The sequence below is a fragment of the Ligilactobacillus sp. ESL1201 genome (genome assembly GCF_058503265.1).
In genome coordinates this window covers 402,479-460,149 of the sequence record NZ_CP196362.1, presented here as the reverse complement: position 1 = coordinate 460,149, position 57,671 = coordinate 402,479, and the positions used below count along the sequence as shown (strand labels likewise).

Genomic DNA, 57,671 nt, shown 5'->3' with positions numbered 1-57,671 from the left:
AGCGGCCGGAACGATATTTAGTGCGGGCATTGCTGCTAAGTGGGCCGCCCCCCAAACACCGATTCCAAATAAAGTTCCCTTTCCTAGCGTTACTACCGAGAACTTGCGGCGTAATAATTCATATAAAGCGGAACTGCCGATCGAAAAGCCAAAATGAATGATAAAAGTCGGCCACTGGATCTCGTGTTCTGAGTAATGATAACTAGCAGTGATCTTTTCTTCTGGGATCCCCATTAATTTCATCGTAGTGTGAGGCGGGTTTTCTGCGTCACGTTCAGGCGTCCGCGGCGGCAAAATATTTTCCCACCCTAACTTAACTAGACCGGAAACGATCCCGGCAACTACACCAGCTCCAAGTGCTGCTTTGACGTTGACCTTCATTGATAAACCCCTTTCTAAAAACATTAGTGTAATTATTCTAACAATTAGTAATTAAGATAGCAAACATCTCTTACTACTAGAGCTTTTCTAAGTGCTCCAACGCATTTTCGTATTCTTGCGTAATTTCTGGCGGCTGCCCGGCTTGCCTTTCCTTTGCCAGTTGTTCTCGCATACATTCTACCACCGCTTGATTTTTAGTTTTAACTAAGCGGCCGACCGCGTAAGCCGCAGTTGCTCGTAACACCGGACGCGGGTCGGTTTCCATCACCCGCAAAATTGGGGGCAACGCACTTCTATCGCCTAAATTAGCTAGGGCGATCAACGCGTTACGCTGCAACGGCTTTTTGCCCCGCCACGACCCTGCCAGTTTACCGAATTGTTCCTTAAACTCGCGGTTAGAAAGCTGCAACATTGAAACTAATTCTGGTGCAACTTGCTGGGGGGCCGGCTCCATTTCGGGATGAAAGTGAAAATCTTTTTTGCGATTAAACGGGCATACCAACTGACAAATATCACAGCCGTAGATCGTATTGCGGATCAGCGGCCTAAATTCAGCGGGCATCATTCCTTTAGTTTGTGTCTGATAGGAAAGACAACGCTGAGCATTTAACCTGCCATCGCCTAGCAGTGCTCCTGGAGGACAGTAATCGATACAACGCGTACAAGTGCCACATTGCGATTGCTTAGGAGTATCCGGTTCAAATTCGATGTCGGTGATGATCTCACCCAGATAGACAAATGAGCCGTATTCTTCCGTGATCAGCAAGCCATTTTTGCCGACAAATCCCAAACCAGCTCGTTGGGCAACGGCGACGTCGATCAGTTCGCCAGTATCTACCATGGGCTTAAAGTGTGCTTCTTGTTTCGTTAGCTGTTCGATACGTGCGATCAGCTCGTTCATTTTAGCACGTAGGATAAAATGATAGTCCCGCCCCCAAGACGCCCGGGCAAAATGCCCCCGTTTCAACTTAGAACGCGGCGGCTTAGCGGTCATTCTCGTCGGATAAGCCACAGCCACGGCGATGATCGACTGCGGTCGTTTAAAAACCAACTCGGGATGCAAACGCTCGTCTAAGTTTTGGTGTTCAAATCCCGAAGTATGCCCCGCCTTTTTTTGCGCCAGTAAACTTGGGCGTAATTTTTCAAAATCAGCGGCAGTAGTAAAACCGATCTTGTCGATGCCGCTCTCTTGGCTAGCGGCAATTATCAACTCTTTTAAGTGAGTATTCATTTTCCGACCCCCTACCAGTTATCATACCATATGGACTGAAACACAAATAGAGCCTAAGACAATGAATTCTGCCTCAGGCCCTATTTTAATATTCACATAATGATAGTCTTAATTATGCGGCGCAGCTTTTTAGTACCAACCTGTTTGGTTTGAATGTTGTAAAGCTGCTGCCCATGAACCATAACGACTAGCAACATAAGCATTAGCTACCCGATCTTGGTTAGCTGCAGAATAGTCACCATTTAAATAGCTACGGTCTAATTGGTACTTGCCAACATAGTTACCGTTAGTTGCGCCGTAGTTACCACTTGATTCACGTTGGCCAATGGCTTCACGTGCCGCTGCTTCGGAAACACTTAAGCTGCTAGCAGTCGGTGCCTGAGCTTGGGTATTTTGTGTAGCTTGAACTTGACTTGGCTGTTTTTGTACGTAAGTATTTAATGTTTGCCGTGATGTAGTAGCAGGAGCACCAACTGGTTGTTGTACGGGAGCTGAAGTCGTCGACTGAGCTGCAGGTGCTGGAGCAGCACTGCCATCGATGTCTAAACGCTGACCAACAGTGATGAAATCAACGTTGACCAAATTATTTTTTTGTGCGATTTGATCAACAGTCGTATTATATTGCTGTGCCAATTGCGAAACGGTATCTCCTGGTTTAACCGTCACCGTATCAGCGTTAGCCGTGATCGAACCAGCTACAAACAAACCCGCGACAGCTGTAACTGAAAGTAAAGTTTTTTTAATATCCATAAATTATTTACACTCCTATATTTAAATTCCTATTTTCAACTTCTGATTTGCTCAACTACTTAACGGTACCCAGTATACCGAACCAATGTAACATTCAAATTCCAAAGAAATTACTAATTGCGTTTTTTTTGCAAAATTTCTCTTATTTTGCAACATTTAGTAATATTACGTTTTAGAAAACATCTGAAAAGTGACGTTAAACACTGCCATCATCGCTTTTTACGTCAGTAAAACTTTATAACAAAATTTACTGCTCGTTTCCCCGAATATTACAAATTCTCTACTAAAAAAATATTTTTTACCTGAAAAATTACTTTTTTTACTAAAAATAGCAAATTTTCTGCGGAAGGAGCCCATTTTTCCAGTCGTAAGTTGTAAAATAAAAATAGCTTAAGTAACAGCGGAGGTCACAATATGAAAATTTCGCCAGCAACACGCAAAAATTGGCAGCGTTTGGGAGTCAGTAACAAAAAATTGATCCGCCGCGCCAACAAAACTGATTCGGTCAAAAAAATCCTGCCCAAAACATACCTTTACCATTCCGCTAATATTCATAAAATAGAGCAAATCGTCAATTTTATTTCTACATATCACTTAAATTCGGAACAGTTTATCTTAACTTTAGCGGCTTACAGTGTGCAACAAGCTGAACATATCAGTGCTGCAAATAAGAAACGCTTTTTACACGACGTCAATGCTAGGCGCTCATTGCTGGATTTTAGCCACATTCAACAACACGCTAAATTCCAGATCGATTTAAGTGAACCAGATTTCCTAGGCGCCCTGTACCAAACGGTCAAAGCGGAAGGAACCCGCAATCATCGCGGGTTATATTACACTCCCTTCGTCGTCGCGGACCAACTTTTATCCCAGTTACAACTGACTGTGCCTCAGATTTTAGATCCCGCCGTGGGTTCGGGGATCTTTTTGTGTGAATTGCTGACCAAATACCATTTTCCGTTAAAAAAATTAGCGGGCTGTGACCAAGATCCAGTCGCCTGCCTGTTAGCGACTGCCAATCTATTACTAAAAGCAACACCCAACGACCACACTTACCCTCATATTTGGCACCAAAATTACCTGACTACGACCAAAAAGCAACAATATTCTTGTATCGTCGGTAACCCCCCGTGGGGCACCCAAAAAATCGGTCATACCACCGACACCTTTGCGATGTTTTTAAAACACAGTATCGAAACCTTACCGCCTAACGGACAGTTGGGATTTGTTTTGCCGTCTTCTTTTTTAAACACCGCTAAGCACACCACTATCAGGCGCTTTATCCTGCAACACTGCCAGGTCCATTCACTCACGTTACTGCCCCACGTTTTCAACGGAGTCGTTTCCAACGTGGTGCTATTATATGTAAGTAAAAAATCTCCGGACAATCAACCAGTCAATTTTTACTTCCACCAACACCACGTAATCACCAAAAAAGAAGTCCTCAACCAAAATTACCACGTCAACCTCTTACCGACGACTACTGCTGACGACCAGATTCGCGACCAGTTTTGGCAACAGGGCAACTATTCGCTTAAAAACAGTGCATGGGGCCTAGGGATCGTCACTGGTAATAACCGTAAATACCTCCTAGACACTCCGAGTGCCACGGCTGAACCTTTGATCACGGGCAAAGACATCGGTGCTTACCGGGTCACCTCCCCTCATATCTACTTGGAATACCAGCCGCAACACTTCCAGCAAAGCGCGGTCGAAAAACTTTACCGTGCTCCGGAAAAATTGCTGTACAAGTTCATCGATAAGAATTTAGTGTTCGCATATGACGACCGGCAAAGACTAACGCTTAATAGCGCCAATTTATTGATCCCACAAATGCCCACCCACAATTTAAAAACAACTTTAGCCTACCTGAATTCCAAACTATTCAACTACATTTACCGCATCAGTTTCGCGGGGATCAAGGTTTTGCGCGGCAATTTAGAGCAACTGCAATTTCCGCTACTAACGCCGGAGCAAAACCAACAGCTGACAAAATTAGTTGAGCGCCAACTGCGGCAAAATAACGCAAAAGCGGAAATCGATCAGTTCATTTTTGAGCAGTACGGACTAACGGCTCCCCAGATAAAGAGGATAGACAAGGTTTTACAAGAAGGAGTATTTTAAGCTGTGAGTCACTGCTAGTCTGACAAGCGCAATTATAACCAGCTGCAAGACAGACCACTTAGCAGGTGAACATTAACATAGCAAAAGAGCCTAGGACAAAACACTCGTCCTAGGCTCTTTTTATTTTTCCAAACTAGCAATCAGACACTGCCAGTTAATTATTTTTTCAGCGGTTCCCATTTCCAATCGACAACTTCTGGCAAATCAGTTCCCATGTCGCGGATGTACTGATTGTGTTTAGCTACCATGTCATCCATTTTCTGGGCAAAATACATGCTCTTTTGTGCGTATGCCGGAACGGATTGAATAGCATCTTTAGCCAAATGGAACCGATCTAATTCGTTTAAGACCCGCATGTCAAATGGTGTCGTGATATCCCCGTTTTCACGGTAACCATGAGCGTGTAAATTATGGTTATGACGCTCGAAGAACAAGTCTTTCAACAGGCCTTCGAAACCATGGAAAGCAAAGATAACAGGTTTGTCAGTCGTAAACAAATTGTCAAACTCTTCATCACTTAAGCCACGTGGATCTTTTTGTTGTGAACGCAATTTCAGTAAGTCGACCACGTTGATATAACGCATCTTCAATTCTGGAAATTCCTTGTTCAAAATTGAAATGGCAGCTAAAGCTTCCAAGTTAGGTTCGCTACCGGCTGCGGCAAAGACAACGTCGGGTTCAGCACCCTGATCGGTCGAAGCCCAGTCGATGTAACCTAATCCTTGTTTAACCAGCTTTTGCGCTTCAGCCATCGTATACCACTGACGACGTGGGTGCTTGGAAGAAACGATCACGTTGATCTTTTCGTAATCACGGAAAGCTACGTCACCAACAGCTAGCAATTCGTTAGCATCTGCTGGGATATACTCACGAATAAATTCGGGTTTCTTTTCTGCCATATGAGTCAACAAACCTGGATCTTGGTGAGTATAGCCGTTATGATCCTGCTGGAAAACAGTCGAAGTATCGACAAAGTTTAATGACGGATACTGTTTACGCCATGGTTGTTCGGCAGCTTTACGTAACCACTTGAAGTGCTGGGTCAACATAGAATCTACGACCCGACCAAATGCTTCGTAAGTGGAGAAAAAGCCGTGACGTCCGGTCAAAACGTAGCCTTCTAACCAACCTTCTGCTTGGTGTTCTGACAATTGTGAGTCGATCACCCGGCCAGAATTTGCCATGTTATGGTCGTTAGGTTCCTTGATTTCTTCCATCCATTGCCGTTTTTGACCATCTAATAGAGCATACAAACGGTTAGATTCACTTTCGTCAGGACCAAAGCCCCGGAAACTCGTTGGGTTAAGTTCTGCGACCTTATTTAACCACTTAGCCCATTCGATCATATCCTGATACTGTTCCGTGCCGCGCTTCTTGAATTTAACCTCAAAGTCGCGAACATCTGGGAATTTCAGTGGGTGAGGATCGATACCACCGTTAGTGATCGGGTTTTTAGCCATGCGCCGGTCACCATTTGGTGTTAAAGCTGCAATTTCAGGCTTCAAGGCACCCTTTTCGTCAAATAATTCTTCTGGCTTGTAGGATTTCATCCAATCGATCAGCAAGTCTTTATGTTTCATATCATTTGCTGAAACTGGGATCGGCACTTGATGAGCCCGGAATGAACCTTCGATCGGATCGCCGTCTAAATTAGTCTTCGGACCGGTCCAGCCTTTTGGTGAACGCAAGACGATCATCGGCCAGCGTGGTAATTCTGCCTTGCCGTCTTTAGCACCAGCAGCTGTCCGTGCTTTGTGTTGAATGTCTTTGATTTCTGTAATGACTTGGTCCATGATCTTAGCGAATTCCTGCATTGCTTGAAGGTGATCGCTATTCGCATCAAATTCGGCAAAGTATGGTTTCCAGCCCATTCCTTCATAGTATTTAGTTAAGTCTTCATCGCTCATCCGTGACAAAACGGTCGGGTTAGAGATCTTAAAACCGTTCATGTTAACGATCGGTAAGACCGCACCGTCTTTGACTGGGTTGATAAACTTATCGGAGAACCAAGAAGCGGCTAGTGGACCTGTTTCGGATTCACCATCGCCGATTTCAACGGCTGCGATCACGTCAGGATTATCTAAAATTGCACCGGTCCCGTGAGATAGGGAATAACCTAACTCGCCACCTTCGTGGATGGAACCTGGGGTTTCAGGAGCGGCATGAGAAGCAACTCCACCTGGAAATGAAAATTGTTTAAACAATTTTTGCATTCCCTTTTCGTCTTGAGAAACTTCCGGATAAATTTCCGAATAACTGCCGTCCAAATAGGAATTAGAAACCATTACTTGACCACCATGACCTGAACCTTCAATGTAGAACATGTTTAAGTCATACTTATTGATCACCCGGTTCAACTGGGTATAAATAAAGTTTTGAGAAGCAACTGTGCCCCAGTGTCCGATTGGTTTGATCTTGACGTCTTCGGCCTTTAACGGACGACGCAATAAGGGATTGTCCCGCAAGAAAAGCTGACCGACTGACACGTAGTTTGCTGCCCGCCAATATTTTTCCATTAGTTGCATATAATCCTGAGAATCATAATCAACAGCCATTAAAATCCACTCCTTATTTAAGTCTTATTCCTTCACTGCCTATGATAAAGCTTTCGTTAAAAAAGTCAACCTTTAATTTTATTGGTACGTTCCAATTTTGAAATTCAAAAAAAAAAGAAGCGCAGCAAGATTTTGCTTCACTTCCATTTAATGAAACGCTATTTACTTTTTTCTTCTTTATCCTTGGGTGGTTCTTCTTGTTTGACCACGTCTGGTAAGATCGATGCGTAACTAATGTTATCGATGCGGTAAGAATCTCGGACCTTGATTTTAGAAACCGTATTTTCAGCCGTCAAAGCAAACGGTGTCCCGTCTTTATGCGCTAAATCAGCAAAGTCACCACTCGTGCTGATCACTACCAAGTGTCCCTGACCACTCGCTAAATTAGCCTCTTCGTCTTCCGTATCGTCTTTAGTTCCCATGTAAACACAATGCGCCGGCTTTTGGTCCACGATCAATTCAATCTGTTGTACTACTCGTGCCATGTTATCCCCCCGTATGATTGTATTATCAAATTTTATCATATTACCAGTTCGATTACACTAAAAAGAACGGATGATCTGCTGCACGCCGCCTAATAGCAGGTAAAATGACAGTAGCAATAACGCCGTCGAAACGGCAAACGCCGGTTTAAATAGCAAAAATACTCCGACCACCAATTCCAAAACCGCTAAGATCAAGTTTAGCCAGTGGTAAAATTGATTTTTTTGCCAAAAACGGCCCAGCCAGAGTTCAAAAAACGAATCACTTAAAAGCCACAGCGCTAAAGATAACCAGATAAAAACGCCACCTAAGGCCGGAACGAACAGTAATAAAACACCAAAGATCAGATCCAAGATCCCGCTAAAAGTCCACCAGCCCGAATTAAAATGTAACATTTGTGCCACGTTACGTAATTCGAACAGCTTAAACACGCCGCGAACTAATGCCCAAATGGCAAGTAAAATAATGATCATTTTTAGTGATAACAAGGGACGCAGCATTACCAAGATCCCCAAAAATACCGCTAAGATCCCCGAGATCAACGACAACGGGTTGAACCTATTACGAATAAACATCAACTTTCCTCCCAGTGCTCATTTGCCGAAATCAAGTCCCGAATAACGGCCCGATTTCTTTGTTGGATATTCGTAAATTATAGCGTAAATTGTTCCTTAAAGACAACAATTTACGGCTGGGCCTTATCTAAATACCGGTCTAGCTCTTTTCCTTGCAGCTGTTGCCACTTGCGCTGATAAAACGCCGAACGAATCTGATAGTGCGGTGTTTTTTGTCGCTGCTCTAAAAACGGTGCGACATAAGTGTCCATTTTTAACCAGCCACGCCAGCCCAAATGGATCGTATCGTTCATGAAATACTTTTGTCCCCCGTCTTGTGACAGGTCAACGATGTTAGTAAAGCCCTGACTTTGCAGTTGGTATTTGATTTTACGGTCAAAGTTAGCCAGCATCGGTGCCGACAAGCCCGTATAATCCATCCATTTTTGGTTGACCGGCGGGATCACGAACAACACGTTCATCTGGTTATGCGCAAATTGATCCAATACTAATTCAAAATCCGCGTATTCCGGTGAAGCTTCGTAGTTTAAATCCGTCTGCGAATTTTTCAATTTCGGATAAGATGCAGCTAAGCGTTTATGCCAAAATCCGTTTTCGATCCCCAATGAATTACTAGTGGTGTTCGCTTCTCCCTGCCTGTTAGCTAACTGCGCTAACTGCCGCGAGTCGTATTTAGCCGGCAACACACGTGCCGCATTATTGATTTTTCCTTGCCGGTCTTTTAGTCCTAACAATGAAAAGATCTCTTCTTCTCGCCGTAAACTGTTCAACTGAAAGTGCAAGTAAAGCCTTTGCGTGTGGGTCAACGGTTGGCCGGCAGCAACTCGAATCAAACAGTGCTGGATCATTTTATTTCCGTGTGCGACGGGCATCTCCAACAACCGTTTAGCCGCATAGGTGTCCATCTGCGTGTTGCGTGCATGCAACAGCCAACCCACGGACTGCAAGTTAGAGTAATACAAGTTAAAGCCCGCCGGGTCGATGCCCTTGGGAACAAACCACTGCGGTGAGATCATGAAAACTGCTTTTTTATGACGCAAACTAGTGTTACTGCCCTGCATTCCCCAAAACTGAGAAAGCGACTGTGAACCCCGGTCTCCCAACAAAAATGGCCGGTAGGACCGGTGGTAGTGTTGCGCTAAGACCGCGGGATGCAACGCGTCGATCCGCGACCATTCCGAGGAGCCAAAAAACGGTACGTAATTTTGCGCAAAAGCCTCATTTTTGACCTCATTACCCTTAAAAATATTAGGGGACAGTGAAACTGCAGCCTTGGCTAAAGATTTTTTGGACGGCAAGTTAGTTTTAAACGGCAAAGCAAAAAAGGCCGCTAAAATTACAATGGCACACACCAAAGGCCCCAAAATTTTAAATAATTGTTTTTTCATCGCACTCAACCCGCCATATCAACATTGTTATTTGAGTTCCACTTATTATTTTTTAACACTGACAACATCCTCCTTCACACTAGAAGACTTGGTTTAAAAAGCCCGAAAAGATCAAAAAACTAAAGCAAACTAAGTTAAAAGTCATAAAAATTGCAAAACACTTCGTCAACCAATTATGGGGGAGCGCCTGCCGGTGTTTTTTCTTAAACCTCTGCCAGACATCACACAAAATGATCGCCACGGCGTGAAACAAACCGTAGATAATGTAATAAGAAGTTAACCCGTGCCAAAAACCCATGATCAAAAATAAACAGAGGTAGCCGACGTTTGAAACCACGATCCGGCTCTTGAAGATTTTCTTTTTCATCAGGGTAAATACTAAGCGCATGTAAATATAATCACGGAACCAAAACGACAGCGTCATGTGCCATCTCTGCCAGAACTCCTTAATGTTAGCGGAAATAAAGGGTTTGTTGAAATTGATCGGCGTCTTGACCCCCATTAAATAACTGGTGCCGACTGCAAACAAACTGTAGCCCGCAAAGTTAAAGAACAAATGCATTGAATAAATGTACATGTATGCTACCAAATACCACGAAAATCCACCGCCGCTCAAAGCGCGTTTAGCAACAAACGGCAACCAGACCGAACCAAAATAATAATCTAAGATAAATTTATACAAAAAGCCCAACATAATGTCCCAAATGCCCTGGCCCAATAATTGCAGGTATTCGTCGCGTGTGATAGTTTGATCATAATCAGCCACAAAACGCCGGTAACGGTCGATCGGCCCCGAAGAGATCGTCGGTAAAAAAAGCAAAAAGTGCACCGTTTTGCTGAGTGAGACCTCTTTGATTGCACCATCCCTGATCTCCATGATCATGCCCACGGACTTGAAAGTCAGGTAGCTGATCCCCAAAAAGCCGATGAGCGACGCACGCCCCGCATTTAACACGGGGGTGACCTTGTCGACCACTAGCGGTAAAATTGCGAGCACTACGGCACCGTAAAAAAGCCAGGTGGCATTATTTTGCCGGCGAAAGTGCAGGTACAAATAGGTCAGCGCGATTTCAAAAATAATGTAACAGATTAACGCGAGCCACTGGTATCCCTGATCAAATGCCAGTACCAAAAAGACTAACGCAACTAAGTCTTCGTACCACCTAAAATGGTGGCCGTAAAGTAACCCGATTACGATGGGGATCAAAGCAATCCCTAATAAGAATAAGTAATGGGGGCTTTCAAATGGTTGTAAATTCAGCATTTATCCTGAACCTCTTTCATCAAAGTTTTACGGTCCACTTTGCCGTTGGCATTTTGTGGGACCGCGGCAACAAAGACAAAACGAGTGGGGATCATGTAATCCATCGTCGTTTGCTGTAACTGTTCCTTTAGCTTGCGGGCCATCGCCAACTGGTCTTCAGGCACCCCGTCGTACAAAACCACGTAAGCCGTCAAACGTTGAACTTTAACTCGTTGTTGGTCCGCATACTCCGGGAGCGTGACCGCCTGTTTGACCGCCGTCAAACTCACCAAGTGTTGGTCGACGTCTTCTAACTCGATACGGTAACCATGCATCTTGATCTGAAAATCCTTGCGTCCCCGGTATAAAAGCTGGCCGGTATCATCATAAGCGCCCAGATCTCCGGTCAGATAAGCCGGCTGACCGTCGATCTCAGTAAATGCAGCCGCAGTCTTAGCGGGATCGTTCAGGTAACCCGGAGAAACTCCCGGTCCTAAGATCACGATCTCACCTTGCTCGTTATTTGGCACTGGCTGCTTTTTTTCATCATAAACTAACACCTGAGCGTTAGGAGCAGCCTGCCCGATCGGTAGCCGCTGGTAATTTTCTAAGATCTGCGGGGTAATTTCGACCGCCGTTTTAGCGACAGTAGTTTCCGTCGGCCCGTAAGTATTGTACAGTTTGACCGCGGGAAAACGCTGCTTGATCTTGCGTGCCAAGCTAGCCGTCAGCTCCTCGCCACAAAAAATGATCTGTCGTAATTGCGGCTGCGTTTGCGCAGTAAAAGTCGGGTCCAACAAACACATTTCCATAAACGACGGCGTCGAAACCCACTCATCTACGTGTAATTGCGGTAAGTAGGCAAATAGCTGCTTAAAATCCGCACTCGTTTTTGGGGGCAAGACGACTAATTTACCGCCGTTAACCAGCGTCGGATACAACGCCATCACCGATAGGTCAAACGAATACAGTGGTTGTGCTAGGCAAGCGGCCTGAGCAGCGATCCCAAAACTAGAATTCATCCACGTCACAAAATCAGCTAGGTTGGCATGCGTGATCTGAACACCCTTGGGCATCCCCGTCGTCCCCGAGGTAAAAATAATATAAAAAACTGCTGCGGTATCAACCATCACATTAGTAGCCGCCGGCTGTTGCACGCTTTGTGCCAGTTGCTCTTTGGTAACGAGCGGCACGTCGATTTTTTCGTTTAAGTCACTGACCGCAATGCATAAACACGGGTCGGCTTTAGTAACAATATCGTGCACCCTTTTAGGCGTCGAAGATTCGTCCACCGGAATGTAAGGGTGCCCCGCTTTGACGGAGCCGATGAAGCTGACTAACATCGCAAAAGTTTGCCCGCCAAAAACCATGATCGGTTTACCAGCCGGCAAATTTTGTTGGAGTAAATACGCAGCTAAGTTATCCGTTTGTTCCTTTAGCTGCTGGTAAGTATATTGTTGACCTAAGTAGTCGTAGCAAAGCGCATCGGAGTCCGCCCAGCAATCGATCTGTTGTAATAAATTGTTTTCCATCATCGCACCACTTTTCTCTAAAATTCGTTATAAATAAATTTAGGTTGACCGACACCACAATAGTTGTACAAATAAATGATCCCTAAAAAAATGAGGATATAAAGTAGTGTCTTTGCGATAAAGCGGGTAGTTTGTGCGTAGTAGATCTTCTTTAGCCAATTTAACATGCTAATTTCCCCCATAGCCTTCTGAATATTATTGCCAAATTACCAACACATTAAAATAAAACCAGTCATTTTTAAAGACTCTTAGACAAATCTTAACTAAAATAAAAAAATCCGCTAGTAGCTAGTAAGTAGTTATGCCCAATTTTTTGAGTAGCGAACACGGATTGACGAAACTAAAAATGGGAGTTGAGACAAAAAGCGGGTAGCAGTCGAGCACTAGCCTAGTTTCAAAGTAAAACTCGCACTTTGATTTTATTTTGAAACGTAGCTAAGCGCAAACTGCTGCTTTTGGGAGCACGATCAGTCTATGTACTTACAGAAACTAAAAATGGGACCAGGACAAAAATTACTTTTGTCTTGGTCCCCACTTTCGTTTTTCTTAAGTAATAGACTTAATCGCGTTCGTCAGTTGCCCACACTTACTGTATCTTGTCATTTTTTCTTAGTTTCTCTCGTTTGGAACTTGGCGGTAGCATCTTCTAGGTTAACCGCCGTTTTTTGCAACTGTGCTACTTGACTGGTGAACTGTTCCATCGTAGCCAATACTTCTTGTGAATTGCTAGAAACGTCGCGTACCCCAGCCGCGTTTTCTTTAGTAGCAACCGTAATATTTTCCAACCCAACGTTGACGTTTTTTTGTACGGCCGCGATCTCACCACTGATCCGGTCACTTTCATCGATTTCGTGAGCCATTGCTTCGTTACGGTGATAAACGTCTTTAGTCGAACTGATCGCCTTTTCCAGCAAATCATTTTGTTTTTGGCTGCCGTCCAAAGAATCGGCTGCTTGAGCAACCATTTCTTCCGACTGTTTTGTGATTTTTTGGATCACTTCGGTAATCTTAGTGGTCGAGTCGGCACTTTGTTCGGCCAACTTACGAATCTCGTTAGCCACCACGGTAAAGCCCTTACCGGATTCACCCGCACTAGCAGCTTCGATCGAAGCGTTTAAGGATAATAAGTTGGTCTGGTCGGCCAAGTCAGAGATCACGTTGACAAACTGCGTAATATTTTGAATATTTTTATTCAAATTCTTAATGGCGTCAACTAAGACGTGAGTCTGTTCTAACTGAGCCGTCCAGCCCTTAGCCACCTGACTCATCATTTCCATATTCTGCGTCCCGATCCGCGAAATATCCTCGGAGGAACCGTGCACGTCGGTCACGACCTTGTGTAACCCGCTGACAGAATTGGTCAGCCGCTGTAACTCGTTGGTGTTTTTATTAGTTTCGCTTTCCTGCGTCGCAGTTGCCGTCGTGATTTCATCGATGATCTTGCTGACTTCCCGCGAAGCGTAGGTGGTTTGTTCGGCCAATTTTAACAGTTGGTCCACTTTTTTATTAACGTTAGCACTCTCGTATTGGACCCGCACGACTAATTCGTTGATCGCGTCGATCATTTCATTATACGAATGCGATAGCCGCTGAAATTCCTGCCCGTCTTTATCAGACAAGATCATGTACCAACAGGCTTTTTCCAATATTCCCGAGCGTTTAAACTTGATGTCCTTGAAATAATGAGGAATGTGCCCAAAATCTCCCTGTGCCAATTTATCGAAACATTCGGTATAAATTTGTAAGATCCGTGAGTAAAAAAGAGTAACGATCACTGAAGCAGCTAAGCTAAACACTAACAAAATAGCCAACACTACCAGTAAACCTAAACCCGCAAAGGAACTCAGCGACGGACGCAGTTCCTTTTTAGTCACGGGAGCCAACAGCCACATTCCATCCTTTAGCGCGGCCTTATCGTAGTAAACCCGAGCGTAACGAGAATTATTTTTCAGTTTCAGCCAACCCTTAGTTTTGCCGGCACGACTAACAGCTTGTTGTAAGGCTTGGGGCTGTGCCACGTCTCCTTGTAATGCCGGTGCTTTTTGCGTCGCAGCAGTTAAAAGTAGCGGTGCACCCTTTTTAACCTGTAATCCCTGACGCAACTGTGAGTTAGTTAAAATGTACGCCAATACTCCTTGAACCTGGCCGTCTTTAGTCACGGCTTTAGCAGCAGCTACGATCGGCTGCGTGCCCAACTGCAGTTTAGTACCGTAAAATTGAGTCGGAGTAGCCACAGCATTTTGGTACCAAGTAGACTGGCTGAATTGTTTGGTCATATGTACGTCATCTTTAGCGATGTATACCAACTTGCCCGTTTGACCAGACACATTAGTAGCCTTCACGGTACCGGTGGGATCGTTTGCAAACGTCGGTTGGCGCAGCGTACGTTTCACGGCGGTCCGTGCAGCTTTTTTGAGATTGTGTTGATTATGAGCTACGAGTGCGATTTCATTTTGACGCGTTGTCAAAGACTGCTGTACCAGGTCACGGTGTACGTTCCAGCAACTCAGCAATAACATCAAAAAAGTCGGCACTAACGCATAAAAAAGCATTCCACAGGTGATTCCACCACCAATGCTATGCGGATGAATGAGTCTTCTCAATCTGATATCCTCCCTTTAAACAATCTGCCTGCTACCCAGTTGCTAAAAAATATCTCTTTCAAGTATTTTATACCAAAAAAAGGATCAGTTGTTAACTAAATTTGCAAAAAGTTTCAGTCCATGACAAATTATTGGTTTTCCGTTTGTTTTTTCCTCACATATCATGACGGTGAATTCGTCAAGGAGGAAAAGACTATGAAATCAGCAAACGACGACTTAGAACTGATCAACGCCATTAAAAAAGATCCCGAAAGCTTAGCACTCATCAAGCTGTATAATAAATATTACCCGCTGATCAACACCACGATCAACAAGTTTAAGTTGCGGTTAACCGATAGCGACGACCTTAAAAGTTATGCCCTTTATATGTGCTACCATAGCGCCCAAAAATTCGATCCCGATAAAAAGGTTTCTTTCGGTGCCTTTTTTAAAACTAACCTCAACAATTATTTTTACAGCCTACTGCGCAAGGAAAAAGCACTGAAACGCCAAACGGATTTGCTGAGCGTTTCAGCCGATAGCCTTAACGAAAGCGACAGTGAGCAGATCTTTGGTGCGGATCACAAGTACTTAGCCGCCGACCAGTACCTTTTGTTAGAGGAACGTTTGGTGGCGGTCAACGAACACTTGTCACCGATCGAAAAGCAGGTTTTCAATTTTTGCTTGCACACTGATGGCACGACTAACGAACAGATCTCGCAGGAATTAAATATCCCGCTCAACAGTGTCTACAACGCGGTCAACCGCTGCAAGCGTAAAATCAAAAACGTGTTATATGAAAATATAGAATAAGCTGCGCAAGCGGCTGCCAGCTGGAGCGCGATCAAAACAAGCTGCGGAGTAAGGCGATTAACAGACGAGGACTAGCCTAGGTCAGCAATAAGTCGGGCTTGGACTTGTTGTTGGCCGTAGCTAGACACAGCCTGTTGCCTTGCGTAGCGCGATTAAACCAAGCTGCGAGACAAGTTGCTTAGCAGTCGTATTAACATCATTTCTCCTCGTGTACTATAATAATAGTCAAATTAAGGAGGGATTTAGATGTTAACAGAATTCAAGGAGTTTATCGCACGGGGCAACGTCTTAGACTTAGCCGTTGGGGTGATCGTCGGGGGTGCTTTCACTTCGATCGTCAATTCTTTAGTCAAAAACCTGATCAATCCGCTGATCGGCATCTTCGTCGGCAAAATCGATTTTTCCGAACTGAGTTTCAAAGTCGGGGATGCGACCTTTCGGATCGGTAATTTTATCAATTCGGTCATTACCTTTTTGATCATCGCTTTTGTCGTCTTTATCCTAGTCAAACTCGTCAACACCGTCATTCCGCCTCATAAAGACGAAGACAAGGCTGACGAACAAAAACCCGATCCCCAGGTAGAATTATTAACTCAGATCCGCGACGCTTTGGTGGAGCAAAATTCACCTACCACGACCCACTCACCTGCTAATAAGAAAGAAGAGTAAAGGCGTTAGCAAAAATTTGGGACCAGTGAGCACTCATTTGGCCTTCAAATAACTGTTTATCCGTGGGATGTTGTTCAAAATGATAGCGTGCAGGTTTACCGTGCGCCGCCAACCACTCTTGGGTAAACTGCCACTCGTAACGGTAACCGAGCGGCCGACAATGCCAGTTGATCCCCGCCATTTTTCTAGTGCCCGTACGCCGGTGCAAGTGACCAAAAACTACGTCGGTCACATTCTGATTGTACTTAACGATCACCTCGCCTAGTTCCCGGCTTCCCAGTACTCCACCTAACGCCCGCAAAGTGATAAATTTACGCTTCGTGGGTGGCGGATAGTGGATAAATTCTTGGCGCGGCACAAAATGAGTGGCGATAATGATTCGTTTACCGGCGGCACTTAGGCGCGCTAACAGCCTGTCGAGTTGCGCGGTAATTTGCGCGTCGATTTGGGGATCAAGGCCTGCGCGTTTGATGTAGCGGTCGATCCAGTATCTTTTTTTATAATCCAAAACAACGTCATCGCTCGGCTGACTGTCGTCTACTCCCCGCGCAAAACGGTAATCGTACCAGCCGTTGAGCGCTACTAATACGGTCGTGTTACTCAGTTCCAAACTAGCGAGGTTCAAAAATCCGGGATGCCTGCTATGTTCGATATCATCAATATTGAGCATGTCGTGATTGCCCAAATTAAAAGTCGTCGGCAATACCTTGTTAAACAACGCGATGATCTGCGCGCCTTGTTGTTCAAAGTGATTCGAGATATCGCCAGCGATGTGCAGCCGAGTCGCTCCTTGGCCTTGTAAATAATGCGCGATCTCTACTAAATTTTGCGGCGTAAATTTATTGATGTCGGCGTGCAAGTCGGAAATAACTGCCAGTTTTCCCATTTTATTCCTCCTCACTTACAACGTTAAATATTTCATCTGCTGGTAAGAAAGCGGCCGAGCAAAACGCAGCTGCATTTTTACCACTTTTTTATCCTTCCCGTTGGCTCCGGTCAAAACCACTTCCGCCACACTATCCTCGTTGATATTTGCCTCACCCAAATAGCTGTACCCTTTTCCCTGAGCTTCACTCGGCTTAGCAAATACCAATAATTTCACCCGAAAGTTACCCGCCTCATCTCTAGCCAATAACCGTTTGACTTCGTTTGAGGCCAGGGTCCGGGGACTTCTCGTATACCACCAGATCGAAGTGTTATTATTCAGCTGATTTTCGTACGCGCGAGCCCGCAAGTCTTGGGGGCGTTTTTGGTACGTGATAAATAGCGGACAGACTTTTTCTCCTACCCAATAGCCATACATTGGCGCGCTAATATCTTTAGGCCAATTTAACAAGCGGCAGACGTCTTTTCTAGTATATTTTTGGTACAGGGTAAAATGTTGGTCCGCGCGGTACTGGCGGCTGATCTTTAGCCCACAGGTCAGCACGTCTTGAAACAACTTGTTAAAATCAGCGCCTGCAAGCGCCGTTTCCAACACGGGTGCCAGCGTGTAGTAGCCGTTGGCATGAACAACCAGGGCCTTTTTCCCGTACTCATCGGCCTTTAGCTTTTGCCCGCTCTTGATCCTAAAAAACGCTAAACTCAAAATTGCGTCCAGCGAATCCAGGAGTTCTTGATCGCAATAACAGCCATTTTCCCGAAAAAGTTGGAGTAATTTTTCCTGCGATAAGCGACCGTCATTGAGCAATAACGCCTGCAATAGCAGCAATTCATGGGGCCGCAAGCCGTTTAGCAGTTCTTTAGTCATAAAAGTTAAGACCTGATCTTGGTAGCTAGTCAGCGTTACGTTAACTTTCATCCGTGCCAAAAAATGTGCGTAATTAGGCAAGCGAGGATTGGCGGCAAACACCAAGGGATCGAGCTGGCCTAAAAAATCGGTCAGTAGCGGTGTTTTACCCAAGCGTTTGCGTAACTCGTTAAATTGCGTTTTTAATTCGTTCATATTATCGAGCTTCACTTTTGCTAACGACGCGAAGATCCGCTGTTGCGCCACCCGGGTAAAGTTGATCGTCGACAGTCCCAGCAGCGGCTGAAACAGCAATTCGGCACGCGCATTATCTTTTTGCCGGGAGAGGTCATGGTGTAACGCCAAGGGGATCAAATAATTATTGCGATAATTACCAATAAAATCGATGATCGTCACGTAATTTTTACCGGGAAATTTACGCAACCCCCGGCCCAACTGCTGGATAAATACGATACTCGACTGCGTGTTACGCAAAAATATCACCTGATCGACGCAGGGGATGTCGATACCCTCGTTAAAAATATTGACCGTCACCAAGTATTCGACTCGCCCCTGCTCCAACTGCGCTACGGCCTCTTTCCGTTGAGTAGCAGTCTGTTGGTTAGTTAACGCGATACTCGGGTGGCCCTTGGCCGTCATCAAAGTAGCGATCCCGCGCGCTTCTTCTTGCCGGCTGCAAAATATCAAACCGTGGACTGGCCCACTTTCACCGTAATATTCGATCTGTTCTAACAGATAATCCACCCGCTGTTCGGCCACTAAATGACTGAGTTGCGAAGTTTCCGTCACGGTCTGCCCGTTTACCACGTAATCGGTCACCCCCACGTAATGAAACGGACACAACATCTGTTCGGCAAGCGCCTGTTGCAAACGGATCTCGTAAGCGACGTGGTGATCAAACAGCGCAAAAATATCGAAATCATCGTTACGTTCCGGCGTGGCCGTCATTCCCAGCGTAAATTGAGGCCGCAAATATTCCAGTATTTGCTGGTAGCTTTTAGCCCCGGCGTGGTGAACTTCATCCAACAACAAGTAATCAAATTCATTCGGAGCAAATTGATGTAAGACTTGTGTTTTAGCCAGGGTTTGTACCGTCGCAAACAAATACTTAGCACCTACCTGCTGCTTTCCTCCCGCTAAAATACCATAATCACTGCGCGGGCCTCCTAAGACCGCCCGAAAACTGGCCAGTGCCTTAGTCAAGATCTGCTCTCGGTGGACCACAAATAAAAAACGGCGTGGTGCGTAAGCCGCCACATCGAAGGCTCCTAAATACGTTTTGCCCGTTCCCGTCGCCGAGATCAGTAACGCTTTTGTGACCCCCTTGGCCCTTAAAGCCGCCAGGTTAGCCAGCGCCTCGCGTTGCATCCGGTTAGGCGCTAATTTCTTTTTGGGCACCACAACTTGTGGGCGCACCGGTTTCACGTAATGCTGTGCGTAATCGGCTACCCACTGCGCGGTCAGCGGCTGTGCTTGTTGCCAGTGACTAGTAAACTGTTCGTTTAGTTGGTGACACAACGCCCCGTCACTAGTCGTCGTCAGCCGCACGTCTAACTCGGCGTTTTGTAACAGCGCCGCCCGCGTCAAATTAGCACTACCCACCAAGATCGTTTGTCCCCATTCATGAGTAAAAAAATAACCCTTGGCGTGAAATCCGGTAGCCGGTGTCAACCGGACTTCCAGGTTGGTAATTTTCAACAGTTCGTTAAACATCGCGGGCTCGTTAAAGTTCAGGTACGTCGCAGTCAGTAATTTTCCCCGCACGCCGCGCAAAGCCAACTCCCGCAAAACCACCTTAAGTGGCGTTAACATATCGCGAGTAATAAACGCGACTTCGATGGCAAAAGAAGTACAGTCGTAAAATTCGTCCACCAAATGTTCCCAGATAGTTTCGTGCTCACCGTTACTCAGCAAGCGCGGTGTCAGTTGAGTATTATTTTGATAAGCCGCAGCGTCCACTAAACCGTGAAGAGCTGCTTCTTTGAGGTCACTATTAATTTTCATCTTTTCCCCTAAAACTTGATTTTATTTTTATTATACCCCTCCACCTTAAATTAACGCTTGGCAATTGGCTGGAGGGGTTTTCTTTTCGGCCAAAATTGATTACTATCGTATTGTAGTTAATTAATTGATCACAGGAGGAAAAATCATGGAAGAAAAAACTTTAGTGCTCATCAAACCGGACGGCGTTAAGGGACATCACATCGGGCAGATCATCAGTCGGATCGAAAACAAGGGCTTTACGATCACCGCCCTCAAAGTAACTCACGCCACCCCCGAATTACTCAAAAAACACTACTCCGAAAAAGTCGACAAACCTTATTTTTCCGAAATAGAAAAGTACATGTTAGAAGGACCGATCGTGGCGATCATCGTCAGCGGAACTAAAGTCGTTAATGCAATCCACACGTTAGCCGGAGAAACCAACCCTAACCAAGCAAAACCCGGCACAATCAGGGGAGATTACGGGCGGTTATTTGAAGACGGGATCTTGCGTAACGTCATCCACAGCTCGGACAACCCGCAAAATGCCAGTAATGAAATTAAAATCTGGTTCCCGGAATTAAAACAAGTAGCACACAAAGCCGCTAAGTAACCGAAGACTAGCTTAGTATTGCATTTTTCTTCACAATAGCCAGCACTATTGACGAAAACGTTTTTAGCGATTTAACTTTGCTATCACGTCACAAACGCTAGCAACTGCACAATTTTTGCTTGTCTTTCCCCCGTAAAAAAGATAGAATAATTACGGTAGATGAAATTAATTTATCACAAAATTTTTCTGATTAAGTAAGCGCGCATTTGGCTTACATATGAAGAGAGGAGCTTATTAATGTCTGTTTATATTGAAAAAGTTAAGGCACGTGAGATTTTTGATTCTCGTGGTAACCCAACCGTTGAAGCCGACGTGATCTTATCCGACGGTACAGTTGGTCGTGCTGCTGTTCCTTCCGGTGCTTCTACCGGCGAAAGAGAAGCCGTTGAACTCCGTGATGGTGGCTCACGTTTACAAGGCAAAGGCGTGCAAAAAGCCGTTAATAACGTTAATACTGAAATCAACGACGCTTTACATGGCATGGATCCTTTCAACCAAGCTAAAGTCGACGAAGTAATGATCAAACTCGACGGTACAGATAACAAAGGCCGTCTAGGCGCTAACGCTATCTTAGGTGTTTCGATGGCTAACTGCCGCGCTGCAGCTAACTACGAAAAGATCCCGTTATATCGCTACCTTGGTGGGATGAACTTAGAAATGCCACAATCATTCCATAACGTTATCAACGGTGGTAAACATGCCGATTCCGGTATCGATACCCAAGAATTCATGATCACACCTGTTGGCAAGACTTCTTTCCGTGATGGCATCGAAAAAATCGCTAACGTTTACCACACTTTGAAGAGTGTGTTGGCTAAGGGCGGTTACGAAACCGGCTTAGGCGACGAAGGTGGTTTCGCTCCTCGTTTGGATTCGACCGAAGAAGCAATTGAAATGTTGATCAAAGCTATCAAAGAAGCAGGTTACGTTCCTGGTAAAGAAATTGCCATCGCTATTGATATGGCTTCTTCCGAATTCTTTGATCACGACAACGGTAAGTACAAGTTCGAAGGTAGCGAAAAGACACCTGAAGAAATGATGGCTTACTACAAAGACTTGATCACTAAATACCCAGAAATCATTTCTATCGAAGATCCATTCGGTGAAGACGACTGGGAAAACTACGCTAAGTTCACCAAAGAAATGGGCGACAAGCTCCAAATCGTTGATGATGACTTAGTTGTTACTAACCCTAAGATCGTGCGTGAAGCCATCGAAAAGGGTTGCGGTAATGCCGTTTTGATCAAATTAAACCAAATCGGTACTGTTTCCGAAACTTTGGAAACGATCCGGATGTCCAAGAAGAACGGTTGGACAGTTATGATGTCTCATCGTTCCGGTGAAACCGGCGATACCTTCATCGCTGACTTCGCTGTTGCTACTTCATCTGGCGAGATCAAGACTGGTGCGATGGCACGTTCAGAACGGGTTGAGAAGTACAACCAGTTATTGCGGATCGAAGAAGAAATGAAAGAAACTGTTCCTACAGCTCATTTCCCACACGAACTGAAATTTGACTAAAATTTAAGCAATTAACCAAAAGCGGGACCGGGACAAAAGTTACTTTTGCTCCGGCCTCGCTTTTTTTTGTTTCGTTTTGGCGATCAAACTTGCACTTGCATGCTAAAATCGCTATGATACTTATATTATTTGGAAGAAGATAAGAAAGGAATTTTTTCGTGGATATTCTTAAAGCAATCGTGCTAGGCATCGTCGAAGGAATCACCGAATTTTTACCGATCAGTTCGACGGGCCACCTCGTTTTAGTCGATGAATTCATCAAAATGCAACAGTCTAAGCAGTTTACCGATATGTTCAACGTCGTCATCCAACTCGGAGCGATCCTCGCGGTGATCGTCTTATATTTCCATAAACTCAACCCGCTCTCCCCGCGTAAAACTCACCACGAGCGCAACGCAACTTGGACTTTGTGGTTCAAAGTAATCGTTGCCGTTTTACCTTCCGTTGTCATCGGCTTACCACTCAACGATTGGATGGACGCCCACTTGATGAACTGGCAAGTCGTAGCTGCGATGCTGATTCTTTACGGAATCTTATTTATCATCGTCGAAAATCATAACGCAAAACGCAGTCATGACGCCGTTAAATACGACAGTTTAGCTAACCTCCCCTACAGCATCGCCCTGTTTATCGGTGCCTTTCAAGTCCTATCGTTGATCCCCGGCACTTCTCGTTCTGGCGCTACGATCTTAGGAGCGATCTTGATTGGGACTTCGCGTTACGTCGGTACGGAATTTTCATTTTTCCTCGCGATCCCAACGATGTTTGGTGCCTCACTGCTCAAATTGCTCAAGTTCTTCGCCCACGGAGGGACCTTAGTCGGACAACAAGGCGTGATCCTCTTAGTCGGAGTTGTAGTCTCATTTGCGGTCGCCTACCTCGCGATCCGTTTCTTGCTAAATTACATTAAGAATAATGACTTCAAAGCCTTTGGTTGGTACCGGATCATACTGGGTGCGTTAGTCATCGGGGTTAACTTGCTTATTTAACTAACAAATAGCTTACCATTTACCGTGGAATTGGAACAAAGGATTGTCGTTTCCTTGTCCCAATTCTATTTTTTTGAAAAAATCAAACCGCTTGCAATCAAACTTACATCTAAGTAAGATAAAGGTAAGGCTTAAGGAGGGAATATTATGCTATTAAACCAACCGATCAAGCTGTCAAAACAGGATGCATTAAAAATTATTAACACCAAACCATCTGACAAATACTTTAAATTACTCGCAGAAGGCCAGAAAATTAAAAGTGCTACGGACGCTGAAGTGGAGTCGATGCTATCTTGGAAAATAACCAAAAAAGGCAAGTAAGTTTATCTAACATTTTAAAAATTAAAAAACAACTACTTGAGTCTGACCAAAATTACGGTAAAAAAGCTTTGAAAAAAGAATTAGAAAAGCAAATTACTGCTTATCTCGGTCAGATTTTTTATATCGCCCAAAATCCATTTATGAATAGCCTTTTAACCAGTAAAACTGGTATCGTTCATGAGGAACTTACTGGAATAGCCCGGACTTTCTTTATTACTACTACCGCTGATAATCCCCAATTTTTAGGTATGATCACATTACGTCTTTATATTTTAGATATTTCCGACTTAGAAAAAAATATCAAGAAAAAATTGATACTTAACGGCAAGAGTCCGAACAACATTAACAGTATTCCCTGCTACCTAATAGAACAAGTTGCCAAAAATGCCAAAATTCAGCCTAATCCAATTCACGCCCAACAATTGATTGAGCTTGCCATTAAAAAAATTGCACAAGTGCGTGAAATTATTGGCGGAGCCTTAGTTGTTTTAAATGCCATCAACATTCCTCCAGTAATTACTAAATATGAAGAATGCGGATTTATTCAATTTGGAAAAACAATTAAAGTGGAAAAGACCAGTTACCAACCAATGTACATGAAATTACCAACTGATATCGCCACATTACAATAACGGAGGAGCTCATTCAATGAACGAACAAGAAAAACAAGCAGCACTTAAAAAATTAAGCCACCAAGAATATGCAGTAACTCAGCAAGCCGCGACCGACACGCCTTTTGCTGGTAAGTATGACGATTTTTATGAGCCGGGTATTTACGTCGATGTCGTTTCCGGCGAGCCGCTTTTCACCAGTAGCGATAAATACGACGCGGGCTGTGGCTGGCCCAGTTTTACCAAGCCGCTCCAGAAATTAACTTACCATCGCGATCAGTCTTTGGGCATGGAACGTACCGAAGTCAAAAGTCCGCAGGCCGATTCTCACTTAGGCCACGTCTTTAATGATGGCCCCCAAGACCAAGGTGGCATGCGCTATTGTATCAACTCTTCTGCCTTGAAATTCATTCCCGCCGCCCAACTCGAACAAGCAGGCTACGGCGAGTACCGGCATTTATTGGCATAAAATAAAATAGTTTCCCCCAAAAGTGTAAAAATTAACCTTTTGGGGGAAACTATTTTTAATAACTAGCAAGTACCACCCTTATTACTTAATTACATTGTCTCCTTCAGCGTTGTGTAAGCGCAAAACATTGCCAGTCGTAGCACCTTTTTTCAACGTCTTCCCGCTATTATTTTTCCGGTCAAACAGCTGATTAAGCGCGTCAGCCTCGGCATTATCCTCATTTTCCAACACATAACCGGCTGCCTTGGTGTTTTTGACCATAGTATTACCGTAGCTATTAGTGATCTTATAGCCAGCAGTAACCCGCGAGTCACGAACATTAATGTCACCATCAGTGCTGCTCAACTCCCCACCTGATAGTTGTACTCCCGTTAAATATGGGTCGCCTTCATTAAAATCGAGTTCCACGTGTTGTAACTTGCCCTGCGTCACCGTTAAATCGCCGTCATCATCTTTTAATAAACCACCTAAAAGTGTACTGTTTTTAAGCTCAACGTTGCCACCCGGATAATTATGATGCATGCTGTGCGGTTTATTGACATGTTTGATTGTGACAGCAACTTTGTTGGCCTTAGTATCTATTAACGAAACGTCTTGATTTTTCAGTTGACCCGTCAGTTTTTGGACCTGTATCTTTTTAAGCGCCAGCGTTCCTAAAAAACCCGTTACATCCATTTTTGTTAACTGCGTTTTAGCCGGCACCGTCAGTATCAGCTTATTAGGATAAATCTTAGTCGGATCCCCTAATTTATGTTTAACGTTGTGACTGACCTGCTTAACTGTCAGTCGCTTCCCCAGATGAGTAATACTAGGCTTTTCGCTCTTTTTACCCTGATAAATTAACTGGTAGCTGTTACCCTGACGCACCGTGACGTTCGTGCCAGTCACATTAAGCTTGACTGTTTTAAACGGCTTTAACTTGGTCGTCGCTGCCGTTGCCATTGCTTGTTGCCAGCTACTTCCCAAAAACAGCATTATTCCTAACGAAAATAAACCACACCAGGTAAATAAGCGTTTCATCTCAATTCCTCCTACTCTACGGTATTATCGCCCTCATAAGTCTTAACTTGCAAAACATTACAAGTAGCGGCATCTTTTTTTAAGGCCGCGCCTTCTTCACTACGGTGATCAAACAATTTGTTAGTTCCCTCACTATTTTTCTGCACCAAATAGCCGTCAGCTTTCGTGCTAGTAATCAGGTTGTCACCCTCATAATTTTTGACCCGGTAACCATTGACTACCTGAGAATCAGTAATAGTAACGTCACCTTCACGCGTACTTAGTGAACCACCGTCCAACTTCAGTTCGTCCAAATGAACATCGCCGTCCGTATTCTTGATCTTCAGGTTAGTTAACTTACCCCCTGTGATCCTCAAATCGCCCACATCGCTGACCAAAGTTCCAGCTGCAATTTCACTGTTATTAAACGTTACATCTCCACCCGGATACCCCGTATAACGACGGCTCCCCGTACGACTAACGTAATGATAAGAACGGTGGTCAAGATCGATATCGGCTTGGGTAGCGTGCACATCACTCAAACAAAGATCCTTATTAGTGGTAGTGACCGTTAAGTTGTTAACGTTCAATTTTCGTAATGTATTTTTCCCCAAAAAGCCCTTAATCTCCAACTTCTCCAATTGTTGCGGGACCGTCACCGTGATTTTGTTAGGGTACGAATTAACGGGCGCACCACTTTTCTTCTTCAAGTTGTGGCTAGTCTGGTTGATCGTCACCCGATTGCCGTCTTGCTTGATTTGCGGACGCTCGCTCTTCTTGCCTTGATATTGAACGCCGTAATTTGTTCCCGACTGTAAAGTAACTTTAGTACCGGTCGTCTTAACGGTCAGATCAGTAAAATTTGCCAGCTTCGTAGTTTTGCTGTAAGTTGTGCTGGCTTGAGCCTTTTGCCCGGCCGGATCGCCTAGCAGAAAAATTGAAATTCCCACAGTCAATGAAGCTAACAGTTTAACAGCATGTTTCATAATGATTCCCCCACAGTTGCTTTATTTAAAACTATATTATACGTAATATAATAACATTAAAATTAATAAAAAACAACTTTCAACGTATAGAAATTAACTACATTGTTCTCAACGAGCAATACAGTATAAGTAGTAACTCCTTTTAAAACATCATATGGTTACAACTTATGTTCAAAAAATTAATTGAGTATGTCGATAATATTTTCATTAACTTTTTAATATGTAACCCAACACAGCATAAGCAATCTTTCAACATTATCATTAATATAATATCTAACTAACTTAATTATAGAAGTAAGCTTATTTTTATTCTCAAAATATTTAAATACAAGTATAATTATAAACATACAAAAAGGCCGGTTTAAAATAAATAATTTTACACCAGACCTTATTGTATAACTAATACAAAAATTATCTATTAGCTATATTCTAAAAATAAATGAGACTGACAATGACTGTATTTACTGAATAAATAAATCATTATTCAGTAAATAAAAACTAATTAGCACTTAATACTTTTATGACTGTGATTGTAGCACCTACTACTGAACGTACTCATCCGCAATAACGAAGAGCTATCGAATGATGGCGTTTCTTTTTGTAAACTCAATACCGGATTCACCATATTTTTCACCTCCTTTCAATATCAAATATATGTGATTCAATTGGAATAGGTATAAAATAACTCCATTTTTTAACGTTACTTCCTGACAATGCTAAAATATATCCACTAGCACCTGTAGCCTCATCCATTGACATTTTCAAGCCACCATTACCCGGAACATATATTTCATTGTCATCATCAGAAAATAAAAATAAATTCAATCCATTTAAAATATATCTGAGCAAATCATCATTTTTGACAATGCTATGTATCAAATTACCTAACACTAGAAAACCAGCATAACCGTCAAAAAGTCCCGATTGAACAGAAGAACAACTAAAAGCAGATCGTACCAAATCTTTCAAAACAGATAGTCTTTTTTGAGATAAATAACTATGATCATCCAAATAAATTATCAACATTGTAACAGCAATTCCTGTAGACCCATTATTCAAATACGGTATTAATCTTTTTAAATTTCTACTATTATCGTTGACAAACAAATTATGATTTTCATCATATTCAAGATTATTCTCTACAACATAATCGATAATTTCCTTAGATGTCTGGATATATTCTTCATTTTTTTCACTAACACCAAATTTATACAAAAACACCGCTTCTCCAGCCAATCCATCCAAAAAGCCAACATTCTTTAATAAAATTTCTTTCGCATTTTTTCTTTTGATAAAAGAATTCCTAACTAATTTTGCGGCTAACTTACTTCGTTCTAATAAAATTTGATCATCTGTTACTAGATACCCCGCTAACATAGCTAATCCAATCCCTGCAATTCCTGAATACAACGACATATCAAACGAATCAATTATTGGTATATCTTTTAAAATTTTGGTCGCTAATTTTGTCTCTTTCAAATCATATAAAACCGAACTAATACCTGCTAACCCAGTAAAAAGCCCATAAGAAGATTCATCTAAATTACTGAATTCTATTTCCTTTAATAAACCAATATTTTTTTGTAGCCAATCTTCAAATTCATCAATATTATTATCTGAAATTCCACCAGATCGCATCAAAGCCATGATTCCACCAAACGCACCATTAGCAATAGAATATTGAGAAATTTGACTTTCATACTGTTTTACATCACCTTTTATTAAACCGGTTGACGTAGTATCCCAATTATTTAATATACCTTTTCTTAATTTTTCAATTACTACATCTTTAGTTTGAATACTTAACCTACACGATGGTAATTTTAAAGAATGATCAATAAAAAATGGTTTAGTATAAATATTTGTATGTCTAGCCACTTTTAATTTAATAGAATGTAAAAAATTGACCACCTTTTCTCCAAAAGATTCTCTAATTCGTTGATCATAAATTAAATATATTTCCGGAGATAAACCATTATTACTAGATTCTATAGGCATAAATAAATAATATGCAATCTGGTAAACAGAGTACCAATCAGCTTCTTCATAAGTTCTTACAGTATTAGATACAAACCCAAAAGTCATTAACCCTGGAGTGAATTCTGACCACGGTACACTAGCTCCTTCAAAATCGATTAATGTTACTTTTTTAGTTCTTTTATCATAAATAACATTGGACGGTTGTAAATCTCCAATAGCAACACCCATTAAATGAATACTTTCAATAGCCTTAACTAGTTTGGTCACTATATCCATAGCTTGTTTTACATAGTTATCTAATTTAGTTTCATCTATATTGTATAAGACAAACGGAAAATCAATTGCAATAATCTCATCTAAATCTACTCCGTTTACAAATTCTTCTTCTAAGTAATTATGTTCCCATGCTTGAAAATAATTATTAACATTAACAACATCTGAGTTGCTAGTTAATTTCTTCAATATTCGATATTCATGTAATGTGCGATAAAAGCCATCATTATTTTTTGCATCTAAACCTGCTTGTGGACGTCCTTCCTTCAGGATACATTTTTGACTATCTCGCTTTGCCTGATAAACTCCACCAGCATTACTAAATCTAATTGGTTTAATATCCTGGTATTTATTTAGTTCAACAAACTCTTCCGCAGGTACTGAATAATTCTCTCTTTTTATTTTTTCAGGCTCTGTCACAAAATCAGGTAGATAATAATAAGGAACTCTTTTATCAGGAACTGGATCGCCATTCGGATCTTTAATTACATCAATAATTTCACCATCCTGTATTACCTGCATTTCTTTAAAGCCACCATACCTGAAAAAGATATTAGAATTTTTCCATCTCTTATCGTTTAAAATATAAGCGCCTTTATGAAAATGCTTCGTAATCACAGACAAGTCATCTAATAGTTTTAAAAATTGTTCTTCATTATGAGGATAAACAGTAATAAATTTACCAGCAGATGCACGATTAGCCCCCTTAGCATTTTTATCAATCAATTTATCAACAGTTGGGACAAATTTAAATGAAATTTGTTTTTGAAGCAAAAATTCAGCAACTACATAAAGCTGCTCTGCAGCCTCTTTCGGAATAGAAGTAATATGAATTTTCCATCCCTGCTCCAGTGGATTTTTTTCGTTTTTATTAAGGACAAAAACCCAATCTTTTTCAATCTTATAAAACCAATCCTTCTGAGAAAAAACGGGAATACTAAAAACATCCTTACTAAAATCTTTAACACTAGGAGGACTGAAAAAAAGTCCTTGATTATTTTTACTAAAATCAACATAGTAACTATCCACTACTGTCCTCCTCCTTTCGAAAATTTCCATTTAAAAACTGTTCTTCAACAAATTTTGCATACTTTGGTACCTTTGTAATCAACTCCTCATGAGTACCAACACCAACAATGCGTTGATTATCTAAGAAGTAAATTTGATCTGCATCAACAATTGTTGCTAAACGGTGCGCAATTGCAATAATTGATTTACCAAACATTACCTTTTTCAATGCTTCTGATACTTTTAACTCAGAATCAGCATCTAAGTTTGAAGTTGCTTCATCTAATATTAAAAAACTAGGATTTTTAAGATATGCACGGGCTATCTGTAATCTTTGTCTTTGTCCCCCAGATAATTTAATTCCTTGTTCACCTACTACTTCAGCTAAACCATGCTGTAAGTTAGTAACATCATCCGTTAGATTAGCAATCTTCAATGCAGCACCTATTTCTTGCTGAGTAGGAATCCTTTCTAAGCCAAAGATCAAATTATCATAAATAGTCCCCGAAATCGTCGTGTTCTCTTGAGAAACCACTCCGAACAGTGACCTCCAATGATTCAAGCTAATGTCATTAGCATCAATATCATTGATAGTTATCATCCCCGAAGTCGGGCGATACAGTCTGGTTAAAACGTTGATGATCGTCGATTTACCAGCTCCTGAAGGCCCCACTATCGCAGTTTTTTTCTGTGCCGGGAAATTCAGAGTAACATTTTTTAATATCTGATGATCTCCATAAGAAAAACTCAAATTTTTAATGGCAAGATTGTACGGCTTAGTAATTTCTACTAATTTTCCTTGCTTGGATTGAAATTCCGGTTTTTCTTGTAAGATTTCAAGAATTTTAGCAATGGCACCCTTAGTTTGCTTATAGTTAGCATAGAAAGAAACCAATTCATTCACAGGTTGAATCAACTGAACAAAATAAATCAAAAAAGATGTTAATAATCCAACAGTTAATGTTCCCTCACTGATACGATATCCTCCATATAACAACACGGCGATAATCAGCATTAATGAAATGACATTCTGCGTTGGCGAAACAACTACGTAGACCGCATCATCCTTAACGGACAAGTGATATAACTTTTTTAAATTCTTTCTAAAACTAGTTAAGACATTATTCTCCGCAACATTTAGCTTCACAGCCCTAATATTACGTAAACTTTCAGTAGTTACTCCTGAAAGATCACTAAGACTTTTTTGTGTCTTAATAGTTAACTTTTCCGTAAAGTTGCCCAATGGAATATTGATCAAAGATTCTAAAGGAAAAATAAAAATTAGAATCAATGCTAATTTCCAGTCAAGCCAACATAAAATTCCAACTGTACCGATCACTGTTATTAACCCAGTAATTGCAGGTGGAATGACCTCAGTGACAAAAGCCTTAACCATTACCGAGTCATTAATTACCCTACTAGCTAATTGACCACTATTTTGATTGTCAAAGAACGATACTGGTAATGATAACAGATGGGTTTGTACCTTATCCCTAATGTTAGCAATTTGGCGCTCACCTTCCCTACTGATCAAAAAATTACCGACTGCACTAAGAATCGTTTGCAAAATCAAAATTGCCAATAATTCAAAAAATAACGGCTTGCCAAACAAGTTTTGCAATACATCCTTTAAGTCAATGATATTTTTGACATATAAAGGAACTAGAATACCAAAGATACTACCAACAATAGTTAGAATCAGTCCCAAAACAAAGTACCAGTTTAAGTTGATCAAACTGACCAATTTATTTTTAGGTTGCAAATATGATTCACCACCAATTCAACACTTATCATTTGAAGCACATTTAGATTACAACTCAAATATCTAATTTAGCAACCTTAGCCTTTAAGACCTGCCCTGTCTTAGACTCTAAGAGTCCGTTAAAAGCTGCTATCACGGTACTTTCAGCACTTTTAATTTATAAAATAAATTTGCTGGATTTTGCAAAATAAATTATAATAGCGGTAACAACATTTATTCTACAGGGGGATGAAGGTGTGAACACAGCTGAGAAAATTAAAAAGCATCGCGTTAAAAAACAGCTCACTCAAAAGCAATTAGCTGAAAAATTACAAGTCTCACCTAAAACTGTTTCTGGCTGGGAAAATGAACGTAGCGTTCCCGATGTTAAAATCATGCCTGAGCTATGCAAAACTTTGGGTATCAGTGTCGATGAATTGCTCAGTGACGATCCAACTGCGTTAGAAAATTACAAAGAGCTAGAACACAAACAACCTGTTCGTCCCACACTATTTGAAAAGATTTTATACCCTTTGATCATCGTATTAACAATTTTGACCTATCTCAGGTCATTTGGAATGCACGTTTTTATTCCATACGTTTCATTTATTACATTATTCTTTTCTATTTTTTACCTTTGCTTATTTAAAAATTGGCAAAGATTTAGGAAAAAAAAGAGACTAGCCATTTTGCTAATCTCAACCTTAATAATATTAATTGTTAATATTGTTATCTTACAATATAACCGTTATGCAATTAGCGCTTTTTCTAACGATCCAATGACTAATTTAGCAATTGCTGCCGGTATAACTACATATGTGCTAACGGAAACCCTAGGTATCATCATAATAATAGGTCTATTTCCCTTAATTCAAAAAGATTAATATTTATGACTAACAAGTACACCTCTCATGTAATCACTAAACTTTCCCCAATTTATTTTTTTGTGTTTTCTCAACAATAAAACTATGTTATCGTCGCTAATTTCTCTTAAATCCATTTTGATCATCCTTTCTTTTTACTACTTTAACCATACCTCTTTTGTAAATAAAATTACAACCTTAGTATTTAAGACTTCACCAAATATCTCATTACCATTTAATTTCCCGGGAAATAATACCGACACATTAATAACAGAGGTGATTTATTTGGCTATGATAACAATTCGTATTTCTGACGAAGAAAAAGAATGGCTTCAGTATCTGGCTGATTTTCATGACATCACTTTATCAGAACTGGTAAAAAATTACTCTAGCTCACAAACAGTGGATGAAAGATCAGCAAAAAACTGTTTCCATGAAAGAAATTATTGACGAATTCGGTAACTTACCTTAACACATCCAAGCTAACGCAAAAACCGGAGTCAGGACAAGCAAATTCGTCCCAACTCCGGTTTTGCTATTATTTTAATCTTCTACGTACAGCTGCGTCAATTTATCTAAATCAGTATCGCTTAATTGCATCTTATCTTGCAGGTAATTTTCGACCGAACCCGATAATTCCGTCGCCGTTTTAGCCAGCACCTCGAAGTTTTCTGCCGCCACCGCGAGATGTGAATTCAGTTGATCGGCCAACTGGTCTCCTTGTTGGTGAGTCAGTAAGTGATTGACATCTGCTTGCGAGCTCCCCGAAAAATACAGATTAGTCAACAGGTAATCGTTGAGGATCGTTTCTTCCTTGACGCGCAAAGCACTCAGCACCAAAAATCCTCCGACTCCCGTCCGATCCTTACCTGCTGCACAGTGAAATACCAGGCTCTGGCCCGCTTGATCGTTTTGTAGCAGCAACCGGAATAATTGCCGGTAAACGGCCTGGGCGTGCGGATCGGCGATCATTTGCGCGTAAGCCTGATCGACCAGCGATAAATCATTGCTATGCATTTTCATAGCAGCTACGATTCCCAAATTCTTAAACAGCGAATTGGTAAATGGATACACCGGTAGGTTAACGTACTTGGCCTGCGCCGGTAATTTGTCGGGATAATACGAACTTTCCGACTCCGAACGCAAGTCGACGACATAACGCAAGCCATAATCTGCTAAGTACTGCTGCTCTTCTGCGGTCAGGTCACCCAGATTCCCGCTGCGCAGTAGTTTATGCCAAGCAGTTTGTTTGCCATCCTTAGTCGGATAGCCGCCCATCTCACGCAGGTTAGTCGCATAAGCTAACTCAAAGATCCGTTTGTGTTCCATTTCGCCACCCCCTTAGTCTACCTGCTCAGCAGTGGTCTCCGCCACCTGGGTAACTTTCATCCATTCGATAAAATTACGGCTAAATTCCGTTACCTCGATCTTAAAATTACCGATCTGGATCACGCTGCCGCGTTTAACTTCGTAATTTTCCAGTAAGTAACCCGCAATCGTCACACTCTCAGATTCCTGGAAATCGCGGTCCTTAAACTGGAAGTAGCGCTCAAAATCATAGAGCGTCGTTTTCCCCGACACACTGTAAGTACCATCTTGGTTAGCGATAATATCGTTAGAAGAAACGTCATCGGCCTCGTCTTTGACGGTGCCGAACAGTTCTTCGTAAATATCGCGGTCGGTCACGATCCCACTAGTTCCACCGTACTCATCGATGATCACGACCATCGGCACGTGCGTTTTGATCATCTGTTTGAGCAGGTTTTGAATCGGTTCGGTCTCAGGCGCACTTCCCAGTGTGCGCATCATCTTAGCGACCCGCACCGAACTGTCGACTTGTGACTGGCGGATCACGTCGTAAATATAAATATAACCTAACATTTTGTCTTTATCATTATTGGCAACAACGGGATAACGACTGAATTTCTCGGTGAGATACAACTCAACCACATCACCGACAGTTGCGGTGACATCCACCACTTTTAAACTCGTCCGGTCGACCATGATATCCTTAGCGACCTTATCGTTGAATTCAAACGCCCGTTCCATGTACAAATAATCATTACTGTCGATCGAACCGCCAGTCACGGCGTTTTTAGAAATGTTCAAGATTTCATTTTGCGATAAGACATCTTCATCTTCACCGGCAGGCTTAAGTCCCAGCAAATGAACGATTCCCGTCGCCGAGATATTTAACAGCCAGACAAACGGGTAAAATAGAATGTGAAAATAATGTAACGGTGTTACCACCCACATCATCATCTTCAGTGGCATGTCGATACTGATATTTTTCGGAACGATCTCTGTCAAGACTACTTCCAAGTAAGTCAAGAGCACCACGCCCAAAATCGCGCTAATTGAAACGACCGTGGCACGATTGAGCGGAAAGAAGCCAAAAAGGTCAGTGAAAATCTTAGTTAACGTGTCGGCCCCGATCCACCCCAAGATGATCCCCGTCAGTGATACTCCCACTTGGGTAGTTGACAGGTATTCATTCATGTTGGTAATCATCAGTAAAGCCCGCTTTAACTTGTTTTTGTTACCCTTGCCGTTTTCCAGCGCACTTTCAACTGCACTCTTACGCAAAGAAACAATAGCAAACTCAGATCCCACAAAAAACGCTGCGAAAAAAAACACGATCATCACGATAATCAGATTGGTAATCGCTCGACCACTTGACATTCAGTCATTCCTCATTTCTACTTGATTAAATTTAAACAAAAGACTACTACTTGTATCATAGCACCTTTTAGCTGCGCGTTAAAGCAAGCTGTGAAACAAGCCGCTTAGCAACCAAGATCAGACTGGCTGGAAAGTAAAACCAAAAACGGAGCAGGAACAAAGATTTGCTCCCACCCCGCCGCTTAAAATTATTTAGCCGGCAAAATTGCGCCCTTGTAATGCTTCTTGATCCACTGCTGTGTATCTTTAGACTGCAAAGCTTTTACCAACTTTTTGATCTCTGGTTTATTTTGATCACCCTTACGGACCGCCACGATGTTAACGTACGGCGAAGTTTTCTTTTCCAACGCGATCGAGTCTTTAGTCGGTTTTAAGCCCGCTTGAACCGCATAATTAGCGTTGATGACAGTCGCTGCTCCTTCATTTGACTGGTAGAGTTTCGGCATCAATTTTGGTTCGTAGGTGTGTTTGAACTGTAAGTTTTTCTTATTAGTCTTGATATCATCAAAGGTCGCCGTCTTGATGTCAATCCCCTTTTTCAAAGTGATCAAACCTGCATCCCGAAAAATTGCCAGTACCCGGCCGTAATCGGAAACACTGCTAGAAACCATCACCTTAGCACCCTTAGGTAAGTCCTTCAAACTCTTGTATTTTTTAGAATAAACGCCGATCGGTTCCAAATGCACCCCGCCAGCATTGACTAACGTGCCGTTGTTTTTCTTGTTCCAGTTATCCAAAAACGGAATGTGTTGGAAGTAGTTGGCATCAATGTCTTTAGCAGCCAAAGCCTTATTAGGCATCACGTAATCGTCAAAGGTCTTGACCTTTAAGTCGATCCCTTCTTTTTTGAGTTGGGGTTTGACGTGCTCTAAAATCTTCGCGTGGGGGTTAGGAGAAGCGCCGACCGTCAAAGTTGTAGCCGCATTTGCCTTACCACCAAAGCCTAATAATGCCGTTCCTGCCACTAATAATGTTACTAAACTCGCAAATCTTTTCATCTAAATCAACTCCAATTTTTTAAATTTTACTACCTAATTTAATTAGCGCTTATCCACCTTGCGAGTCAACGTATCTCCCGCAAACTGGAAAGCAAAAACGATGATCACGATCACAACCGTTGCCGTTAAGGTGATTGCATTATTGTAGGACTGAAAACCATCGGTGTAAGCCAACTGTCCTAAGCCCCCCGCACCGATCGCACCGGCCATCGCCGTGTAACCGATCAGAGAAATCGCAGTGACCGTGATCCCCGAAATCAGTGCCGGCATACTTTCGGGCAGCAACACCTTGGTGATCACCTGCCATTTATTAGCACCCATCGCGTTTGCCGCTTCGATCACGCCGCTATCGACATCGTTTAACGCGATCTGCACCAGCCGGGCATAAAACGGCGCCGCCGAAACGACTAGCGACGGGATCGCGGCTTTCGCTCCCGTGATCGCACCGACTAACACTTGCGTTACCGGCAGTAACAACACGATCAAAATAATAAAGGGGATCGAGCGAAAAACGTTGACGAAAAACGCGACGACCCAATTTAACAACCGCACCGAAAACTTCTGACTACCGGTCGTTTGATAAAGTAACAAGCCCAACAAAATGCCTAAAATCGCCACTAGCACTACGGATAATACCGTCATCCAGATCGTTTCCCACGTAGCTTCCCAGACATTAGGCCAGTTGACGTTTTTAAACTGAAAATAAGACGCTAATCCTTGACTATTCATTAGTGATCTCCTCCACTTCAACGTCTAATTGCCGCAAAAATTCCAGCGCTGCCGCCGTTTCTTGCTGCGGTCCCGTCAACTGTACGTACAAAGTACCGATCGTTCCTTGCTTATCGGCCAGCTGGTGGACCGCTCCTTCTAAAATGCTGACGCTGAGCTCGCTAAACTTACGCAACAGTTCTGTAATCACGGGAGATTGAACCTGATTGCCGTGAAATTTCAGCGATAACAATAATCCTTCCGGATATTTCTGCCGTAAATCACGGGTGATCTGCTGAATGTCAGTCTCATTGGGCGCGGAATCGACTTCTGCATGGACAAACCGCTTAGTTAATTCCTGTTGCGGCGCGGTAAAGATCTGTGCGACCGGTCCGTGCTCGATGATCTTGCCTCCATCCATCACCGCTACTTGATCTGCCAGTCGCCGGATCACGTGCATCTCGTGGGTGATCAGCACGATCGTCAGGTTTAACTGCTGGTTGATCTGTGCCAGTAATTCCAAAACCTCGTCAGTCGTTTGTGGGTCTAACGCACTCGTCGCTTCATCCGAGATCAAGATTTCCGGGTCGTTAGCTAGGGCTCGGGCAATTCCGACCCGTTGCTTTTGGCCCCCCGACAGCTGAGCAGGATAGGCGTGCAACCGCTCCTCTAGCCCGACTAACTGTGCCAATTTTTTAGCTTGTTCCACCCGTTTTTCCCGTGGAACTCCCGCGATCTCTAGGGGAAACATGATATTTTGTAAAACCGTCCGCGACCATAGCAAGTTGAAGTGTTGAAAAATCATGCCGATCTTCTTGCGCTTTTCGCGTAACTTCTTGCCACTCAGATTATCGATGCGTTGTCCGTTGAGCAATACTTGCCCACTCGTTGGGACCTCCAAACCATTTAGCATGCGCACCAACGTACTCTTACCAGCACCCGAAAATCCCATAATGCCGTAAATTTCACCCTTATTGATCGTAAGGTCAACGTCTGTGACCGCAGCGATCGGCCCGTCTTTAGTTTGAAAAGTCTTACTCACTTTTTTTAACTCGATCATTACTGTTCTCCTTTTCCATCAAAAAAAGGCCCTCGTCCTAAAAAAGGACGAAGACCCGCGTTACCACCTTTATTGTGTTTTTACAACACCAGCTTAAGTATCCCGTTAACGCTGGTCGAGCGGCATTTCAGCTTGCACCAAAATACGATCTTCGAGTTCATCTTCACTCGGAGCTTCCATCCTTCTTCACACCTGCCGAAGGTCTCTGTCATGAAATTTCCAAGCTACTCTTCTCTGCACCATTTTTATTTTTCTTAGTGCCTTTGATATTAAGCGTTAATTAAAATTTTGTCAACCATTAATTTTCAGCCGCTTGCTTCTTTTTTTGCTGTGCGGCTGCGATCAGCTCTTGTTTTTTGGTGAGCTGCGTGGTAATTTTTTCTAACACCGCAGGCATTTGCAGCTCTGCTACCGGACAAATTTTAACGATCCATAAGCCCGAAACTAAATCTTCATTAGCCACGACTAAATTTAAATTAAGTGGCACACTTTGTTTCAGGTCGGCAAAAAAATTATCGACGCGGTTAATATTAGCAAACGGTAAGTTAATGATCCCACTTTCTAAACTGATCACTGTCTGTTCGTCGCTTAGTAACAGCCGACTTTGAGCCAAGTGCTCTGACTGCAGTGCTGCCGTAAAATTAGTCACCAGTTGCGTCACTAATTCATTAGTCTTTTTAGCAAACTGCTTAGCAGTCGTTTCTATTTGCGTGACCTGGTAATCCGCATTCGTTACCTGTGTGATAAAATCTTCGACGTCGATCTGCATCATTTTCCCCCTCAATCATCCAAAAAATCCAAAAGGTCCTTATCATTTTGGCGGCCGTGTACCACTACACGGGTCCGTGATGGTAGTTTTTCTTGGATCCACTGCGCATCAGGAACCGTCAAACGCACACAACCATAAGCCTGAACGTTGTGCTTTTTAGTGACATTTTGCCGTCCCAATTCACGCGCAGGCTGAGCTAAGACCCGGCCATTTTGTGCAAACGGCACAGACTCTAGCCGGTACACTCCATGTCCCGCAAAAGAAGTCCAGTACTTCGCACCATACCCCTTCGTAGCATCATAATACTGCTGCCCGCGTTGTTTTTGCAACCGAAAATCTCCGATCGGGGTCTGGTGGTAATCCTTAGTTTTGTCGAAATTTTTACCGACCGACGCATACATCGTGTAGATCCGGTACCTACCTTGCATCACGTAGACACGTTGATCACGCACCGAAACGTCCAACCAGAGCTGCTGACTTTTCTTGTTTAAGTGCGCGTATTTACTCAAGTCCGGATAAGCTCCCCGCAACGAAGGTTGGTCCCACGCTACCGGATGCCGGGCTCTTTTTGCCTGTTGGCGGACTAAGCGGTGTTGCTTAGCCGTCTGTGCGGCAAGTTGTTGTTGTTGTTGATTCACTTTAACGGCATTCAGCTGCTTTTGCTGGTGCACGTAAATAATGCTATAGCCGGTACACAACACTAAGATGACCGCGACTAGCCAGGAAAACCATTTTTTCTTATTCATTTCCTACTCCTTTATTGCCGTACTAATCAAATATACGAATTTAGCACCCAGCTTGTCAAATTACTGCCCCTCCGCCACGTTAACCGCAGTTAGACAGCAAAAGGGAGCAGGACAATTAACTTTGTCCCGCTCCCTTAGCCCCGCCAGTCGGGGCTAGGACAAAACTTAATTTTGTTCCAGCTCCCTCTTTGTTTTCCTTAAGCAATAGACTGATCGTGCTCCAAAAAGCAGCAGTTTGTGCCTAGCTACGTTTCAAAATAAAACCTAAGTTCGGGTTTTACTTTGAAACTAGGCTAGTGCTCGACTGCTAAGCGCTTTTTGTCCCAACTCCATTTTACCGGGTTTGACTGCTGCTACTGTCACAACTTATTTAGCGGTATCTTGTTGTTCGCGTTCCTTCAAAAAATCAAGAACAGCAATATGTTGACGACGACGTTTCTTTTTATTAGCAGTATTAACGGGACGACGATCGTTACCAGTCCCAACATGTGTATTACGTGACATAGTGTTTTCCTCCTTCAAAAATAACAAATACTGTTTAATTCTAACTAAAATAACCCGTAATTTCAAGCGCCTAATAGTTCTAGGGCAAAAGAAAAGCCTGCTTCCTACATGCGCCCGTAAATTTCCAGCTTAATTTTAACGACTAATTGACAAAAAGGTCGTCTACGGCCTGATTATGATAAATCAGCGAGATCGCCTTAGCAAATAACGGTGCCACCGATAAGATCTTCAGCTGTGGAAACTGGCTGCCAGCAGGTACCGGGATCGTGTCCGTCACTACCACTTGTTTGTACGGCGAAGATGCTAGTTGCTCACAAGCAGCGCCAGAAAAGATCGGGTGCGTGGCACACGCATAAATATCAGCGGCACCGGCGGATTTAAGCGCGATGCCCGCGTCCAACACCTTAGCGCCGGTATCGATCAGGTCGTCGATCACGATACATTTGTGACCGCGCACCTCACCGATGATCTGCATGTTATCGGGACGCAACCGTTTTTTATCACGCTTATCGACTATCGCCAAAGGTGCTTTGAGTAACTCGGCTAAGTTGCGGGCGTTTTTGACTCCGTTATGGTCAGGAGCAACAACAACGACATCGTTACAGATCTCCTCGTCTTTAAAATACTGCGCCAGACTAAAGATGGCCTTTAAATGATCGACTGGGATCGTAAAGAAGCCCTGCAACTGACCAGCATGCAAGTCCATCGTTACCACCCGGTCGGCGCCTGCCATCTGAATGAAATTAGCAAGTAATTTAGCGGTGATCGGCTCTCTGGACCGAGCCTTGCGATCGGCACGCGCGTAACCGTAATAAGGAATGACCGCGTTGATCGAACCCGCGCTCGCACGTCGTAAAGCGTCCATCATCACCATCAGTTCCATAAAGTTTTCGTTGACCGGTGCACTGATCGACTGGATCACAAAAACATCGGCGCCACGTACACTTTCATCAATGTTGATTTGAATCTCACCATCGCTAAAGTGTTTGACCGACGCGCTACACAGTTTAGTTCCCATCTGTGCGGCAATTTTTTCTGCTAATCTAGGATTACCGTTTAACGCAAATAACTTAAGACCTGCATTTCCCTGCATCTTTGCTCCTCCATGATAAGTTGATTATCTTTATTATAGCCAAAAACGAAGTGGCTATCCAACAAAAAGAGCGGGACAATTCAGCTTTGCCCCGCTCCTCACTAACTTGCTTATTCGGTAAAACCGTATTTTTTGTTGAACCGATCGACCCGGCCGTCGACTTGATTGAATTTTTGGCGTCCCGTGTAGAATGGGTGGGAATCACTAGAAATTTCAACCCTGATCAAAGGATATGTCTGACCTTCGAATTCAACCGTTTCACTGGAATTCTTGGTTGAGCCGGAAACAAATTTATAACCGGTAGCAGAATCCATGAAAACAACCTGATGGTAATCTGGATGTATTCCTTTTTTCATAATATTTACTCTCCTTTGCCCTGCTTCATTTGCTGCAGCAGAGTTTATTCTTAGACAATACAACAAATAATATCTTAACACGAACAAAAAGACGATGCAATCATCTTTGCCGCCCGTGTTTGGGATTATGTTTGGCCAGTAATTCCAAAAACTGGCTTTCACTCTTAGTTTTTTGCAGCAACTGCAACAATTCCGGAGTGTCGACCAACGCATCGCCGCTCATGTGTACCCGCTTGATCGTCTCCAACACAGCTGGTGGCAACAGAAGTTCTTCTTTTCTGGTGCCGGATTTTTTCAAATCGACTGCCGGAAAGATCCGCCGCTGGGCTAAGTTACGGTCTAACTGCAATTCTTGGTTGCCGGTCCCCTTAAATTCCTCAAAAATAAAATCGTCCATTCGACTGCCGGTATCGATCAAAGCAGTGGCTAAGATCGTCAAACTGCCGCCCTCTTCCAGGTTACGCGCAGCCCCAAAGAAACGCTTAGGTTTAAACAATGCCGCCGGATCGATCCCCCCCGACAAAGTCCGGCCACTAGGAGGTTCGATCAGGTTGTAAGCCCGCGCCAACCGGGTCAAAGAATCCAATAAAATCACTACGTCTTGTTTTTCTTCCACTAATCGCTGAGCCCGTTGTAACACTAATTCCGCCACTTGTACGTGACTTTCAGGTTTCTGGTCAAAAGTTGAATAAACTACCTCACCTTTGATCGTGCGTTCCATTTCCGTGACTTCTTCTGGCCGTTCGTCGATCAACAACATGATCACTTTAGCCGCGGGATAATTAGTCGTGATCCCCGCCGCGATCTGCGCTAACAAATTAGTCTTGCCGGTTTTAGGCGGGGCTACGATCAACCCGCGTTGTCCAAAACCGACCGGCGCAAAAACGTCGATCAAACGCGTTGCCAACTTATCGGGCGTTGTCGCTAACGTCATTTTACGCCGGGGAAACAGCGGAGTTAGTGCCGGAAAATGCGGCCTTACCTTAGCTTTTTCCGGATTTTTGCCGTTAACGACGTCGACGTGCATCATGCCGTAATAACGCTCGTTAGTCTTAGGCAACCGCACCTGGCCGCCCACCAGATCACCGGTCCGTAAACCAAACCTCCTGATCTGCGAGGCGGAAACGTAAATATCTTCTTGGGAAGGACTGTAGTTAATGGGACGCAAAAAACCATAGCCATCTTCGTGCGAAACGATGTCTAAAATTCCTTGCATATCATATTTTTCCTTGGCTTGCGCCCGAATGACCGCCAAAGAAAGTTCCTTTTTGTTCATTTTGCTGTAATAAGGGATCTTATATTCGCGTGCAAAACCATAGATCTCTTTGAGGGTTTTTTGTTCCAATTGTGCCAAAGTTAAATTCTTAGCCATTCATTATGTTCTCCCTCACTAATTGTCAGACTCGATCGTAATTTTAACGTGCAAACCGGCAAATTTAGCTACGATCCGGTCATAGCCGCGCAAAATATTGTCGGCCCGCAAAATCGTCGTAGTTCCCTGGGCCATCAACGCCAATCCTACTAAAGCAACACCCGCGCGAATCTCGTCGGCTTGCACCGTCGTTCCCACTAAATCATGAGCGGGACTGACCGTGATCACGCCGTCTTTACTACTGATCACACCGCCCATTCGGACCATTTCCGGAATGTGCTTGACCCTTTGCGGGTAGAGGGTATCGATGATCTTCGAATCCCCAGTCGCCCTCATCAACAACGGTGTGATCGGCTGTTGGAGATCCGTCGCAAATCCCGGGAAAGGGGCCGTTTTGATCGTGATCGGCGATAGCGTATCTCCTCCCGGAACGTACACGCTATCGGCAGTGATCTCCAAATGAACACCCATCTCACGCAATTTAGCTAAGAAAGGGTCGAGGTGTTCGGGGATCACGTTATTGACCAACACGCCCTGACCGACCGCAGCAGCAAAGGCAATATAAGTCCCCGCTTCGATGCGGTCGGGAATCACCGTGTGCGTATTTTTAGCTACCAAACGATCCACGCCTTGAATCCGAATTTCATCGGTTCCCGCGCCCCTAATGTGTGCTCCCATGTTATTCAAAAATGTTGCCAAGTCGATAATTTCCGGCTCGCGTGCTACGTTTTCTAAAATCGTCGTTCCCTGCGCCTTAACGGCCGCCAACATCACGTTGATCGTCGCGCCAACAGACACGAGGTCAAAAAAAACGCGAGCACCGTGCAAACCAGCAGCCCCAGTAGTAATATGTACCGAATTATCCTTTTCGATCACACTGGCACCTAAGGCCTTAAAGCCCTTGATATGCTGGTCAATAGGACGGGGGCCGATGTTATCCCCACCGGGAAAAGAAACCGTTGCTTCCCCAAAACGTCCCAACAAAGCACCCATAAAATAATACGAAGCCCGCAAACTGCGGATCGTATCTCCCGGCAAGGGGTTCAACTGAATATGAGTCGGGTCGACTTCCAACACTCCCTGATCAAAACGGGAAGAAACATTCATTGACTTTAAAATCACCATTAAGTTATGCACGTCTAAAATATCCGGAACACAATCCAATCTCACCGGTGAATCGGCTAGGATCGTCGCAGGAATCAAGGCGACCGTACTATTTTTAGAGCCGCCGATCGTCACTGTCCCGGCCATTTTTTGTCCGCCGAGGACAATCATTTTTTTCATTATTAATTCCTCACTAAATAAAACAATTATTTAAATATCTGCATTGCAAAATATTCACTTAATCACCCTGAGGCTTCAGTGAACAGTTATAGAATTACCTAGTTTAATAATACAAGATACTAACAATTGTTTCAATTAGTTTACAAGATTATCATAATTTTTTTATCCAACACCGCTAAATTTTAATGCATTTCGTTAAATCTTAGCGACCTTGGCCGTCACAAACTGCAAGAGTTCTTTTTGTTCTTCGGGGGTGGCTGTTAGTGTCCTAGTTTTAAAACCGTGGATCTTTTCGACGGTAAAGTGGCTGGCTAACGCAAATTCCGCGTCAGTTAGGTGGTGTTTTTCTTGGTAGGTAATGATCTTAGCGGCAACGTCGTTGACAATTTCTTTTTTTGGCATTTTGCTCGTCCTTTCTCATCAATTGACAACTGTGCAACTTACTCACCTTCAGAATAGCACAAATTTGCTAGCACGCCCAAATTTTTTCTAATAACTAACAACGCATCTGAATTCGTGATTGACAAATCGCTGAAATTCTTCTAATGTGAAATTGGTAACAAAATATCAAATATCTAGGAGGAATTACCATGATCAAAGAATTTGCCAGTCCAGCTCATTATATTCAGGGAAGTGGCGTGTTCGCTGAGGCTCACAAGTATTTAGCCAACTTAGGTAAAAAGCCAATTTTACTCTGTGATGATACTGTGTGGCACTTGGTTGGTGAAAAACTAAATCAAAATTTAAGCGCCAACAATTATCAGGTCACTAAAGTGCAGTTCAACGGCGAAGCTTCTAAAGAAGAGATCGAGCGCATCATCGCTATCGGTAAAAAAGAAGGTAACGACTTGATCATCGGTTTAGGTGGTGGCAAAACACTTGATACTGCCAAAAACGTGGCGTATCAACTAGGACTGCCCGTTGCTATTTTGCCAACCGTGGCTTCGACCGACGCTCCGTGTTCTGCCCTTTCCGTTTTATATACGCCCGAAGGACAGTTTAAGGAATACGCATTTTACGACAAAAATCCGGACCTCGTCTTAGTCGATACCGCAGTCGTCGCCCACGCCCCTCTCAGAAATTTAATTGCTGGGATCGGCGACGCGATGGCTACCAATATCGAAGCCAAAGACGTGGCCCGCGGATACAACGAATCGATGTTAGGACACGGACCGACCTTGGCTTCACTAGCGATCGCCCAAACTTGTGCCGATAATTTATTCGCCCACGCCAAAGAAGCGATCGCAGCCGTCACCGGCAAGGTTGTGACCCCTGCACTGGAATCCGTCGTCGAAGCCAACACCTTACTGAGCGGGATCGGTTTTGAAAGTTCAGGGCTCGCAGCTGCTCACGCAATTTACGACGGCTTTACCGCGATCCCCGGCGAAAGCGAAACGATGATGCACGGTGAAAAAGTAGCGTACGGCTATTTGTGCGAGTTGATGCTCGACAACGTTACGACCGCTGTTTTAAATAAATACATTGAATTCAACCGTTCGATCGGACTACCGACGACACTGGCTGACTTGAAATTAGCAGACGCCACTTACGCCGATTTCCTCAAAGTGGGCAAGCAAGCGACGATCCCGAGCGAAACGATGAAACAAATGCCGTTTGCAGTCAGCGCAACGGATGTAGCTAACGCGATCGTGGCGGTGGATAAATACGTGAAGGATAATTTCTAAAATAAGCCGCGAGCCAAGCCGGTTAAGTCGTGGACTAAGTGGCACTGACAAGCAAATCCTGTACTTAGATTTGTTTGTCAGTGTCCTTAGTACCTAGACTGCTGGCTTGAAAAACGCGATTTATTACTTACGGAAAACAAAATAGGGCCTGAGACAAAACTCATTGTTTTGTCCCAGGTCCTATTTTTAATATTGCAATAATCTAAAAATTAATCCTGAGCCGCAGCCTTGATAAAGCTAGCAAACAACCCTTCCGGACGCTGTGGCCGCGATAAAAATTCCGGGTGATACTGGCAAGCGACGAAGAATTTATGGTCGCTTAATTCCACGACTTCTACCAGTCGGTTATCCGGTGAGATCCCGGCAAACGTTAGTCCGTGTTGTTTAAAGAGCTCACGGTATTTATTGTTAAACTCATAACGATGCCGGTGCCGTTCCTGGATCACGTCTTGGTTAGGATAAGCTTTGGCGGTCACCGTGTTCTTTTTGACCTTGCACGGGTACAGTCCTAAACGCTGTGTGCCTCCCAGATCTTCGACATCTTCTTGGTCGTGCATCAAATCGATGATGTTATTAGTACAATGAGGATCAGCTTCTCTAGTATTAGCGTCTTCTAAGCCCACGACGTCGCGGGCAAATTCGATACAAGCCATCTGCATCCCTAAACAAATTCCCAAAAACGGCACGTCGTTTTCGCGGGCGTACTTGATGGCTTGGATCATCCCTTCTAATCCCCGGGAACCAAATCCTCCGGGTACCAACAAGCCATCGTAATCGCCCAACTGCTCCGCCACATTTTCAGCCGTGATCTTTTCCGAATCATAGTAATCAACTTGCACGTCGGCGTTGATCTGGTAGCCAGCGTGTTTTAAAGCTTCATTTACCGAAATATACGCATCTGGTAGCGAGGTATATTTTCCGACTAGCGCAATTTTGACCGTACCTGTCAGGTGCTGGACTCGCTCGCAGAGTTCCTGCCAAGCCGTCATATCGGCCGGTGGTGTTTCTAACTGTAATTTTTCACAAACGATGTCGTCCATGTGTTGAGCCTGCAAGTTTAACGGGATCTGGTATAACGTCGGCACGTCCAGCGATTCGATCACCGACTCCGGCTCAACGTCACAGAAATTAGCGATCTTATTGCGCATTTCTTGAGAAATCGGTTTTTCCGTACGCAGCACTAAGATATTGGGCTGAATCCCCAATCCGCGTAACTCCTTGACACTATGTTGGGTCGGCTTGGTCTTCATCTCACCAGCAGCTCGTAAGTAAGGAACCAGCGTGGTGTGAATGTACAAAACGTTTTCCGCGCCCACTTCGGAACGCATCTGCCGCAACGCTTCTAAAAACGGTAACGACTCGATGTCTCCCACCGTGCCCCCGATTTCCGTGATCACGACGTCGGCATCCGCAATCGTGCCGGCCCGCATGATTTTTTCTTTGATCATATTGGTCACGTGCGGGATCACCTGCACCGTTCCGCCTAAATAATCTCCCCGCCGTTCCTTTTTCAAGACCTCAGAGTAAATCTTGCCGGTGGTCACGTTGGAATACTTGTTCAAATTAATATCGATAAACCGTTCGTAATGGCCGAGATCTAGGTCGGTTTCCGTGCCGTCATCGGTCACAAAAACTTCTCCGTGTTGGTAAGGACTCATCGTTCCCGGATCAACATTAAGATACGGATCAAATTTTTGAATCGTCATTTTTAAGCCACGATTTTTCAACAAACGTCCTAGCGAAGAAGCAACGATTCCCTTTCCTAAAGACGAAACTACTCCGCCAGTCACAAAAATATATTTGGTCATGTCCTAATGCTCCCCTTTAAATTTATTAGCGGGGAAACTTCAAAAAATAAATAAGCTCTCTATTCGCTGTGAATAGAGAGCTGTGTTTTTTCATTAAATCTGAAGTGCCCAATTAGTATCATACATAACAACCAGACGTTCGTCAAGCAAAATTATTCTTCTTGATCGGCTAGATCCTCATCACTTAATTCCGACAACTGACCTTCGATCCCGTCCGGTAATTCCTCATCGTCATCGGTCTCTAAATCGGACAAGCTCGAACCGTATTCCTTTAATTCGGCATCATCCGTGTCGTCGGTATCATCATAATCTTGATTTTCATTTTCATCGTAATCAACCACATCATCGTCGACCACATCGTCATCCAAAAAGGCGTTCACCTTCTGGTGGCTTTTATGTCCTTCGTCATCTTCCTCGTCGGAATGCACTAAAGCCTCGTCGATCGATTCAAACGGGTACCATGAACGCAAGCCCCACAGATTATCACCTAAGGAAATAAAACTGCCGTCGATATTGAGGTCCGTGTAAAACTGTGCCAAGCGGGCCCGAATCTCTTCGTCACTTTTACCCAGATACTGCTGGATCTCGTTAGTTAAGTCAACAAAAGACATCACATCGCCTTTTTGCGTCAAAATTGCGCGTGCAACTTCGATCATCGACAGTTCCTTTTTATTCATACCCGTGAATTTTTCTAGTTTCAAACTAGCCCACGTCCTTTCCACAGTCTAAACTTCAGGATACAATATTAAGCAGTGAATTGCAAGCGAATCTGATACTTCCCCAGCTCCGTTTGTTCCGACAATAAAATGTAATCGATTGCAATCTTACCACGTAACGGATAATCTGCCAGTTTAATACTTAAATTCGGGGTCACGGTCACTAGTGGAATCTGCCCGTATGGTGTTTGGTAACGCGCGGTGATCTTCTTATTGCCCGCAAAATAGAGCCGGGAACGATTTTGCTCCTGTTTTCTCGTCAGCGCGATCTCTCCTTGATCATTGATCTTAAAAGTGACCGTTGCTGGTTTTTGGTTAGCTAATTTTTCTACGTAGCGTAAGTAAATCGTCGGTCCGATCTGAAAAAATTGGCCCGCGACGTCTTGTTCCAAATTATTGACTTGTCCGTCTTGAACATTTTGCGTTGCAATGTGGATCATGACAGCAACTTTATTTTCTTCCACTCCCAGTTCATCCTTTCAACTCAAGTCAAACATCATTCATGCTATAATTAACTTAATTATTACTATTTAGAGGTGATTATTATCTATCATACAACAAAGCTGCCACTGGAAAAAGTCTTACGCGACCCGATCCATAATTATATTTACATCCAACACCAGGTGATCTTAGAACTGATCAACACCCGTGAATTCCAGCGGTTACGCCGGATCCACCAACTCGGAACTTCTTCTTTGACGTTTCACGGCGCCGAACACTCCCGTTTCTCCCATTCGGTCGGTGTCTACGAGATCACCCGCCAAATTTGTGACCTATTCGCACGTAACTACCCGACACAAACTGCCGGCGATGGTTTATGGGACGATAACGAGCGTTTAGTCGCACTGTGTGCCGCGTTACTGCACGACATCGGCCACGGCCCGTACTCACACACCTTCGAACATATTTTTAATACTGATCACGAAGCGATGACCCGCCAGATCATCACCGACCCTCAAACTCAAGTCAACCAGATCTTACGCCAAGTCGCACCCGATTTTCCGGCCAAAGTCGCCAGCGTGATCGCTAAAACCTACCCCAATCCCCAAGTCGTCCAGATGATCTCGAGTCAAGCCGACGCCGACCGGATGGATTACTTGTTGCGCGATTCTTATTTTACCGGGACCAATTATGGCAATTTCGATTTAACACGGATCTTGCGTGTGATGCGCCCTTACCGCGACGGGATCACCTTTGACATCAGCGGGATGCACGCCGTCGAAGATTACATCGTCAGCCGTTTTCAAATGTACCAACAAGTTTACTTCCACCCCGTGTCCCGCTCAATGGAGGTCATTTTAGATCATTTATTACAACGAGCACGCAAGCTTTACCAGGAAAATCAACTGGAAGAAAGTGCGGCCACGGAATTATTGATCCCGTTTTTGACCGACAACTTTACACTTACCGACTACCTGACGCTCGACGACGGTGTGCTAAATACTTGTTTTGCCCTCTGGCGTAATGCGAGCGACCCAATTTTAAGCGACTTAGCACAACGTTTTTTGGACCGGCACCCGCTAAAATCCGTTCAAATCTTTGCAGATACCCAAAAATACCTGCCGACTCTTAAACAATTAGTCAAAAACGCCGGGTTTGATCCGACCTATTACACTGACACTAACGACAGCTACGATATGCCTTATGATGCCTACCGCCCCGACTCTCATTACGCACACAGTCAAATCGAGCTGACCCAAAAAGACCATACGCTAGTCGAACTGTCGACGATCAGCCCGTTGGTCAAGTCGATCACCGATAAAAAAAGTGGCGACGAGCGTTTCTTTTTCCCCAAAGAAATGCTGGCCCCCACTGAAGCAAACTCTGAATTCAAACGCTACCTGAAAAACGATCACTTAATAGCTCCTAATTAGTGTCACTAAAGAGTCACTACGATCGCACCGACGATCAACCAAATACCAACCAAGCCGCCGTTCACGCAAAACCGGTCCGTGTGCAGCGGCTGATTTTTTTGCCTGCCGACCTTGTGGACGTCGATTTGCTCTTGTTTTTCTTGGTCATCCCGGCGTAATTTTTGCCAGCCCGCTAACAAATGCGCATGCAACAAAACGTCGAGTAAAGCCAGACAAACCAGCAGCAGGCCACTCATAAAAAATAAATTGGAAAAAAATAGCTGCCGCCGGCTCACCACGGCAATTACCAGTAAAATTGCGAGCACTACTAGCGCGCAACCGTTTAGTTTCACATCGATCTTAGTGCTAATCTTTTTCATTTCGCTGCTTTTCCTCACTCGTCTTTGTAGTTCGGGGTTGTTTTCTGGCCAACAAATAAGTCGTGATCACTAACACCAAGATCACCGCCAACGCCGAATATAACACCAGCAAACATTCACCGACAAAAATCTTCGAATTAAAATAATACCCAAGACTATTATGCAACTTGTATAGCAAAACAAACAATGCCAAATCACTGCCAAACATCCCAAAAAATAGCGTATTAAAAGTCGTTCCCATGATTTGAAAACCGATGTGACGACCGCTGCTAAATACCTGTGAGTAAGTGATCTGGCTGTTTTGTTTGATGATTTCATTTAATCCGTTGGCAATCGCGATGGCGGCCTCGGCGATCGCTCCTAGCGTACTCAACACCGCCACCGCAACGACTAATTGTTCAAAATTAATGCCCACCAGCAGGTTAAAGGCTTCGATCTCTTCGGATTGTTCGGTAGCAAACCCTTTGACTTGAACGAAACGTTCCCACACCACGATCAACAACAACATGATGGCTAACACGATCACCGTCGCGATAAACGAAACGTTCGCGCTTTTTTCATCCGCACTGCCCCAATAGATCGTGATCGCCAGGATGCAAACTCCGGCAAATAAGGTCGTCCATAAAGGCGGAAATCCCACCGCCAACAATACCAGCGTCACAAACAAGAGCACAAAATTGACTAACAGAGCTAAAAAAGACAGTAGTCCGTTTTTACGACCGACAAGAACCAACAGGATTCCTAAGATCAAAGTCAAGATACTAATCGTGCGCATTTTTATTTCCCCCCAAAACTAATGCGGCTAAAGCACTGGCCGCGGGGATCACCAACGCGATCCCAATCCCACTGATCAAGGTTTGCACCACTCCCAAAGACATCGTCCACTCAAAGGTATAGGCAAAACTATTACCCGTTTTCAGGTATAAGATTCCCAAAGAAAAGGTTTCTGCAAAAAAAATCAGCAATAAAACGTTGATCAACGGTCCGCTGATTGCCTGTCCGACTTCCATCCCGGCGGTAAACAACTGTTTGAACCGCAAATGCTGCTGGGTGCGCCACAGTTCAAAGATCGTCGCCACGATATCGGTCGCAGCGTCCATCACTGCACCTAACAATCCCAACAGTGTGGCGGACAAAAAGAGTTGCTCGGGAGCTTGGGTGGCAAAATCTAACGCTTCATAATGAATATCATTGCCCAAGTGTAATACTATCGTCCCGATCACCAACGCCACACCAGTTCCACTGACGATCGCCAGCCAAGTCACTAAACACTGACGGCTAATTCCTAATACCAAGATCAAAGAAATCGTCGTCAAAATCAAGGCGCCGGCTACGAACAGCCAGAAAAAATGTGTTAAGTTTAACGTCACGTCTAACTTGATCAGTACCAAAAAAAGAATAAAATTAACGACCACGCTCAAGATCGTCTGTAAGCCACTGACGCGCATCAACAAAAGCAACGCGCCACCGACGATCCAACACAACAATAATAGGTACGTATCCCTCTTATAACCGGTCAACTGACCACTGAGCTGACCAGCAGTAGTCGTTCGTAACGTTAAAAAGACTTGCCGGCCCACGTAAAAGCGTTGATCCATTGCACCCGACTGACTCCAAGTATTAGTAAGATGCAACTTTTGTCCTCGCTTTTTTTGATTCAACAGCCTGACAGTTAGGTGCTGGTGGTACTGGCGGTCCGTATTTTTAAAATCGTCGACTGTCTGATGGCCCCGATCGTTACGCACTTTTTCGACTACTCCGACCTGCCTGTGATATAAAAAAGCATCATGCGTGGTCACACAAAATAATCCTAATGCACCGACCACCCAAAATAACAGCCAAAACCATTTTAGTGATAGCTTTTTCATTTCGATCCCCACTTTCAAACTCCTGAGCCTAATTTCCAATTGCATCTCGTGCTTTTTACTTTTATAATTTATTTAATTTAACGGGAGGGACTCGCATGAACACAACACAACGAATTCTAGCTATTTTAGCTAAACAAACTACTTATATCTCCGGACAAAAACTGGCCGACGAACTGCGAGTCTCTCGCACCGCGATCTGGAAAGCGATCCAAACCCTGCAAAAAAAGGGCTTTACGATCCACAGCAAGCAACATCTAGGCTACTTACTGGTCGATTCTGGGCTTTTAAGCACTACTTTTATCACTAAAAACCTGACTACTAAGATTCCACTGCACTTTGAACTCCATTCCAATTTAGCCTCGACTAACAGCCGGGCTAAAGAACTCGGCACGTTTGCTACCACCAAATTTCCCATGATAGTGATCAGTGACCAGCAGACTGACGGCTATGGCAGGTACGGCAGAAATTTTGCATCGCCCCCAAAAACTGGGATCTACCTCAGTATCTTGCTGACTAACCAGCAACTTAATTTTAACGCCGGCTTACTCACAACAGCTACCGCAGTCGCACTGTGCCGGACGATCGAAAAAAAATTACAGTTACAACCGACGATCAAGTGGGTCAATGACGTTTTAGTAGACGGTAAAAAAATCGCCGGGATCCTGACCGAAGGAGTCACAGACCTCGAAAACGGAGCACTCAAACAAATCATCGTCGGTTGTGGGATCAATTTTTTAACCGATCCGACCACGTTTCCACCTGAATTACAAAAACGCGCCGGCTCACTCCGAAAAGCCGCGCAAAAATGCCACGTCTCCCGTAACGAATTTATCGGTAGCTACTTATCCGAATTCTTCGCACTTTACGAGCACTACACGACGGCCCAACACATGGACGCTTACCGCCGCTACTGCTCTACCCTCAAAAAACACGTCACGATCACCCAGGGTAATAAACAAACTCAGGGCATCGCGGCCGATATCAGTGATACGGGACAGCTGATCTTAGCCGACGGTCAAGTCTTTGATTCCGGTGAGATCACGAAGATCAGAAAAACAGATCAAGCCCCAGAAAAAGACGACTAACAACTAAACTTACGGGTATACAAACGGAGTTGGGACAAAAAGCGCAAACTGCTGCCTTTTTGGAGCACGATCAAACAAGCTGTGAGTCAAGCAGGTTAAGTCGTGGACTAAGTGGCACTGACAAGCAAATCCTGTACTTAGATTTGTTTGTCAGTGTCCTTAGTACCTAGACTGCTGGCTTGAAAAACGCGATTAAGTCTATTACTTACGGAAAACAAAAAAGTGGCTGGGACAAAACCAAGTTTTGTACCAGCCACTTTATTTTCACCACTAAACTTGGGCGTGAAAACGATTTTTAAATAATGGACTAACGGGCTTGTCTTCGTGTACTAATTTGATGGCAGCACCGATCAGTGGGCCGACAGAAACTTTAACCAGTTTATCTATCTGCTTTTCGGGCGCTAAATCGATCGAATCAGTGACTACCAACTCTTTGATCGGTGAATTTTCGATCCGCTGAGTAGCAGCACCCGACAAGACTGGATGAGTTGCACAGGCATAAACTTCGGTGGCACCCGCATCGATCAGGGCCTGAGCCGCCAAAGTGATCGTCCCCGCCGTATCGATCATGTCGTCGATCAAAATACATTTCTTATCCTTAACGGCACCGATGATATTCATGACTTCCGCCACATTAGCTCGGGGACGCCGTTTATCGATGATCGCAATCGGCGCTTTCAAAAACTCGGCCAGTTTCCGGGCCCGCGTTACGCCACCGTGATCAGGCGAAACTACCACAGCGTCTTTTTCTAAACCATGGTTCAAAAAATAATCCGCTAATAAAGGAGCCCCCATCAAATGATCGACGGGAATATCAAAGAAACCTTGAATCTGAGCCGCATGTAAATCTAACGCGATCATGCGGTTAGCACCGGCTTTTTCCAGCATGTCGGCTACTAACTTAGCGGTGATCGGCTCACGCGAACGCACTTTGCGATCCTGGCGCGCATAGCCATAATAAGGGATCACCACGTTGATCGTATGGGCACTTGCTCGCCGCAACGCATCGATCATGATCAGTAATTCCATCAAATTGTCGTTGACCGGTGCAGAAGTGGACTGTACGATAAAAATATCATCACCGCGAATACTCTCTTCGATATTGATCCGAATCTCACCATCACTGAAACGGTCTACCGAAGTTTTACCTAAAGGCACACCGACAGCTTCCGCAATTTTTTGTGCCAAAGGTTTATTAGAATTCAAAGCAAAAATTTTCAGCTTCGAATCGTTATAGTGTCCAGACATAACAGCCTCCATTAGTCATTTAAATGTTCAATTTTCCCTATCTATCTTAATGCAAAGTTCCGTTTAAAAGCAAGTGTTTTAGCATTAGACCTCTGCTATTGTTCGTTTTTTTTCTCTTTTTGTTGTGCGGCGTGTGCGACGGGATAGTGATCATAGTAACCGGATTTATTGACCTGTCTGCCCCGCGCGATCGCCATGTCATGAGGAGCAACATCATCCGTGATCGTCGACCCCGCGGCTACATAACTATGGTCACCCAATTCAAGGGGAGCGATCAGCGTGCTACCGCTACCGACAAAGGAATAATCGCCCACGTTGGTGTGATGTTTATTTTCGCCGTCGTAGTTGACAAAAACAGTCCCGCAGCCCACGTTGATCTCCTTGCCTAAAGTAGCATCACCCACATAAGTCAAATGCCCCACCTTAGTATTGGCACCGATCTGCGCTTTTTTCACCTCGACAAAATTACCAATGTGCACGTTGGCGCCGATCTGTGCCTGAGGCCGCAAATGGCTGTACGGACCAATGTCAGAACCATCTGCCATCACCGCCTGTTCTAGCAGTGAGGACTTGACGGTCACGTGATCGCCTAAAATACTATCACATAACTGCGACTGGGCACCGATCAAACAATTTTTACCAATTTTGGTATTTCCTTTTAAATAAACGCCGGGTTCGATCACCGTGTCGTTACCGATCTGGACGTCACAATCAATGTAAGTCGTTGTCGGGTCGATCAGCGTTACCCCGTTTTCAAGGTGTTTGCGGTTAATACGCTGCTGTAACACCCGAGTGGCTTTAGCCAGTGCGGCGCGATCGTTGACACCTAACGATTCCGTAAAATCCTTCATCTGATAAGCAGCGATAATTTTTCCTTTTTTACGCAAAACCTCGATCACGTCGGTCAAATAATACTCGCCTTGCACATTATCGTTGGTGATTTGATGGAGAGCCGCAAACAACTCTTCATTATCAAAACAATACACGCCCGTGTTGATTTCTTGGATCGCTTCTTGTTGCTCGTTAGCGTCTTTTTGCTCGACGACTTTATCTACGATCCCAATTTCATTTCTAACGATCCGCCCGTAGCCAAAAGGGTGCGGCGTATTAGCGGTCAAGATCGTCGCCACCGCCCCTTTCGACTGGTGATATTCCAGTAATTCAGCAAAGGTTTCGGCGGTAAACAACGGCGTATCGCCACAAGCGATCAACGTCGTACCTTTTTTGCCGCCCAGTAACCGCTCCGCCTGTAAGACGGCATGGCCCGTTCCTAATTGTTCTTCTTGGATCACATAATCAGTTTGGTCTTTTAAAGTTTCTTTAACTTGATTAGCACCTTGGCTAACAACTGTCACGATTTTTTCCATTTGGTTTTTTTGGATCTGGTTTAAGACGTGAGCTACCATTGGCTTACCGCACACTGGGTGCAATACTTTGTATAGGCCGGATTTCATTCTGGTACCGCGTCCTGCTGCTAAGATCACCGCATATTTTGAAGTCATCTAACTGCTCCTTATTATAAATTGATTCCCTTGAGCATAATAACCCAGATGGAAGGTAAACGCAATTAGACAAGCTGTGAAGTCAAGCGTTTAGCAGGCGAGCACTAACCTAGCTGGGAAGTAAAGTCTGAACTTGGGCTTTGCTTAGCAGCGTAGTTAGGCACAGCCTGCTGCTTGACGGAACGCAATTAGACAAGCTGTGAAAGCTGGCGTTCAGCCGCTGAGCATTAACCTAGCAAGACAAGCAAGTTGAACTGGACTTGATTGTCTTCATTTACAATGATACAAAAAGAAGCCGAGACCAAATTCGTCCCCGCCTCTCGCATACATATCTTAGTGTGGCAAATAACCCAAATCATTTAACAGTTTAGTTGTTTTTTTCAAGTATACCTGGTCTTGAGAAAACGACGAAAATGCCCACGATTTTAACAAATACTCGCTGGCCTTAGTCGTCCATTTACCGGCCTTATCATGCAACACTAACGCGTTAGTGTAGTACAATGCGTCCACAAATACCGGTGTAAAGTGCTTGTTAGCAAAAGTCAGCGCCTCAGCTAAAACTTCCGCGCACTTATCAAAATCAAGTACGTGATAGTAGTAGCGCGTCAAGCTTTCCCAAATAAACAAGGCCCAAAAAACGTAATCGTCGAGGTTGATATTAGTCAGTAACCCCGGGACCTGTTCAAAATAAAAACTAGCTTTATTGTTTTCCTTGCGTTCTAAGTAAACGACGCCCAGTTCACACGTTGATAACACCGTATAGATATCGACTTGTTTATTACGCATCTGCAAGATCCGGTTAAAACCAAACAAGGCGTCTTCAAAATCTCGCGTCTGCCACATTTTAGCGTCAGTTTGCAAGAATAAGTAATGTGATTCCTGTTCACTATCCGTGATATTTTTGATCTTATTTAATACAGCCAAGGTCTGGTCGTATTCATAATTCATACTGTGCTTGTCAGCTTCGTCTAAATACCGTTGGGCCGTTAACACTTCATTATCGACCACTACGTCTTCTAATTTTAACCCTAACCGAGAAATGATTTTAGCTAAAATATCCCCCCGTGGCGAAGTTGAATTCCGCTCCAGCAAGCTGATCGTTCCTTGTGTCGTAATTCCTTTCGCTAAATCTTGTTGCGAGATCCCCAACTTTTTGCGCGTCTCCCTTATTTTTTTGCCGTCGATCATACTTTTCCCCCTCTTTACTAGAACCGTTATTCATTACCACAAAATCATTCTACTCAAATTTTAATATAATTAACAGCACTCACATTATAAAATATAATAATTTTCTCTTAATTGTCAACCGCTAACAAAAAATTAAAATCAAAATTTGCTAATAAATTTTAGCCTAAATTAACAATTACTCCCCCGTGTAAACCCATGGCCCTTATCTTCCCGGCTGTTCAAACACCCGACTCAAATAGCTCCCCGCGCTAACGTCGATCATTTTATTTTCGGTGTCAACGTGATTAACTTTTAATAATGACGTATAATCGGTGACCATTCTTTTACCAGTAA

General features: G+C 43.8%; 54 protein-coding genes (2 of these 54 running past the window's edge). 14 read left to right on the top strand and 40 right to left on the bottom strand.

Annotated features, from left to right (window positions below; all coding sequences use genetic code 11):
- The 3 genes from ACSYSK_RS02235 to apf all read right to left on the bottom strand — a co-directional run.
- Positions 1-381 carry the 5' portion of a DUF1440 domain-containing protein gene (locus tag ACSYSK_RS02235; RefSeq protein WP_491715339.1) on the bottom strand. The gene continues 111 nt to the left of window position 1, outside the view, so only the first 381 of its 492 coding nucleotides appear in the window; its start codon is at positions 379-381; its stop codon lies beyond the left edge, outside the window.
- Positions 382-457: 76 nt separating this feature from the next.
- A complete protein-coding gene (gene queG / locus ACSYSK_RS02230) occupies positions 458-1,612 on the bottom strand; it encodes a tRNA epoxyqueuosine(34) reductase QueG (protein WP_491715338.1) in 1,155 nt (384 codons plus the stop codon).
- A 129-nt stretch (positions 1,613-1,741) separates the two neighbouring features.
- Entirely contained in the window at positions 1,742-2,362 is a 621-nt protein-coding gene (gene apf / locus ACSYSK_RS02225) for an aggregation-promoting factor (protein WP_491715337.1), read from the bottom strand.
- A gap of 414 nt (positions 2,363-2,776) precedes the next feature.
- Here apf and ACSYSK_RS02220 point away from each other — a divergent pair, with 414 nt between their 5' ends.
- Entirely contained in the window at positions 2,777-4,486 is a 1,710-nt protein-coding gene (locus ACSYSK_RS02220; protein ID WP_491715336.1) for an N-6 DNA methylase family protein, read from the top strand.
- A gap of 158 nt (positions 4,487-4,644) precedes the next feature.
- On the opposite strand, the gene ACSYSK_RS02215 is transcribed toward ACSYSK_RS02220, so the two are convergent.
- The 8 genes from ACSYSK_RS02215 to ACSYSK_RS02180 form a co-directional block, all read right to left on the bottom strand.
- The gene (locus ACSYSK_RS02215) at positions 4,645-7,041 is read right to left on the bottom strand and encodes a phosphoketolase family protein (protein ID WP_491715335.1); all 2,397 of its coding nucleotides are present in this window, start codon (positions 7,039-7,041) and stop codon (positions 4,645-4,647) included.
- Between the two features lie 158 nt (positions 7,042-7,199).
- Positions 7,200-7,526, bottom strand: coding sequence for a hypothetical protein (locus tag ACSYSK_RS02210; protein WP_491715334.1), 327 nt, complete (start codon positions 7,524-7,526; stop codon positions 7,200-7,202).
- 57 nt (positions 7,527-7,583) lie between these two features.
- A complete protein-coding gene (locus ACSYSK_RS02205) occupies positions 7,584-8,099 on the bottom strand; it encodes an HdeD family acid-resistance protein (protein ID WP_491715333.1) in 516 nt (171 codons plus the stop codon).
- A 110-nt stretch (positions 8,100-8,209) separates the two neighbouring features.
- Complete coding sequence (gene dltD, locus ACSYSK_RS02200; protein WP_491715332.1) at positions 8,210-9,487, bottom strand: D-alanyl-lipoteichoic acid biosynthesis protein DltD; 1,278 nt, start codon at positions 9,485-9,487, stop codon at positions 8,210-8,212.
- 79 nt (positions 9,488-9,566) lie between these two features.
- The gene (dltB, locus tag ACSYSK_RS02195; RefSeq protein WP_491715331.1) at positions 9,567-10,751 is read right to left on the bottom strand and encodes a D-alanyl-lipoteichoic acid biosynthesis protein DltB; all 1,185 of its coding nucleotides are present in this window, start codon (positions 10,749-10,751) and stop codon (positions 9,567-9,569) included.
- Positions 10,745-12,262 (bottom strand): D-alanine--poly(phosphoribitol) ligase subunit DltA, encoded by a 1,518-nt coding sequence (gene dltA / locus ACSYSK_RS02190; protein ID WP_491715841.1) that lies wholly within the window; start codon positions 12,260-12,262, stop codon positions 10,745-10,747. The genes dltB and dltA overlap by 7 nt, the downstream gene beginning before the upstream one ends.
- A gap of 17 nt (positions 12,263-12,279) precedes the next feature.
- Positions 12,280-12,429 (bottom strand): teichoic acid D-Ala incorporation-associated protein DltX, encoded by a 150-nt coding sequence (locus ACSYSK_RS02185; RefSeq protein ID WP_491715330.1) that lies wholly within the window; start codon positions 12,427-12,429, stop codon positions 12,280-12,282.
- Between the two features lie 432 nt (positions 12,430-12,861).
- Positions 12,862-14,865 carry a methyl-accepting chemotaxis protein gene (locus ACSYSK_RS02180; protein ID WP_491715329.1) on the bottom strand — a complete coding sequence of 668 codons (2,004 nt, stop codon included), beginning with the start codon at positions 14,863-14,865 and terminating at the stop codon, positions 12,862-12,864.
- Between the two features lie 195 nt (positions 14,866-15,060).
- Here ACSYSK_RS02180 and ACSYSK_RS02175 point away from each other — a divergent pair, with 195 nt between their 5' ends.
- On the top strand, positions 15,061-15,657 hold the full coding sequence (locus tag ACSYSK_RS02175) for a sigma-70 family RNA polymerase sigma factor (RefSeq protein WP_491715328.1): 597 nt from the start codon (positions 15,061-15,063) through the stop codon (positions 15,655-15,657).
- A 246-nt stretch (positions 15,658-15,903) separates the two neighbouring features.
- Positions 15,904-16,326: a large-conductance mechanosensitive channel protein MscL gene (mscL, locus tag ACSYSK_RS02170; RefSeq protein ID WP_491715327.1), complete on the top strand. Its 423-nt coding sequence runs from the start codon at positions 15,904-15,906 to the stop codon at positions 16,324-16,326.
- On the opposite strand, the gene ACSYSK_RS02165 is transcribed toward mscL, so the two are convergent.
- Positions 16,307-17,212, bottom strand: coding sequence for a metallophosphoesterase (locus tag ACSYSK_RS02165; RefSeq protein WP_491715326.1), 906 nt, complete (start codon positions 17,210-17,212; stop codon positions 16,307-16,309). The two genes, mscL and ACSYSK_RS02165, sit on opposite strands and share 20 nt — an antisense overlap.
- A gap of 15 nt (positions 17,213-17,227) precedes the next feature.
- Complete coding sequence (locus ACSYSK_RS02160; protein WP_491715325.1) at positions 17,228-20,080, bottom strand: DUF3427 domain-containing protein; 2,853 nt, start codon at positions 20,078-20,080, stop codon at positions 17,228-17,230.
- Between the two features lie 145 nt (positions 20,081-20,225).
- Between ACSYSK_RS02160 and ndk the strand changes: the two genes are divergently transcribed.
- The 6 genes from ndk (at position 20,226) to msrB (ending at position 24,583) form a co-directional block, all read left to right on the top strand.
- Positions 20,226-20,672, top strand: coding sequence for a nucleoside-diphosphate kinase (gene ndk, locus ACSYSK_RS02155; protein ID WP_491715324.1), 447 nt, complete (start codon positions 20,226-20,228; stop codon positions 20,670-20,672).
- 237 nt (positions 20,673-20,909) lie between these two features.
- A complete protein-coding gene (gene eno, locus ACSYSK_RS02150; RefSeq protein WP_491715323.1) occupies positions 20,910-22,193 on the top strand; it encodes a phosphopyruvate hydratase in 1,284 nt (427 codons plus the stop codon).
- A gap of 158 nt (positions 22,194-22,351) precedes the next feature.
- Positions 22,352-23,182, top strand: coding sequence for an undecaprenyl-diphosphate phosphatase (locus ACSYSK_RS02145; RefSeq protein ID WP_491715322.1), 831 nt, complete (start codon positions 22,352-22,354; stop codon positions 23,180-23,182).
- 147 nt (positions 23,183-23,329) lie between these two features.
- Complete coding sequence (locus ACSYSK_RS02140; protein WP_491715321.1) at positions 23,330-23,503, top strand: hypothetical protein; 174 nt, start codon at positions 23,330-23,332, stop codon at positions 23,501-23,503.
- Positions 23,476-24,135 (top strand): hypothetical protein, encoded by a 660-nt coding sequence (locus ACSYSK_RS02135; RefSeq protein WP_491715320.1) that lies wholly within the window; start codon positions 23,476-23,478, stop codon positions 24,133-24,135. The genes ACSYSK_RS02140 and ACSYSK_RS02135 overlap by 28 nt, the downstream gene beginning before the upstream one ends.
- 16 nt (positions 24,136-24,151) lie before the next feature.
- A complete protein-coding gene (gene msrB / locus ACSYSK_RS02130; protein ID WP_491715319.1) occupies positions 24,152-24,583 on the top strand; it encodes a peptide-methionine (R)-S-oxide reductase MsrB in 432 nt (143 codons plus the stop codon).
- A gap of 81 nt (positions 24,584-24,664) precedes the next feature.
- Here msrB and ACSYSK_RS02125 read toward each other — a convergent pair whose 3' ends face one another.
- From ACSYSK_RS02125 to ACSYSK_RS02110, 4 genes are all read right to left on the bottom strand, one after another.
- Complete coding sequence (locus ACSYSK_RS02125) at positions 24,665-25,603, bottom strand: DUF4097 family beta strand repeat-containing protein (protein WP_491715318.1); 939 nt, start codon at positions 25,601-25,603, stop codon at positions 24,665-24,667.
- A gap of 11 nt (positions 25,604-25,614) precedes the next feature.
- Positions 25,615-26,568: a DUF4097 family beta strand repeat-containing protein gene (locus ACSYSK_RS02120; protein ID WP_491715317.1), complete on the bottom strand. Its 954-nt coding sequence runs from the start codon at positions 26,566-26,568 to the stop codon at positions 25,615-25,617.
- Positions 26,569-27,198: 630 nt separating this feature from the next.
- On the bottom strand, positions 27,199-29,850 hold the full coding sequence (gene lanKC / locus ACSYSK_RS02115; RefSeq protein ID WP_491715316.1) for a class III lanthionine synthetase LanKC: 2,652 nt from the start codon (positions 29,848-29,850) through the stop codon (positions 27,199-27,201).
- Positions 29,843-31,591, bottom strand: coding sequence for an ABC transporter ATP-binding protein (locus ACSYSK_RS02110; RefSeq protein WP_491715315.1), 1,749 nt, complete (start codon positions 31,589-31,591; stop codon positions 29,843-29,845). The genes lanKC and ACSYSK_RS02110 overlap by 8 nt, the downstream gene beginning before the upstream one ends.
- Before the next feature lie 236 nt (positions 31,592-31,827).
- Between ACSYSK_RS02110 and ACSYSK_RS02105 the strand changes: the two genes are divergently transcribed.
- Together ACSYSK_RS02105 and ACSYSK_RS02100 are read left to right on the top strand one after the other, a co-directional pair.
- Positions 31,828-32,454: a helix-turn-helix domain-containing protein gene (locus tag ACSYSK_RS02105; RefSeq protein ID WP_491715314.1), complete on the top strand. Its 627-nt coding sequence runs from the start codon at positions 31,828-31,830 to the stop codon at positions 32,452-32,454.
- 84 nt (positions 32,455-32,538) lie between these two features.
- On the top strand, positions 32,539-32,883 hold the full coding sequence (locus tag ACSYSK_RS02100; protein WP_491715313.1) for a DUF6290 family protein: 345 nt from the start codon (positions 32,539-32,541) through the stop codon (positions 32,881-32,883).
- 93 nt (positions 32,884-32,976) lie between these two features.
- Here the strand turns inward: ACSYSK_RS02100 and ACSYSK_RS02095 are convergent, their stop codons facing one another.
- The 13 genes from ACSYSK_RS02095 to ACSYSK_RS02035 form a co-directional block, all read right to left on the bottom strand.
- The gene (locus ACSYSK_RS02095; RefSeq protein WP_491715312.1) at positions 32,977-33,762 is read right to left on the bottom strand and encodes a tyrosine-protein phosphatase; all 786 of its coding nucleotides are present in this window, start codon (positions 33,760-33,762) and stop codon (positions 32,977-32,979) included.
- A 12-nt stretch (positions 33,763-33,774) separates the two neighbouring features.
- On the bottom strand, positions 33,775-35,115 hold the full coding sequence (locus ACSYSK_RS02090; RefSeq protein ID WP_491715311.1) for a hemolysin family protein: 1,341 nt from the start codon (positions 35,113-35,115) through the stop codon (positions 33,775-33,777).
- Positions 35,116-35,303: 188 nt separating this feature from the next.
- Positions 35,304-36,113 carry a MetQ/NlpA family ABC transporter substrate-binding protein gene (locus ACSYSK_RS02085; RefSeq protein WP_491715310.1) on the bottom strand — a complete coding sequence of 270 codons (810 nt, stop codon included), beginning with the start codon at positions 36,111-36,113 and terminating at the stop codon, positions 35,304-35,306.
- Positions 36,114-36,155: 42 nt separating this feature from the next.
- Positions 36,156-36,842, bottom strand: coding sequence for a methionine ABC transporter permease (locus ACSYSK_RS02080; protein WP_491715309.1), 687 nt, complete (start codon positions 36,840-36,842; stop codon positions 36,156-36,158).
- Positions 36,835-37,881, bottom strand: coding sequence for a methionine ABC transporter ATP-binding protein (locus ACSYSK_RS02075; protein WP_491715308.1), 1,047 nt, complete (start codon positions 37,879-37,881; stop codon positions 36,835-36,837). Before ACSYSK_RS02075 ends, ACSYSK_RS02080 begins: the two co-directional genes overlap by 8 nt.
- Positions 37,882-38,179: 298 nt before the next feature.
- On the bottom strand, positions 38,180-38,653 hold the full coding sequence (locus ACSYSK_RS02070) for a hypothetical protein (RefSeq protein ID WP_491715307.1): 474 nt from the start codon (positions 38,651-38,653) through the stop codon (positions 38,180-38,182).
- Positions 38,654-38,661: 8 nt separating this feature from the next.
- Positions 38,662-39,396 (bottom strand): L,D-transpeptidase, encoded by a 735-nt coding sequence (locus ACSYSK_RS02065; protein ID WP_491715306.1) that lies wholly within the window; start codon positions 39,394-39,396, stop codon positions 38,662-38,664.
- A 366-nt stretch (positions 39,397-39,762) separates the two neighbouring features.
- Positions 39,763-39,900, bottom strand: coding sequence for a hypothetical protein (locus tag ACSYSK_RS02060; protein WP_491715305.1), 138 nt, complete (start codon positions 39,898-39,900; stop codon positions 39,763-39,765).
- A 142-nt stretch (positions 39,901-40,042) separates the two neighbouring features.
- Positions 40,043-40,993, bottom strand: a complete 951-nt coding sequence (locus ACSYSK_RS02055) for a ribose-phosphate diphosphokinase (protein ID WP_491715304.1) — start codon at positions 40,991-40,993, stop codon at positions 40,043-40,045.
- A gap of 110 nt (positions 40,994-41,103) precedes the next feature.
- A complete protein-coding gene (locus ACSYSK_RS02050) occupies positions 41,104-41,349 on the bottom strand; it encodes a type B 50S ribosomal protein L31 (RefSeq protein WP_491715303.1) in 246 nt (81 codons plus the stop codon).
- A gap of 100 nt (positions 41,350-41,449) precedes the next feature.
- Positions 41,450-42,721 (bottom strand): transcription termination factor Rho, encoded by a 1,272-nt coding sequence (rho, locus tag ACSYSK_RS02045; protein ID WP_491715302.1) that lies wholly within the window; start codon positions 42,719-42,721, stop codon positions 41,450-41,452.
- An 18-nt stretch (positions 42,722-42,739) separates the two neighbouring features.
- On the bottom strand, positions 42,740-44,005 hold the full coding sequence (murA, locus tag ACSYSK_RS02040) for a UDP-N-acetylglucosamine 1-carboxyvinyltransferase (RefSeq protein ID WP_491715301.1): 1,266 nt from the start codon (positions 44,003-44,005) through the stop codon (positions 42,740-42,742).
- Between the two features lie 195 nt (positions 44,006-44,200).
- Entirely contained in the window at positions 44,201-44,407 is a 207-nt protein-coding gene (locus tag ACSYSK_RS02035) for an LBP_cg2779 family protein (RefSeq protein WP_491715300.1), read from the bottom strand.
- Between the two features lie 191 nt (positions 44,408-44,598).
- On the opposite strand from ACSYSK_RS02035, the gene ACSYSK_RS02030 reads away from it, so the two are divergent.
- Positions 44,599-45,690, top strand: a complete 1,092-nt coding sequence (locus tag ACSYSK_RS02030) for a glycerol dehydrogenase (RefSeq protein ID WP_491715840.1) — start codon at positions 44,599-44,601, stop codon at positions 45,688-45,690.
- Between the two features lie 209 nt (positions 45,691-45,899).
- Here ACSYSK_RS02030 and pyrG read toward each other — a convergent pair whose 3' ends face one another.
- The 3 genes from pyrG to ACSYSK_RS02015 form a co-directional block, all read right to left on the bottom strand.
- Complete coding sequence (gene pyrG, locus ACSYSK_RS02025; protein WP_491715299.1) at positions 45,900-47,498, bottom strand: CTP synthase; 1,599 nt, start codon at positions 47,496-47,498, stop codon at positions 45,900-45,902.
- Between the two features lie 152 nt (positions 47,499-47,650).
- Positions 47,651-48,199 (bottom strand): DNA-directed RNA polymerase subunit delta, encoded by a 549-nt coding sequence (gene rpoE, locus ACSYSK_RS02020; RefSeq protein WP_491715839.1) that lies wholly within the window; start codon positions 48,197-48,199, stop codon positions 47,651-47,653.
- A 44-nt stretch (positions 48,200-48,243) separates the two neighbouring features.
- Positions 48,244-48,678: a YwiB family protein gene (locus ACSYSK_RS02015; RefSeq protein ID WP_491715298.1), complete on the bottom strand. Its 435-nt coding sequence runs from the start codon at positions 48,676-48,678 to the stop codon at positions 48,244-48,246.
- A gap of 72 nt (positions 48,679-48,750) precedes the next feature.
- Between ACSYSK_RS02015 and ACSYSK_RS02010 the strand changes: the two genes are divergently transcribed.
- Positions 48,751-50,088, top strand: a complete 1,338-nt coding sequence (locus ACSYSK_RS02010; protein ID WP_491715297.1) for an HD domain-containing protein — start codon at positions 48,751-48,753, stop codon at positions 50,086-50,088.
- Positions 50,089-50,093: 5 nt separating this feature from the next.
- Here the strand turns inward: ACSYSK_RS02010 and ACSYSK_RS02005 are convergent, their stop codons facing one another.
- From ACSYSK_RS02005 to ACSYSK_RS01995, 3 genes are read right to left on the bottom strand one after another with little or no spacing between them, the layout of a single operon-like run.
- Positions 50,094-50,447 carry a hypothetical protein gene (locus ACSYSK_RS02005; RefSeq protein WP_491715296.1) on the bottom strand — a complete coding sequence of 118 codons (354 nt, stop codon included), beginning with the start codon at positions 50,445-50,447 and terminating at the stop codon, positions 50,094-50,096.
- Positions 50,434-51,222 carry a YibE/F family protein gene (locus ACSYSK_RS02000; protein WP_491715295.1) on the bottom strand — a complete coding sequence of 263 codons (789 nt, stop codon included), beginning with the start codon at positions 51,220-51,222 and terminating at the stop codon, positions 50,434-50,436. The genes ACSYSK_RS02005 and ACSYSK_RS02000 overlap by 14 nt, the downstream gene beginning before the upstream one ends.
- The gene (locus ACSYSK_RS01995; RefSeq protein WP_491715838.1) at positions 51,209-52,315 is read right to left on the bottom strand and encodes a YibE/F family protein; all 1,107 of its coding nucleotides are present in this window, start codon (positions 52,313-52,315) and stop codon (positions 51,209-51,211) included. The genes ACSYSK_RS02000 and ACSYSK_RS01995 overlap by 14 nt, the downstream gene beginning before the upstream one ends.
- Before the next feature lie 95 nt (positions 52,316-52,410).
- Between ACSYSK_RS01995 and ACSYSK_RS01990 the strand changes: the two genes are divergently transcribed.
- The gene (locus ACSYSK_RS01990) at positions 52,411-53,400 is read left to right on the top strand and encodes a biotin--[acetyl-CoA-carboxylase] ligase (protein WP_491715294.1); all 990 of its coding nucleotides are present in this window, start codon (positions 52,411-52,413) and stop codon (positions 53,398-53,400) included.
- A gap of 270 nt (positions 53,401-53,670) precedes the next feature.
- Here the strand turns inward: ACSYSK_RS01990 and ACSYSK_RS01985 are convergent, their stop codons facing one another.
- The 4 genes from ACSYSK_RS01985 to purR all read right to left on the bottom strand — a co-directional run.
- Positions 53,671-54,648 carry a ribose-phosphate diphosphokinase gene (locus tag ACSYSK_RS01985; RefSeq protein ID WP_491715293.1) on the bottom strand — a complete coding sequence of 326 codons (978 nt, stop codon included), beginning with the start codon at positions 54,646-54,648 and terminating at the stop codon, positions 53,671-53,673.
- Positions 54,649-54,743: 95 nt separating this feature from the next.
- Positions 54,744-56,150, bottom strand: coding sequence for a bifunctional UDP-N-acetylglucosamine diphosphorylase/glucosamine-1-phosphate N-acetyltransferase GlmU (gene glmU, locus ACSYSK_RS01980; RefSeq protein ID WP_491715292.1), 1,407 nt, complete (start codon positions 56,148-56,150; stop codon positions 54,744-54,746).
- A gap of 333 nt (positions 56,151-56,483) precedes the next feature.
- The gene (locus tag ACSYSK_RS01975; RefSeq protein WP_491715291.1) at positions 56,484-57,338 is read right to left on the bottom strand and encodes a helix-turn-helix transcriptional regulator; all 855 of its coding nucleotides are present in this window, start codon (positions 57,336-57,338) and stop codon (positions 56,484-56,486) included.
- Positions 57,339-57,540: 202 nt separating this feature from the next.
- On the bottom strand, positions 57,541-57,671 hold the 3' end of the coding sequence (gene purR / locus ACSYSK_RS01970; protein ID WP_491715290.1) for a pur operon repressor. The gene runs 709 nt beyond the window's last position; only the last 131 of its 840 coding nucleotides appear in the window; the start codon falls outside the window, past its right edge; the stop codon is at positions 57,541-57,543.

Excerpts from the sequence above, each read along its gene's own strand:
- queG (WP_491715338.1), bottom strand. The coding sequence starts at position 1,612 with ATGAATACTCACTTAAAAGAGTTGATAATTGCCGCTAGCCAAGAGAGC.
- apf (WP_491715337.1), bottom strand. The coding sequence starts at position 2,362 with ATGGATATTAAAAAAACTTTACTTTCAGTTACAGCTGTCGCGGGTTTG.
- ACSYSK_RS02220 (WP_491715336.1), top strand. The coding sequence starts at position 2,777 with ATGAAAATTTCGCCAGCAACACGCAAAAATTGGCAGCGTTTGGGAGTC.
- ACSYSK_RS02215 (WP_491715335.1), bottom strand. The coding sequence starts at position 7,041 with ATGGCTGTTGATTATGATTCTCAGGATTATATGCAACTAATGGAAAAA.
- ACSYSK_RS02210 (WP_491715334.1), bottom strand. The coding sequence starts at position 7,526 with ATGGCACGAGTAGTACAACAGATTGAATTGATCGTGGACCAAAAGCCG.
- ACSYSK_RS02205 (WP_491715333.1), bottom strand. The coding sequence starts at position 8,099 with ATGTTTATTCGTAATAGGTTCAACCCGTTGTCGTTGATCTCGGGGATC.
- dltD (WP_491715332.1), bottom strand. The coding sequence starts at position 9,487 with ATGAAAAAACAATTATTTAAAATTTTGGGGCCTTTGGTGTGTGCCATT.
- dltB (WP_491715331.1), bottom strand. The coding sequence starts at position 10,751 with ATGCTGAATTTACAACCATTTGAAAGCCCCCATTACTTATTCTTATTA.
- dltA (WP_491715841.1), bottom strand. The coding sequence starts at position 12,262 with ATGGAAAACAATTTATTACAACAGATCGATTGCTGGGCGGACTCCGAT.
- ACSYSK_RS02185 (WP_491715330.1), bottom strand. The coding sequence starts at position 12,429 with ATGTTAAATTGGCTAAAGAAGATCTACTACGCACAAACTACCCGCTTT.
- ACSYSK_RS02175 (WP_491715328.1), top strand. The coding sequence starts at position 15,061 with ATGAAATCAGCAAACGACGACTTAGAACTGATCAACGCCATTAAAAAA.
- mscL (WP_491715327.1), top strand. The coding sequence starts at position 15,904 with ATGTTAACAGAATTCAAGGAGTTTATCGCACGGGGCAACGTCTTAGAC.
- ACSYSK_RS02165 (WP_491715326.1), bottom strand. The coding sequence starts at position 17,212 with ATGGGAAAACTGGCAGTTATTTCCGACTTGCACGCCGACATCAATAAA.
- ACSYSK_RS02160 (WP_491715325.1), bottom strand. The coding sequence starts at position 20,080 with ATGAAAATTAATAGTGACCTCAAAGAAGCAGCTCTTCACGGTTTAGTG.
- ndk (WP_491715324.1), top strand. The coding sequence starts at position 20,226 with ATGGAAGAAAAAACTTTAGTGCTCATCAAACCGGACGGCGTTAAGGGA.
- eno (WP_491715323.1), top strand. The coding sequence starts at position 20,910 with ATGTCTGTTTATATTGAAAAAGTTAAGGCACGTGAGATTTTTGATTCT.
- ACSYSK_RS02140 (WP_491715321.1), top strand. The coding sequence starts at position 23,330 with ATGCTATTAAACCAACCGATCAAGCTGTCAAAACAGGATGCATTAAAA.
- msrB (WP_491715319.1), top strand. The coding sequence starts at position 24,152 with ATGAACGAACAAGAAAAACAAGCAGCACTTAAAAAATTAAGCCACCAA.
- ACSYSK_RS02125 (WP_491715318.1), bottom strand. The coding sequence starts at position 25,603 with ATGAAACGCTTATTTACCTGGTGTGGTTTATTTTCGTTAGGAATAATG.
- ACSYSK_RS02120 (WP_491715317.1), bottom strand. The coding sequence starts at position 26,568 with ATGAAACATGCTGTTAAACTGTTAGCTTCATTGACTGTGGGAATTTCA.
- ACSYSK_RS02100 (WP_491715313.1), top strand. The coding sequence starts at position 32,539 with ATGTTATCGTCGCTAATTTCTCTTAAATCCATTTTGATCATCCTTTCT.
- ACSYSK_RS02095 (WP_491715312.1), bottom strand. The coding sequence starts at position 33,762 with ATGGAACACAAACGGATCTTTGAGTTAGCTTATGCGACTAACCTGCGT.
- ACSYSK_RS02090 (WP_491715311.1), bottom strand. The coding sequence starts at position 35,115 with ATGTCAAGTGGTCGAGCGATTACCAATCTGATTATCGTGATGATCGTG.
- ACSYSK_RS02085 (WP_491715310.1), bottom strand. The coding sequence starts at position 36,113 with ATGAAAAGATTTGCGAGTTTAGTAACATTATTAGTGGCAGGAACGGCA.
- ACSYSK_RS02080 (WP_491715309.1), bottom strand. The coding sequence starts at position 36,842 with ATGAATAGTCAAGGATTAGCGTCTTATTTTCAGTTTAAAAACGTCAAC.
- ACSYSK_RS02075 (WP_491715308.1), bottom strand. The coding sequence starts at position 37,881 with ATGATCGAGTTAAAAAAAGTGAGTAAGACTTTTCAAACTAAAGACGGG.
- ACSYSK_RS02070 (WP_491715307.1), bottom strand. The coding sequence starts at position 38,653 with ATGATGCAGATCGACGTCGAAGATTTTATCACACAGGTAACGAATGCG.
- ACSYSK_RS02065 (WP_491715306.1), bottom strand. The coding sequence starts at position 39,396 with ATGAATAAGAAAAAATGGTTTTCCTGGCTAGTCGCGGTCATCTTAGTG.
- ACSYSK_RS02060 (WP_491715305.1), bottom strand. The coding sequence starts at position 39,900 with ATGTCACGTAATACACATGTTGGGACTGGTAACGATCGTCGTCCCGTT.
- ACSYSK_RS02055 (WP_491715304.1), bottom strand. The coding sequence starts at position 40,993 with ATGCAGGGAAATGCAGGTCTTAAGTTATTTGCGTTAAACGGTAATCCT.
- ACSYSK_RS02050 (WP_491715303.1), bottom strand. The coding sequence starts at position 41,349 with ATGAAAAAAGGAATACATCCAGATTACCATCAGGTTGTTTTCATGGAT.
- rho (WP_491715302.1), bottom strand. The coding sequence starts at position 42,721 with ATGGCTAAGAATTTAACTTTGGCACAATTGGAACAAAAAACCCTCAAA.
- murA (WP_491715301.1), bottom strand. The coding sequence starts at position 44,005 with ATGAAAAAAATGATTGTCCTCGGCGGACAAAAAATGGCCGGGACAGTG.
- ACSYSK_RS02035 (WP_491715300.1), bottom strand. The coding sequence starts at position 44,407 with ATGCCAAAAAAAGAAATTGTCAACGACGTTGCCGCTAAGATCATTACC.
- pyrG (WP_491715299.1), bottom strand. The coding sequence starts at position 47,498 with ATGACCAAATATATTTTTGTGACTGGCGGAGTAGTTTCGTCTTTAGGA.
- ACSYSK_RS02005 (WP_491715296.1), bottom strand. The coding sequence starts at position 50,447 with ATGAAAAAGATTAGCACTAAGATCGATGTGAAACTAAACGGTTGCGCG.
- ACSYSK_RS02000 (WP_491715295.1), bottom strand. The coding sequence starts at position 51,222 with ATGCGCACGATTAGTATCTTGACTTTGATCTTAGGAATCCTGTTGGTT.
- ACSYSK_RS01995 (WP_491715838.1), bottom strand. The coding sequence starts at position 52,315 with ATGAAAAAGCTATCACTAAAATGGTTTTGGCTGTTATTTTGGGTGGTC.
- ACSYSK_RS01990 (WP_491715294.1), top strand. The coding sequence starts at position 52,411 with ATGAACACAACACAACGAATTCTAGCTATTTTAGCTAAACAAACTACT.
- ACSYSK_RS01985 (WP_491715293.1), bottom strand. The coding sequence starts at position 54,648 with ATGTCTGGACACTATAACGATTCGAAGCTGAAAATTTTTGCTTTGAAT.
- glmU (WP_491715292.1), bottom strand. The coding sequence starts at position 56,150 with ATGACTTCAAAATATGCGGTGATCTTAGCAGCAGGACGCGGTACCAGA.
- ACSYSK_RS01975 (WP_491715291.1), bottom strand. The coding sequence starts at position 57,338 with ATGATCGACGGCAAAAAAATAAGGGAGACGCGCAAAAAGTTGGGGATC.